Source organism: Enterobacter sp. BRE11, assembly GCF_031844285.1.
Taxonomy (GTDB): Bacteria; Pseudomonadota; Gammaproteobacteria; order Enterobacterales; family Enterobacteriaceae; genus Pantoea.
Genome location: NZ_JAUZUX010000018.1, coordinates 57,672 through 107,779, shown reverse-complemented (window position 1 = coordinate 107,779; position 50,108 = coordinate 57,672). Strand labels below are relative to the sequence as shown.

Sequence of the window (50,108 nt, the reverse complement as noted above, 5' to 3'; positions counted from 1 at the left end):
GTTGACGCCATATGGTAGCCGACCTGGCGCAGTGAAGCTATGCACAGTCGCTGGCGACAGAGGGTAAATGAGAAAGGTTAAAATCGGGCTGGCGTTAGGGTCAGGCGCTGCCAAGGGATGGGCGCATATCGGTGTTATTAACGCCCTGACGCGAGCGGGCGTCGAAATCGACGTGGTAGCGGGGTGTTCCGTGGGCGCGCTGGTTGGCGCGGCTTATGTCAATGACCGCTTGCCGCAGATGGAGAAATGGGTCAGCGCCTTTCGCTACTGGGATGTTATTCGTCTGATGGACCTCTCCTGGCAGCGCGGCGGTCTGCTGCGCGGCGAGCGCGTCTTCAGCCACGTGCGTCAGCTGATTACGCAACATCGTCTTGAGCGCTGCGGCAAGCCGTTCGGCGTGGTGGCGACCAACCTCAGTACCGGCCGGGAATTATGGCTGACTGAGGGCGATCTACATCAGGCTGTGCGCGCATCCTGTAGTATGCCAGGCTTATTGCCGCCGGTCGGCTACAATGGTTACTGGCTGGTGGATGGCGCGGTAGTGAATCCCGTACCCGTTTCGCTTACGCGAGCGTTGGGCGCGGATATCGTTATCGCTGTCGATCTTCAGCATGACGCGCATCTGATGCAGCAGGATCTCCTGTCTGTCACGCCGCAGAACAGCGACGAAGCGGTTTCAGCCGCAGCCCTGAGTTGGGCTAAAAAAATACGTCAGCGGCTGGTGGGATTGACCCATCGCCGCACCACACAAACGCCGGGTGCGATGGAGATTATGTCAACATCCATCCAGGTGCTGGAAAATCGCCTGAAGCGTAACCGTATGGCAGGCGATCCTCCCGATGTGCTGATTCAGCCGTTTGTCCGCAGATTTCGACGCTGGACTTTCACCGCGCAGAAGAGGCTATCGAGGCAGGCAGGGCCGCCGTTGAGAAAAAAATGGATGAACTATTACCGCTGGTGCGAAACAGATAATCAGGTTGTTCATTCACAGGTGTTACTTCGGCTAATTCTGAAAGGCGCAACTGCGTTTTATGAACCACTATTGATTGATCTGGTACGCAGGGGGAAAGAATGGAGAAACCACTAATCGGCAAAAAGATACTCATTGTCGAAGATGAGGTCGTTTTCCGTTCTCTGGTAAACAACTTCTTGCTGGCGCTTGGCGCCAGCACGTTTGAAGCCGGCGACGGCATTGATGGCATTGGCTATCTGCAGCAGCATGATATGGATCTGGTGATATGCGATCTGGAGGTGCCGCGTATGAACGGCATTCAGTTTGTCGAGCATATCCGCACGCGCGGCAACAGCGTGCCGATTCTGATTATCTCAGCGACGGAAAATATGGCGGATATCGCTCACGTTTTGCGCCTTGGCGTGCAGGACGTGCTGCTTAAGCCACTGAAAAATTTTGAACGCTTCCGTGAAGCGGTCTATGAATGTCTCTATCCTTCGATGTTCACCTCTAAAGTGGAAGAGGACGAACAGCTGTTTCAGGACTGGGACGCGCTGGTGCGCGATCCGGTCGCTGCTGCGAAGCTGCTTAAACAGCTTCAGCCGCCGGTCCAGCAGACGGTGGCCAATTGCCGCGTTAATTACCGACAGCTTACCATGGCCGAACAGCCGGGACTGGTACTGGATATCGCGGCACTCTCCGACAACGATCTCGCTTTTTACTGCCTTGACGTTACCCGCGCAGGCGATAACGGCGTGCTGGCGGCACTGCTGCTGCGCGCGCTGTTCAACGGTCTGCTGCAGGAGCAGCTTTCCGGCCAAAAACAGCGGCTGCCAGAGTTAAACGGTTTGCTGCGTCAGGTGAATCTGCTGTTGCGTCAGGCTAATCTGAGCGGGCAGTTTCCGCTACTGGTTGGCTATTACCATCGCACCTTTCAGAACCTGATTCTGGTTTCTGCTGGATTAAACGCCACACTGCATGTTCACGCCCACCAAATTCAACTCAGTAACGGCGTTCCCCTTGGCACTATGGGAAGCACGCATCTCAATCAAATCAGTCAGCGGGCTGACAGCTGGCAATGCCACGTCTGGGGCGCCGGAGGCAGGATCCGTCTGATGTTATCGGCTGATGAATAGGCGAAAAAATTTAATTTCGTCGCGGTCTGAAGACAGGTCCAGAGGTTAGCTTTACACTTGGGTAATAGTCTTAAATTCGGCGGATTGACTCCTTCCAGGATAAATCCGTTCGATGGTAGCTGATATACTCATTCCCGAATTTCAACCGACATATCAAGTATTAACTTGAACGGCCTATAAGAGAGGTATCTTGATGTCTGCCTATAAGTCCAAAGTAAAAAAAGCGGTAATCCCTGTAGCAGGTTTGGGCACCCGTATGCTCCCTGCGACAAAAGCGATTCCGAAAGAGATGTTACCGCTGGTCGATAAGCCGTTAATTCAGTATGTCGTTAACGAGTGCATCGCAGCAGGAATTAACGAAATTGTGCTGGTAACGCACTCATCCAAAAATGCTATCGAAAACCACTTCGATACCAGCTTCGAACTGGAATCAATGCTGGAAAAACGCGTCAAGCGTCAGCTGCTGGATGAAATCCAGTCAATTTGCCCGCCGCACGTCACCATCATGCAGGTTCGTCAGGGCATCGCTAAAGGTTTGGGCCACGCTGTGATGTGTGCGCACCCCCTGATTGGTGATGAACCCTTTGCGGTCATCCTGCCAGACGTCATTATCGACGAATATGAATCTAACCCAACCAAAGATAACCTGGCAGAGATGCTGAGCCGTTATGAAGAGTCTGGCCGCAGCCAGATCATGGTTGAGCCAGTTGCCGATGTGACGGCCTACGGTGTAGTGGACTGCCAGGGTGCAGAACTGCAGCCGGGCGACAGCGCGCCGATGGTAGGTGTGGTTGAGAAACCGAAAGCCACTGAAGCGCCGTCTAACCTCGCGGTTGTTGGCCGTTACGTTCTCTCTGCCGATATCTGGCCTCTGCTGGCGAAAACCCCTCCGGGCGCAGGCGGCGAAGTACAGCTGACCGACTCTATCGCCATGCTGATGGAGAAAGAGACCGTTGAAGCTTACCACCTGAAAGGCGTAAGCCATGACTGCGGTAATAAACTCGGCTATATGCAGGCATTCGTTGAGTATGGTGTACGCCATCCAGTGCTGGGCAAAGATTTTTCTCAGTGGCTCGATAGCGCAGTTGGCAACAAAAAGTAATTCATAAACACAGGATAACTCAATGAAAGTCACTGTATTTGGTATCGGCTATGTCGGTCTGGTTCAGGCTGCGGTGTTGGCCGAAGTCGGACATGACGTTCTCTGCATTGATGTCGACGCGAAAAAAGTCGAAAACCTGAAAAAAGGCATCATCCCCATTTTTGAACCCGGCCTTACGCCGCTGGTTATGTCGAACTATGAGGCGGGTCGCCTTAAGTTCAGCACAGATGCGGAAGAGGGCGTTAATCACGGCGTCATGCAGTTTATCGCCGTGGGTACGCCGCCAGATGAGGACGGTTCGGCTGACCTTAAATATGTGACCGCCGTTGCTCGTACCATTGCGCAGCATATGAAGGATCACAAGGTTGTGCTTGATAAATCCACCGTTCCTGTTGGAACAGCGGATAAAGTGCGTCGCGTGATGGAAGAGACCCTGCGCGATCGCGGCATCAGCCTGACGTTTGACGTCGTATCCAACCCGGAGTTTCTCAAGGAAGGCGCAGCCGTAAACGACTGCATGCGTCCTGAGCGCATCGTAGTGGGTACGGACAATGAGGAAGTTGAAGAGCTGTTGCGCGAACTCTATGAGCCGTTCAACCGCAATCACGACCGAATGATTGTGATGGATATCCGCAGCGCGGAGCTGACCAAGTATGCAGCGAACTGCATGCTGGCGACCAAAATCAGCTTCATGAATGAGATCTCCAACCTTGCCGAACGTCTGGGTGCGGACGTCGAGAAAGTGCGTCAGGGCATTGGTTCTGATTCACGTATCGGCTACCACTTTATCTACCCAGGCTGCGGCTACGGCGGTTCCTGCTTCCCGAAAGACGTGCAGGCGCTGATCCGTACTGCTGAGTCGATCGGCTATAAGCCGCGTCTGTTACAGGCGGTGGAAGATGTTAACGACAGCCAGAAAACCAAGCTGCCCGCTTTTATCAAGCGCCACTTCGGCGACGATCTGAGCGGTAAAACTTTTGCTGTCTGGGGTCTGTCGTTTAAGCCGAACACCGACGACATGCGTGAAGCCTCCAGCCGCGTGCTGATGGAATCGCTGTGGGAAGCTGGCGCAAGCGTTCAGGCGTTCGATCCGGAAGCAATGGACGAAGCGCAGCGCATCTATGGTCACCGCAGCGATCTGAAGCTGATGGGCACCAAAGAAGCGGCGCTGCAGGGCGCGGATGGCCTGGTCATCTGCACCGAGTGGCAGAACTTCCGTGCGCCGGACTTTGACGTCATTAAAAATTCCCTTAAAGAACCCGTGATTTTTGATGGTCGCAACCTGTATGATCCAGAGCGTATCAGCAAACGCGGTTTCGTTTATTATGCAATCGGCCGCGGAGCGTCTATTCAAATTGCGTAATTAACGAGGGAAGTATGAACATTCTGGTCACCGGCGCCGCAGGCTTTATTGGATTTCACGTCACTCAACGCTTGCTGGCCGCCGGTCACCAGATTGTCGGCATCGATAATCTCAATGACTATTATGATGTCGGCCTGAAACAATCTCGTCTTGATTTAATCGCACAGCACCCCAGCTTCAGGTTTATTAAAATGGAGCTGGCGGATCGCGCTGCCATTGCCTCGTTATTCGAACAACATGCCTTTCAACGCGTCATTCATCTGGGCGCGCAGGCGGGCGTACGCTATTCTATCGATAATCCTCACGCCTATGCCGACGCCAACCTGACGGGGCATTTAAATATTCTTGAAGGGTGCCGTCATCATAAAATCGAGCATCTGCTCTATGCATCCTCCAGTTCTGTTTATGGGCTGAATCGTAAAATGCCTTTTTCGACGGACGACAGCGTTGATCATCCGGTTTCGCTTTACGCCGCGACGAAAAAAGCCAATGAGCTGATGTCGCATACCTATTCGCATCTTTATAATCTGCCAACGACCGGCCTGCGTTTTTTCACCGTATATGGCCCATGGGGCCGTCCGGATATGGCGCTGTTTAAATTTACCCGCGCCATGATTGCTGGTGAAGCGATCGACGTCTATAACCGCGGTGAAATGAAGCGCGACTTTACCTATATCGACGATATTGCCGAAGCTATTGTGCGTCTGCAGGATGTTATTCCGCAGCGTGATGAGAGCTGGACGGTAGAAACGGGTTCGCCTGCCACCAGTTCTGCACCGTACCGCGTATATAACATCGGAAACAGTCAGCCGACCAGTCTGATTAGCTATATTGAGGCGATTGAAAAAGCGTTAGGCGTTACCGCGAAGAAAAATCTGCTGCCGATGCAGCCCGGCGACGTGCTGGAAACCAGCGCAGATACCGAGGCGCTCTATCAGGCGATTGGCTTTAAGCCGCAGACCAGCGTAGAAGAGGGCGTAGCGCGCTTTGTCAGCTGGTATCGTGAATTTTACAACGTCTGATAAAAAAGGAAGCCTGCGCTTCCTTTCCCTGATTTATCCGGGGTCACCTAATCAGGGTGACCCAAATGATTGAAGCACTATCAGTTATTACAGCAGAAAGCTGTCCAGCTGTTTACCTTCTTCTTCGATCGCTTTTTTGATTACCGCAGGCGTGCGACCCTGACCGGTCCAGGTGCGGGTTTCGCCATTTTCATCCACATACTGATATTTAGCCGGACGCGCAGCGCGTTTAGTTTTACCTGGCGCTTTGGTTTCAGCCATTGTACTCAACAGCTCATTGGGATCGATTCCATCCGCCAGCAGCATTTCTCTGTATTGCTCAAGTTTGCGCGTGCGTTCTTCACTTTCTGCTTTAGCATGCGTCTCTTCTTCGCGGCGCTCATTAACCACGACGTCGAGTTTTTCCAGCATTTCTTCCAGCGTTTCCAGTGAACACTCTCGAGCCTGTGCGCGTAATGTACGGATATTATTAAGGATTTTTAGTGCTTCGCTCATTGTCCTGATCTCTGAATATATTAATGAAGAGGTGTTCTGCCAGCTAATAATAGTGGCGGCAAAAAATTACTGCAATAGTAAAATAAGTGAAGCGGTAAACAATGATAATTTAAATTTACGCTGAGGTTTAATCAAATGAAACGTTAAGGCGGTCGATATTCGCACGTCGCCACGTTATGAAAAATCGAAACGTTAAAGTAAGCAGTGCTTTCAGAGTAACCTAAGGCCAGGCCGACATGCCAGAGTACCGTTCAACAATAAAGTTCAGGTACAAATGATTAAAAAAGAGTAAAGCCCACGCGCGTTTTTTCTCTTGCTGGCTAAGTTGTAAACAGCCTGCGCCAAATAATCGCCGCCATAATTTGCGTTTATCTGTGATAGAATTCCGCCCATTCTGTTTGCAATGCTTTGAGAAATCACGCTAATGGCTCAGCTCTATTTTTATTATTCCGCAATGAATGCAGGGAAATCCACCGCGCTATTACAGTCCTCTTACAATTATCAGGAACGCGGGATGAGGACCCTGGTCTATACCGCTGAAATTGACGATCGCTTCGGCGCGGGCAAGGTTAGCTCCCGTATTGGTCTTTCATCGCCAGCCGCCCTGTTTAATGCGCAAACGCAGCTCGATGCGGAGATTGCAGCGGAACATGCGCGCCAGCCGGTGCACTGCGTACTGGTAGACGAATGCCAGTTTCTGACGCGCGATCAGGTCAAGGCGCTCTCGGACGTCGTGGACAATATGGATATCCCGGTGCTCTGCTACGGACTGCGCACCGACTTTCGCGGCGAACTCTTTGGCGGCAGCCATTATTTGCTTGCATGGGCCGACAAGCTGGTGGAATTGAAAACCGTCTGCCACTGCGGCCGTAAGGCGGGTATGGTGTTGCGGCTCGACGGCGAAGGCCGACCCTACAGCGAGGGGGAGCAGGTGGTGATCGGCGGCAACGAGCGCTATATCTCAGTATGCCGTAAGCATTACAAGCAGGCGATCGAGCAGGGGTCGCTGGCTGCTATTTACGGCCAGCAAAAACCCGCCTGAAGCCCATTTCCGGCCGCCATAAAAAAACCCGCCGAAGCGGGTTTTCTCTTACTGGCCGGTCATCAGGCTTTTTTCGCTTTCTTCTCGGCTTTCTCCGGTTTTACCGGCTGTGCAGCCTGGGCCTGCGCCACGTTGGCGAAGGGCTCGGCATATTCACGGCCATAGAAGGTATCCATCATAATCTGTTTCAGCTCCGCAATCAGCGGATAGCGCGGGTTAGCGCCGGTGCACTGATCGTCGAAAGCGTCTTCAGCCAGCTTGTCGACTTTCGCCAGAAAGTCCGCTTCCTGTACGCCCGCTTCACGGATAGAGGTGGGGATACCCAGCTGGGTTTTCATCTCATCCAGCCACGCCAGCAGCTTCTCAATTTTCTGCGCGGTGCGGTCGCCAGGCGCCGACAGCCCTAAATGGTCGGCAATTTCCGCGTAGCGACGGCGCGCCTGCGGGCGGTCGTACTGGCTGAACGCCGTCTGCTTAGTCGGGTTATCGTTAGCATTATAGCGGATAACGTTGCAAATCAGCAGCGCGTTGGCCAGACCGTGCGGGATATGAAACTCGGAACCCAGCTTGTGCGCCATGGAGTGACAGACGCCAAGGAAGGCATTGGCAAAAGCAATACCGGCGATAGTGGCGGCGTTGTGCACGCGTTCACGCGCCACCGGGTTTTTCGCCCCTTCCTGATAGCTGGCTGGCAGGTTCTCTTTCAGCAGTTTCAGCGCCTGCAGCGCCTGGCCGTCAGAGTATTCGTTAGCCAGCACCGAAACATAGGCTTCCAGCGCGTGCGTTACCGCATCCAGACCGCCGAATGCGCAGAGCGAACGCGGCATCTCCATCACCAGATTGGCGTCGACAATCGCCATGTCCGGGGTCAGGGCGTAGTCCGCCAGCGGATATTTCTGACCGGTGGCGTCGTCCGTCACGACGGCAAACGGCGTCACTTCTGAACCGGTGCCTGAGGTGGTGGTGATGGCGATCATGCGCGCTTTCACGCCCATTTTCGGGAATTTATAGATACGTTTGCGGATATCCATAAAGCGCAGCGCCAGCTCTTCGAAATGGGTTTCGGGATGTTCATACATCACCCACATGATTTTCGCGGCATCCATCGGGGAGCCGCCGCCCAGCGCAATAATCACGTCAGGCTTAAAGCTGTTCATCTGCTCGGCGCCTTTACGCACGATGCTCAGCGTCGGGTCAGCCTCAACTTCAAAGAAGACTTCGGTTTCAATGCCGTGCGATTTCAGCACGCGCGTCACCTGATCGGCGTAGCCGTTATTGAACAGGAAGCGGTCAGTGACGATAAAGGCGCGTTTCGCACCGTCGGCGGCCACCTCTTCCAGCGCAATTGGCAGCGAGCCGCGGCGGAAATAGATGGATTTCGGAAGTTTATGCCACAACATGTTTTCTGCTCGCTTAGCCACGGTTTTCTTGTTGATGAGGTGTTTCGGTCCCACGTTTTCAGAAATAGAGTTGCCGCCCCAGGATCCGCAGCCCAGCGTCAGAGAAGGCGCCAGCTTGAAGTTGTAGAGGTCGCCGATACCGCCTTGTGAAGCCGGGGTGTTGATCAGAATACGCGCGGTTTTCATGCGGTCGCCGAAGAAGTTGACGCGCGCTTTCTGATTGTCCTGGTCGGTATAGAGACAAGAGGTGTGGCCGATACCGCCCATCGCCACCAGCTTTTCCGCTTTCGCCACGGCATCTTCGAAATCGCTGGCGCGGTACATCGCCAGCGTCGGCGAGAGCTTTTCATGGGCAAAGGGCTCTGATTCATCTACCCGCTTCACTTCACCAATCAGAATCTTGGTGCTGCTCGGCACACTGATGCCAGCCAGTTCAGCGATTTTGTACGCTGGCTGACCTACGATGGCTGCGTTAAGCGCGCCGTTTTTCAGGATAACGTTCTGAACCGCTTTCAGCTCCTCGCCCTGCAGCAGATAGCCGCCGTGGCTGGCGAAGCGCTCACGCACCGCATCATAAACGGCGTCAACCGCGATAACCGACTGCTCGGAGGCGCAGATAACGCCGTTATCAAAGGTTTTGGACATCAGGATAGAGGCAACGGCGCGTTTGATATCGGCCGTTTCGTCAATCACCACCGGCGTATTGCCCGCGCCGACGCCGATAGCGGGTTTACCGGAGCTGTAAGCGGCTTTCACCATGCCGGGGCCGCCGGTCGCCAGAATAAGGTTGATGTCAGGGTGGTGCATCAGCTGATTAGAGAGCTCGACGGAGGGCGCGTCGATCCAGCCGATAATATCTTTTGGCGCGCCGGCGGCGATGGCGGCCTGCAGCACGATATCCGCCGCTTTATTTGTGGCGTCTTTGGCGCGCGGATGCGGTGAGAAGATAATGCCGTTGCGGGTTTTCAGGCTAATCAGCGCTTTAAAAATTGCCGTTGAGGTTGGGTTGGTTGTGGGAACAATACCGCAAATCAGTCCGATGGGCTCAGCGATGGTGATGGTGCCGAACGTATCGTCGGTGTCCAGCACGCCACAGGTCTTTTCGTCTTTATAAGCGTTATAGATATACTCTGAGGCAAAGTGGTTTTTAATCACTTTATCTTCGACGATACCCATGCCAGATTCGGCGACCGCCATTTTGGCGAGAGGGATGCGGGCGTCAGCGGCGGCGAGGGCGGCGGCGCGGAAGATGGCGTCAACCTGTTCTTGAGTGAAGTTGGCGTATTCACGCTGTGCTTGTTTTACGCGTTCTACCAGTGCGTTAAGTTCAGCGACATTAGTAACGGCCATGGTGCTCTCCTGAAGGAAGTTAAACTCTGTTAGTAAACCTGCCCGGAGTCCTGATTATAGCCATGCTGCGCTAATATTTTGGCCTAAGCCAAAAGGTCAGAATATTCGTTGGCTTACTGAAAGAGTTTTCGCACGGAGCAAATAACCTTGCTGATAACTTTCGTTGGAAAAAGATTACCTGGAATGGGGTAGAAGAATATTGATTCAGATCAATTTAACCCCAAGCTGACACCTTTCAGCAGCCATTTTTGTCTAAAACAGGCGGGCTAAGCGGGTCGCCCGCTTGTGCGCCTGCTCTGCCTGTCGCGCGGGCGCAACAGGCGCTCTGCGTTGCCCTGAAGCAGCAGAATTTTCTGTTTAGTTAACTGGTTTACGCGGCAGTTTTTGCGTAAATTAAGCGCGATTTCTTTATCCTCATCGGAGCGAACCGTGAACCCTGCGTTGCTTGATCTTTCGGGCTATATCAAATTCTTTGTTGGCCTGTTCGCGCTGGTGAATCCAGTGGGCATTATTCCCGTCTTTATCAGCATGACCAGCTATCAGGCGGCGGCTGAGCGTAATAAAACCAATATGACTGCGAATCTGGCAGTCGCCATTATTCTCTGGACCTCGCTGTTTCTCGGCGACGCCATCCTGCATATTTTTGGCATTTCTATCGACTCCTTCCGTATCGCAGGCGGCATTCTGGTGGTCACTATCGCTATGTCGATGATCAGCGGCAAGCTGGGGGAAGATAAGCAGAACAAGCAGGAGAAATCGGAAACCGCCATTCGTGAGAGTATCGGCGTGGTGCCGCTCGCGCTGCCGCTAATGGCCGGTCCTGGCGCTATCAGCTCCACGATTGTCTGGAGCACGCGCTACCATAGCTGGCAAAACCTGCTGGGCTTTAGCGTGGCGATTGCGCTCTTCGCCTTTTGCTGCTGGCTGCTGTTTCGCGCCGCGCCGCTGATGGTGCGCGTGTTGGGTCAGACCGGCATTAACGTGATCACGCGTATTATGGGTCTGCTGCTGATGGCCCTCGGCATTGAGTTTGTCGTCACCGGCATCAAAGCGCTATTTCCCGGCCTGGTGAATTAAGACGGCTTAATTTCCGGCACACACGCTGTTATGTCTCTTAATGGTGCAATGGCAGACTTTTTTGCACCATTAAGATGCAATTATTCCTGCGGCTTAATCTGCTGCAAAAATTATTAAGTAAATTACTTGCCCGCCTGGCGCTCCGGAAGCGTTTGCATCCTGCTGTGACTATTTTCACATCATAAAATGTCATTACTTGCTGAAACGGCATCATAAACTGGCATGAAAGCTGCAATTATCTGTTTTTTGTTTTCACAATGAAGAAAAAGACAGAAGGGTTGCGCATTCTTACCGGCACGAAAGGGAGAAAGTGCGAGTTGAAGCCGAAAAAAAGGTAAACTGCTGTATAAACAGGGTGATAATCCTTATTTCTGCGCAAAAATTAACGCTGTTCTCCTGCATAAAGACGTGATAAAAGAGAATCAGGTAACATTTTTGTTATTTTTACTTTGTCGGCAGAGGCGGCGTTCTGCTAATTTTCGGCGCAACAGTTTTTCATTTGGTCTCAAAGTGAGAACGCTTCTTGCTTATGAGCTAAAGGGCTTATGAAGAAGGGTTAACTTTTTTGATGAAATGGAAGATTACGCCGCTGTCACTCAGCTTGATGATACTCTCCGGCGCGGCGCATGCCGCGACTGTTCCCCCAGGCACCGAACTCGCCGCCACGCAAAATATCGTGATCAATAACGGCACAGAGGTCTCTTCGCTCGATCCGCAAAAGACGGAGGGCGTGCCGGAATCGCGCATTATCTCCAACCTGCTGGAAGGGCTGGTAACTATCAACAACAGCGGCGTTATCGTGCCGGGCGTGGCGCAGTCGTGGCAAAACGAGGGCGGAAAGGTCTGGACCTTCACTCTGCGCGACAACGCGAAATGGAGCAACGGCGCGCCCGTTACCGCGCACGATTTTGTTTACAGCTGGCGACGTCTCGCCGATCCTAAAACCGCCTCGCCCTATGCCAGCTACCTTCAGGCGGCGCACCTCAGCAATATCGACGCGATCGTGGCCGGTAAAGCCGCGCCCGAGAGCCTCGGCGTCAGGGCGCTGGACGATCGTCATTTGCAGGTCACCTTGAGCGAACCCGTGCCCTATTTTATCTCAATGCTGGCAAACACCGCGCTGTCACCGGTCAATGCCGCGACGGTAGAGAAGTGGGGCGATGCCTGGACGCGTCCCGAGCACTACGTCGGCAACGGCGCCTATCTGTTGAGCGAATGGGTGATTAATGAGAAGCTGGTGCTAAAGCGCAATCCTGGTTACTGGGATAACGCGCACACGGTGATTGAACAGGGGACTTTTCTGCCGATCGAATCGGACCATAACGACGTCAACCGCTATCGCAGCGGCAATACCGATATGACCAACAGCGTGGTGCCGCCCGAGCTGTTCCGCAAGCTGCAGGGCGAATTAGGCGATCAGGTGAAAGTCAGCCCGCTGCTCTGCACCTTCTACTACGAGATCAACAATGAAAAGCCGCCGTTTAACGACGTGCGCGTGCGTACCGCCATTAAGCTGACGCTGGATCGCGATATCATTACGCAGAAAATCATGGGGCAGGGCCAGATCCCGGCTTATAGCCTGACGCCGCCTGCGACGGCGGGGGTGACGCTGACGCCGCCAGCCTGGTTCAGCTGGAGCCAGGCGGAACGCAATGCGGCCGCGAAAAAACTGCTGGCTGAGGCAGGCTATAACGCCCAGCATCCGCTGCGCTTTACGCTGCTCTACAACACCTCCGATCAAAACAAAAAGCAGGCGATCGCCGCCGCCTCGATGTGGCAAAAGAATCTCGGCGCGCAGGTCAGCCTGCAGAATCAGGAGTGGAAAACCCTGCTGGAGACGCGGCATCAGGCACAGTATGACGTGGTGCGCGCCACCTGGTGCGCCGACTACAACGAGCCCTCCACCTTTTTGAATATGCTGATTAGCAACGCCTCCATTAACACGGCGTTTTACCACAGCGAGAAGTATGACCGTCTGATGGCGCAAACCCTGTCCGCCAGCAGCGAAGCGGCGCGCGCCGCGCTCTATCAGCAGGCTGAAGCACAGCTCGACAATGACTCGGCGATTGTGCCAGTTTATTACCGCGTCAGCGTGCGGCTGGTGAAACCCTGGACAGGCGGTTTTACTGGCAAAGACCCGCTCGATATGACCGATTTGAAATATTACTTCATTAAAAAGCACTGAGGCTGACCTGGCAACATAAGCCGGGAAGCCCGCGCGGTGCTGAAGCCTTTCGGGGCAAACAACTATCCTCAGCCAAAATGAGGAACCCGCTAACGGGGGACGCCGACACGGTTTGCCGCGTCGGTGAAGATAAAAAACTGGAGTGTAATAATGAACAACATCACGAAAAAAAGCCTGGTTGCTGCTGGCGTTCTGGCAGCACTGGGCGCCCTGGCAGGGAATGCACTGGCAGCCAACGTTCCGGCTGGCGTTGAACTGGCGGCCAAACAGGAACTGGTACGCGGCAACGGCGATGAGGTGCAGTCGCTCGATCCGCACAAAATCGAAGGCGTGCCGGAAGATAACGTCGCGCGCGACCTCTATGAAGGTCTGCTGGTCAGCGACAGCGATGGCCATCCGGTGCCCGGCGTCGCAGAAAAGTGGGAAAACAAAGATTTCAAAGTCTGGACCTTCCATCTGCGCAACAACGCTAAATGGTCCAACGGCGAGCCGGTAACCGCACAGGATTTCGTCTATAGCTGGCAGCGTCTGGCCGATCCGAAAACCGCATCGCCCTACGCCAGCTATCTGCAGTATGGCCATATTGAAAACGTCGACGACATCATCGCCGGCAAAAAACCGACCTCCGATCTGGGCGTAAAAGCGCTGGACGACCATACGCTACAGGTCACGCTGAGCGAACCGGTTCCCTATTTTTATAAGCTGCTGATCAATGCCGTGATGTCGCCAGTCTATAAACCAGCGATTGAAAAATTTGGCGATCAGTGGACGCAGGCGCAGAACTGGGTCGGCAACGGCGCATTTAAGCTGGAAGCGCACGTGATCAACGAACGCATTACCCTGGTGCGTAACCCGCAGTACTGGGACAATGCGCATACCGTGCTCAACAAGGTCACCTTCCTGCCGATCAACTCTGAAGTCAGCGACGTAAACCGCTACTTCTCGGAAAACGGCAGCGACATGACCTACAACAACATGCCGATTGAGCTGTTCAAAAAGCTGCAGCGCGAGAACGGCAAAGAGCTGCATGTCGATCCCTATCTCTGCACCTACTACTACGAGATCAACAACCAAAAAGCGCCGTTTACCGATCCGCGCGTGCGCGCCGCGCTTAAGCTGGGTCTGGACCGCGACATTATCGTGAACAAAGTGCTGGCGCAGGGCCAGCTGCCAGCCTACAGCTATACGCCGCCAGCCACCGACGGCATGGATATTCTGCCGCCGGACTGGTTCAAGTGGTCGCAGGAGAAGCGTAATGAAGAGGCGAAAAAGCTGCTGGCCGAAGCGGGCTACACGGCTGACAAACCGCTGACCTTCAATCTGCTCTACAACACTTCAGATCTGCATAAAAAGCTGGCGATCGCCGCCTCGTCAATCTGGAAGAAAAATATCGGCGTCAACATCAAGCTGGAAAACCAGGAGTGGAAAACCTTCCTGGATACGCGCCATCAGGGCAACTTTGACGTTGCGCGCGCCGCGTGGTGTGCGGACTATAACGAGCCGACCTCCTTCCTGAACACCATGCTCTCCGACAGCAGCAACAACACCTCGCACTATAAGAGCGCGGAATTCGATAAAGTCATCCACGATGCGATCAAGGCGGCAGACGATAAAGCGCGCGCGGCGGATTATGCCAAAGCTGAGCAAATTATGGATAAGGACAGCACCATCGTGCCGGTTTACTACTACGTGAACGCGCGCCTGGTGAAACCTTATGTTGGCGGCTATACCGGCAAGGATCCGCTGGATAAAACGCTCGACAAGAATTTCTATATCATCAAACACTAATAGCAAACAGGCTATCGGCAAGGGCGGCGCGTGGTGCGCCGCCTTTATGTACTTTGTCCGCTTTGTGAAGCAATAAGCCTGGTAGGTACGGCAATGTTAAAATTTATCCTGCGTCGACTGCTCGAAGCGATCCCCACGCTTTTCGTGCTGATCACCATCTCCTTCTTTATGATGCGCCTCGCGCCCGGCAGCCCTTTCACCGGCGAACGCACGCTGGCGCCGGAAGTGATGGCGAATATCGAAGCGAAGTACCATCTGAACGATCCCATCGGCAAACAGTATCTGGACTATCTGATCCAGCTGGCGCACGGCGATTTCGGCCCGTCGTTTAAATATAAAGACTATACGGTTAACTATCTGGTCGGCCACGCCTTCCCGGTTTCGGCCAAACTCGGCCTGGCGGCCTTCGTGCTGGCGGTGATCCTCGGCGTGACGGCGGGCGTCATCGCGGCGCTGAAGCAGAACACCCTGTGGGATTATGCGGTGATGGGAGTCGCCATGACCGGCGTGGTGATACCCAGCTTTGTGGTGGCGCCGCTGCTGGTGCTGCTTTTCGCCATCACCCTGAAATGGCTGCCCGGCGGCGGCTGGAACGGCGGGCAGCTGCGCTATATGCTGCTGCCGATGGTGGCGCTGTCGCTGGCCTATATCGCCAGCATCGCGCGTATCACCCGCGGCTCGATGATTGAGGTGATGCACTCTAACTTCATCCGCACCGCGCGCGCCAAAGGACTGCCGCTGCGCCGTATTGTGCTGCGCCATGCGCTCAAGCCCGCGTTGCTGCCGGTACTCTCCTATCTCGGCCCGGCGTTTGTCGGCATTATTACCGGATCAATGGTGATCGAGTCGATTTACGGCCTGCCCGGTATCGGTCAGCTGTTCGTCAACGGCGCGCTGAACCGTGACTACTCGCTGGTGATGAGTCTGACCATTCTGGTCGGGGTCCTGACCATTATTTTCAACGCGATTGTCGACGTGCTCTACGCCGTGATCGATCCGAAAATCCGTTACTAACGCTGGAGCTCGCCATGATGTTAAGTAAGAAAAACAGCGAAGCTCTTGACGCCTTCAGCGAAAAGCTGGAGGTGGAAGGGCGCAGCCTGTGGCAGGATGCGCGTCGCCGTTTTATCCACAACCGAGCGGCGTTGATCAGCCTGCTGGTGCTGGTGCTGATCACGCTGTTTGTTATTTTCGCCCCGATGTTCGCGCAGTTTAGCTATGACGACACCGACTGGGGCATGATGTCCGCGGCGCCGGACACTACCTCCGGCCACTGGTTCGGCACCGACTCCTCCGGGCGCGACCTGCTGGTGCGCGTCGCCATCGGCGGACGTATCTCGCTGATGGTGGGCATCGCGTCGGCGCTGATCGCGGTGATTGTCGGCACGCTTTATGGCTCGATTGCCGGCTATCTCGGCGGCAAAATCGACTCGGTGATGATGCGTATTCTGGAGATCCTGAACTCTTTTCCGTTTATGTTCTTTGTGATCCTGCTGGTGACCTTTTTCGGCCGCAATATCTTGCTGATTTTCGCCGCTATCGGCATGGTCTCCTGGCTTGATATGGCGCGTATAGTGCGCGGCCAGACGCTGGGGCTGAAGCGTAAAGAGTTTATTGAAGCGGCACACGTTGGCGGCGTCTCTACCGCCAGCATTGTACTGCGCCATATCGTGCCGAACGTGCTGGGTGTGGTGGTGGTTTACGCCTCGCTGCTGGTGCCGAGCATGATCCTGTTCGAATCCTTCCTGAGCTTTCTCGGCCTCGGCACGCAAGAGCCGCTGAGCAGCTGGGGGGCGTTGCTCAGCGACGGCGCCAACTCGATGGAAGTGTCGCCGTGGCTGCTGCTGTTCCCGGCCGGTTTTCTGGTGGTGACGCTGTTCTGTTTCAACTTTATCGGCGATGGCTTGCGTGACGCTCTCGACCCGAAAGATCGCTAAGGAGTTTCCCGATGACCATTCATGAATTTCAGCCGGCAATGGCTGCCCGCGCGGGAAGCGACCTGTTACTGGAGGTAAAGGACTTACGCGTTACCTTTCAGACCCACGATGGCGATGTGACGGCCGTTAACGATCTGAACTTTTCGCTGCGCGCCGGGGAAACCCTGGGCATTGTTGGCGAATCCGGTTCCGGCAAATCGCAGACGGCGTTTGCGCTGATGGGGCTGCTGGCGAAAAACGGTCGTATCGGCGGTTCTGCGCTGTTCAACGGCAAAGAGATCCTCAATCTGCCGGAGAAGGCGTTAAACAAGCTGCGCGCCGAGCAGATTGCGATGATCTTCCAGGATCCGATGACCTCGCTCAATCCCTATATGCGCGTTGGCGACCAGCTGATGGAGGTGCTGAAGCTACACAAGGGGCTGAGCGGCGCGCAGGCGTTCGAAGAGTCAGTGCGCATGCTGGACGCGGTAAAAATGCCGGAAGCGCGCAAACGCATGAAGATGTTCCCGCACGAGTTTTCGGGCGGCATGCGCCAGCGCGTGATGATTGCGATGGCGCTGCTCTGTCGGCCGAAGCTGCTGATCGCCGATGAGCCGACCACGGCGCTGGACGTCACCGTCCAGGCGCAGATCATGACGCTGCTAAACGAGCTGAAGCGCGAGTTCAACACCGCGATTATCATGATCACTCATGATTTAGGCGTGGTGGCAGGCATCTGTGACAAGGTGCTGGTGATGTACGCTGGACGCACCATGGAGTATGGCCGCGCGCGCGATGTTTTCTATCAGCCAGCCCATCCTTATTCTATCGGCCTGCTGAGTGCAGTGCCGCGTCTGGACGCCGAGGGCGAAAGCCTGACCACCATTCCCGGCAACCCGCCGAACCTGCTGCGCCTGCCGCAGGGCTGCCCGTTTCAGCCGCGCTGTCCGCATGCGATGCCCGTCTGCACCCAGGCGCCGCCGCTGCTGCCGTTTGGCGAAGGGCGCCTGCGCGCCTGCTTTAAGCCGGTTGAGGAGTTAGTATGAGTACCGTCGCTGAGAAAAAAGTGCTGCTGGAAATCGCCGATCTCAAGGTGCATTTCGACATTAAAGATGGCCGCCAGTGGTTCTGGCAGCCGCCGAAATCCCTCAAGGCGGTGGACGGCGTCAGCCTGCGTCTTTACGAGGGCGAAACCTTAGGCGTGGTCGGCGAGTCCGGCTGCGGCAAATCGACGCTGGCGCGCGCGATTATCGGCCTGGTGAAGGCCACTGACGGACGCGTCGCCTGGCTGGGGCGCGATCTGCTTGGGCAGAGCGAAGAGGAGTGGCGCAAGGCGCGCAGCGATATCCAGATGATCTTCCAGGATCCGCTGGCCTCGCTTAACCCGCGCATGACCATCGGCGATATTATCGCCGAGCCGCTGCGCACCTATCATCCGAAGATGCCGCGTCAGGAAGTGAAAGACCGCGTCAAAAATATGATGATGAAGGTGGGCCTGCTGCCGAACCTGATCAACCGCTATCCCCATGAGTTCTCGGGGGGACAGTGTCAGCGTATCGGCATCGCACGCGCGCTGATCCTTGAGCCTAAGCTGATTATCTGCGACGAGCCGGTCTCGGCGCTCGACGTCTCGATTCAGGCGCAGGTGGTGAATCTGCTGCAGCAGCTGCAGCGCGAGATGGGGCTGTCGCTGATCTTTATCGCGCACGATCTGGCGGTGGTGAAGCACATCTCCGACCGCGTGCTGGTGATGTACCTCGGCCACGCCGTCGAGCTGGGCACCTATGACGCGGTCTACAACAACCCGCAGCATCCCTACACGCGCGCGCTGATGTCGGCGGTGCCGATCCCCGATCCCGATCTGGAGAAGAATAAGCAGATCCAGCTGCTGGAAGGGGAACTGCCGTCGCCGATCAACCCGCCGTCAGGCTGCGTATTCCGCACCCGCTGCCCAATCGCTGGCCCCGAGTGTGCGAAAACGCGTCCGCTGCTGGAGGGGAGTTTCCGCCATGCGGTCTCCTGCCTGAAGGTCGATCCGCTGTAATAAAAAACGCCGGGCAGTTGCCCGGCGTTTTGCCTGTTGATTACCCCTGCAAGCGGCGCAGGTCGCTTATTCGCGCCAGAGAATATGACACAGCTTGTGGTCTTTCTCGCGGCAGAGCAGCACGCGGGCGAACACATCGGTAATCGGCTCGCCGTCCGCTTCGCCCAGCCCAATTACCACTTCAGAGAAGAAGTCCGGATTAAGATCGAAATCGACGTGCTCTTTCCAGTCTTCCGAAGGGTCGAACAGCTCTGCGCCGCCGCGCTCTTCGAACTGGAGGTTGAAAAGAATAATATCCGCCGGATCGAGGTTGTCGCCTGCCAGTTCCAGAAAAATGTCGTAGGCCTGTTCCAGCGTTTCGTCTTCGGTAAGGCGATTATTTAAATCCATGATCGATCCTGTCTGCCCTGAGGCGCGTTGCAATTTCCGCTCGTTTTACAGTAAAGGACTAAAGAAGTAAAACAGTCGTTCAACGATACGCTGCCACCAGGCACGTTTTGACCATCGTTTCCCGTCCAGCAAACGCGAGCGCGCGATATAGTCGTCCTGCACGCAGGCCAGGTCGCTGCCGAAACCGGCGTCATCAACCACCAGCGTAATTTCAAAGTTTAGCCACAGGCTGCGCATGTCGAGATTAACCGTGCCGACCAGGCTGAGCTGGCCGTCCACCAGCACGCTCTTGGTGTGCAGCAAACCGTCTTCAAACTGATAGATCCTGACGCCCGCTTCCAGCAGCTCGGTGAAAAAGGCGCGGCTCGCCCAGCCCACCAGCAGCGAATCGTTATGACGCGGCACGATAATGCTTACCTCGACGCCGCGCAGCGCCGCCGTGCAGATGGCGTGCAGCAGGTCGTCACTCGGCACAAAGTAGGGCGTGGTCATAATCAGCTGCTCGCGCGCCGAATAGACGGCGGTCAGCAGCGCCTGATGGATCATATCTTCGGGGAAGCCCGGCCCAGAGGCGATGACCTGTACCGTATGGCCGCTCTCGCGTTCAAACGGCATGATATTGCCGTCGGGCGGCGGCGGCAGAATACGCTTGCCGGTCTCTATCTCCCAGTCGCAGCTGTAGACGATGCCCATGGTGGTGGCGACCGGGCCTTCCATACGCGCCATCAGGTCGACCCACTGACCAACGCCTGCGTCCTGCTTGAAATAGCGCGGATCCACCAGGTTCATGCTGCCGGTATAGGCGATGTAGTTGTCAATCAACACCACTTTGCGGTGCTGGCGCAGATCCATACGGCGCAGAAACACGCGCAGCAGGCTGACCTGCAGCGCCTCGACCACGTCAATGCCGGCGTTGCGCATCATGCCGACCCAGGGACTGCGAAAAAAGGTCACGCTGCCCGCCGAGTCAAGCATCAGACGGCAGTGCACACCACGCCGCGACGCCGCCATCAGGGATTCTGCCACCTCGTCCGCCAGCCCGCCGGGATGCCAGATATAGAACACCATCTCAATATTGTGGCGCGCCAGCTGGATATCGCGGATCAGCGCCTGCATCACGTCGTCCGAACTGGTGAGCAGCTGCAGCTGATTGCCTTTCACGCCGGCGATGCCCTGGCGATTCTCGCAGAGCTGGAACAGCGAGCGCGCGACGTCGCTGTGCTCCGTCGCAAAAATATGGCTGCGCTGACGCAGATCGCTCAGCCATTTCGCGGTAGCGGGCCACATGGTGCGCGCGCGCTCCGCGCGGCGCTTGCCCAGATGAAGCTCGCCGAAAGAGAGGTAGGCGATAATACCGACCAGTGGAAGGATGTAGATAATCAGCAGCCAGGCCATGGCGGAGGTAACCGTGCGGCGCTTCATCAAAATACGCAGCGTGACGCCGGCAATCAGCAACCAGTAGCCAAACAGCAGCAACCAGCTGATAAGAGTGTAAAAGGTGGTCATTAAGTGGACATCCCGTTCGCGCTTGGTCAGAGAAGTTTACGTGCTGGCAGGCGACAACGAAACCCCCAATCGCCACCGCGATCGATAAGAGATCCGAGTTGGCATTAGCGTGAAGATCTCTATAATGCGGCCGCGTGATGTCGAAGCAGGAGAGAAGGTGATGAGAAAAAGCAGAAATGAAGTCGCGCGCTGGAGAATGTTACGGCAGGTGCATCGCCGTCGCGCCCGCTGGCTGGAGGGCCAGTCGCGTCGCTACAGCCGGATCCACGCGATTCGCCATCAGCTGGCGCAGCAGCAGCGCCGTTCGATTCTGTTTATCACACAGAATACCTGACCAGAGCCGCCCCAGAGGTGGCTTTTTAGTGGCCTCTGGCGACCAGCACCACATTCACCAGCTGCGCCGCCGCGGCGATGACAATCAGCATCACAATAAGCTGTTTTTTCTGTTTCCAGCCGTCACGCCGCCAGATCAGTAGCGCCTTAACGATCAGCCCGAGGGCCAGCATCAGCAGCGCAATCACCAGCCATTGCATCCTGTTTACTCCACGCTAAGAAATAAAAATGGCTTCGGCGCGAACGCGGAAGCCAGGGTAACAAAATCGGTCGGAGAATCAGAAAACGCGTTTGAAGGGTTTTACCGCAACATTTTTGTAAACGCCAGCCGCGATATAGGGATCGGCCTCTGCCCATGCCTGCGCCGCTTCCTGCGAGCTGAACTCTGCAATAATCGCTGAACCGGTAAAACCGGCGACGCCAGGATCGTTGCTGTCGACAGCCGGCATCGGGCCCGCAACGATCAGACGGCCTTCATCCTGCAGCAGCTGCAGGCGCGCCAGATGGGCAGGGCGCACCGAAGTGCGTTTTTCCAGAGAATCAGCGTTATCTTCGGCGTAAATGATGTACAGCACTTTAAAGCCCCCATTGGCTCATCATATTTTCGCAACACGGTAAGGGATCGTAAATAAGAGTGCAAACGAAAGATGGTGTAATGCATATGGGGCAGCAGGTCAGGTTAAAAAACGGCGATATCTGCCCATTTTTCAGCAGTTATTGAAACTGATTGCTATTTGCATTTAAAATCGTGGCTTCATTTTCTGACTGCGACTGCTATGACCACGTTGACGATGCCCATTTTAAAACGTACGCCTGTTTCTGTGCTGCTCTCCGTTGTCCTGCACGGTTCCGTTATCGCCGGCATTCTCTATGCCTCGTTTCATCAGGTCGTCAACGTTCCTGAGGTATCACAGCCGATTAGCGTCAGCCTGGTCGCGCCAGAAGTGCAGCCTGAACCCGCACCTGTAGTGGAACAGCCGGCGCCTCAGCCAGAGCCGGAGCCTGAGCCTGTTCCGGAACCTCAGCCGGTGCCGGAGCCGCCTAAAGCTGAGCCGGTGCCAATTCCGGTGCCGCAGCCTAAACCGAAGCCGAAGCCGAAACCAAAACCAAAGGTAGAGCACAAACGCGAGGTGAAGCCGCGCCAGGAGGCGAAGCCGCAGGCGAATCCGTTTAAACAGGAGGCGCCAGCCACCCAGGCGAAACCCACAACCGCGCCGAAATCGACGCCCTCGCCATCGCCCTCGCCGTCGACCTCGCAGGGGCCGAAGGCGCTCAGCGTGTCGAAACCAGGGTATCCGGCGCGCGCGCAGGCGCTGCGAATTGAGGGACGTGTGCAGGTGCAGTTTGACGTCGGCGACGACGGGCGCGTGGAGAATATCGCTATTCTCTCCGCGCAGCCGCGCAATATGTTTGAGCGCGAGGTGAAACAGGCGATGAAGCAGTGGCGCTATCAGCCAGGCCGGCCTGGCAAAAACCTGAAGATGACGATCGTCTTCAAAATGAACGGCGGCTCCAGCATCGAATAAAAAAAGCGGTCATCTGACCGCTTTTTACTACTCCGCCGGTGCGAGATTCGCGCGTCCCGGCGGCAGCGGGCGCGATTTCCCTTCATTATCCACGGCGACATAGATAAATACCGCCTCGGTGGCGCAGTAGGTCTGACCGATAGGTTCCGATGAGACCTTCTTGATCCACACTTCGACATTAATGGTCATAGAGCTGTTGCCGGTGCGAATGCAGCGCGCGTGACAGCTCACCACATCGCCTACCGCGACCGGTTTGAGAAACGACATGCCGTCGACGCGCACCGTCACCACCCGTCCTTCTGCAATCTCTTTTGCCAGAATAGCGCCGCCCATATCCATCTGCGACATCAGCCAGCCGCCGAAGATATCGCCATTGGCGTTGGTGTCCGCCGGCATCGCCAGGGTACGCAACACCATTTCGCCTTGTGGCAACTTATGTCTCTCGTCCATTGCTTTACTTCTTATGCAGGTGAAGGCGCGCTGCGCCCGTAAGGCCCGGCCAGGCCGGACCGCATTTATTTTTCGTCTTGTTGCGGCATCTGTCGCCAGATGTAGAGTCCGCTCAGCAGGGTAAACAGCAGGGTAAGCACGGTCAGACCGAATACTTTAAAGTTAACCCAAAACGCTTCAGGTAACCAAAACGCGACGTAGATATTCGCCAGGCCGCAGGCGAGAAAAAAGATTGCCCAGGCGATATTCAGGCGGCGCCAGCTGCTTTCCGGCAGCTGAATCTCTTTGCCCAGCAGGCTTTTGATCAGCGGCTGCGTCATAAAGAACTGGCTGTAGAGCAGTGCCAGCGCGAACAGGCTGTAGATCACCGTGACTTTCCATTTAATAAACTCATCGTTATGGAAAACCAGCGTCAGGGTGCCGAAGATCGCCACCAGGGCAAAGGTGAAGAGGGTCATTTTTTCCAGCTTGCGGTAGAGCACCCAGCTCACCACCAGCGCAAGGCCGGTGGCCACGATCAGCGCGCCAGAGGCAACGAAGATGTCGTAAAGCTTATAAAAAATAAAGAAGACCACTAAGGGAAGGAAATCGAGTAACTGCTTCATAGTCATTCCAGTTCAGCAAAAACAACATAAAACGGTGCGCCCCGCAGGGCGCAACGCGCTTAACGAACCAGCATATAGAGCCGGAAAAGATAGATAACCAGCAGGGCGGAGATCAGGTTGCCGATAGCGGTGATGGCGATGGCCAGCACGTTATCTGGCAGCGCCGTCAGCGAGGAGGAGGCGAACAGCAGTGCCATTTTCGCCAGCAGCCAGAGAATAATCGCTGGCGCGATCAGCCTGACGTTTTTCCATGCCAGACGGCAGCTGGCGCGCATCGCGGCGAAAATGCCGCTCTTTTCGCTTGCCAGGATCACCGGCGACAGCGACAGCAGAATCGCCAGCATAATGCCCGGCACCATCAGCACCATAAAGCCCAGTTGCACCACCAGGGTAATCAGGAAGGTCTGCAGCAGCAGCTTTGGCAGCAGCGGCGCCGAGGCGCCGATCGCGCGCAGCGCGCTGATGCGCTGGCCGGCGGAAACCATCGGGATCAGACAGAGCATGCCGCCCAGCAGCAGCGTATTGCCAATCAGCGCGGAGAAGGTCCCGGCCGCAGAGGCGCGCAGCAGAATGCGCTGCTGCTCAGGCGACATATTTTGCACCAGCTCAAACAGCGAAGAGGCGCTGCTGTCGCTCTGCTGAAGCTGCGCCAGCTGATCGCCGCCGGGGGTAAAGGCGTGCACCAGAATGACCGTGATAAAGGCCGTCAGTAACGACATCAGCACGATGGTCAGCAGCTGGTGGCGGAAAAAATTTCCTGTGTCACGGTATAACGAGCTTGCCGTGATAGACATGTACTCTCCTTGGTGAAACCGGGTTGATTAACCCGGCGATTGTACATGGTCTGGCCCGGCGCTGGCACCCGCAGCGCGATAACTTTCTGTCATGGAAGGTAAAGAAGGGTGAAAAAGCGGCGGCAGGCCATAGCGAGCGCGGGCGCGATCGCAGGCTTCGTTATATACGCCGTTTTCGCCCGACATGGCGAACTCGCGGCAGGGCGAGGGGCGCTGCGTATAGATGCCGCAGGAGGTGCAGCCGCCCGGCTCGCCCTGCAGCGCCACGCAGCGCGGTTCGCGCGTGTTGGTGCCGCGCATATTGCGCATCAGCAGGCTTAACGGCTCGGTGAGCTCGACCGGGACCGCGCCGCCGGCGTCATCGGCTTCAGCCCAGTAAAACGAGACGCGGAAATGGGCGCAGCAGGCGCCGCAGGTCATGCAAGGGTTTAGATTATCGCTCATTTGATCGCCCGCCACTCCTGAGGCATCGAACCAAAATCAACACGGGAAAAAAGCAAAATAATCACGCCGCTAAATTTCTTCAAGCGAAATTTCAGGCAAGCCTGCGGGGTCAAAATTGATCTAAATCAAGCCCTTTCTTTTTATGTGGTTTTTCTTGATTGATTCGGATGCATTTTTTGCAAAATCCCGTTAGAACGTTGCCCACAACGTCACACCCTAATTTCCCCCGTTTATCTTGTGCAAAGGAGTGATCATGAAACTGACAAAATGCGCTTTCTTACTGGCAATGGCTCTACCGCAACTGGCACTGGCTCATGAAGCAGGCGATTTCTTTATGCGCGCCGGCAGCGCGACGGTGCGTCCTACCGAAGGTTCCGATAACGTGCTGGGTATGGGCGGTTTTGACGTCAGCAACAATACCCAGCTTGGCCTGACCTTTACTTATATGGCCACCGACAATATCGGCGTCGAACTTCTCGCCGCCACGCCGTTCCGTCACAAAGTGGGGCTGGGCGCGACCGGCACGCTGGCAACAGTGCGTCAGCTGCCGCCGACCCTGATGGCGCAGTATTACTTCTTCGACAGCCAGAGCAAGGTGCGCCCTTACGTTGGCGTTGGCGTCAACTACACCACGTTTTACGATGCCGACTTCAATCAGACCGGCCGTGATGCCGGGCTGAGCGACCTGAGCGTGAAAGATTCCTGGGGCGTGGCGGGACAGGTCGGTCTCGACTACCAGATTAACCGCGACTGGATGCTGAACGCCTCGCTCTGGTATATGGATATTGATACGGAAGTGAAGTTTAAGGCGGGCGGCAAGCAGCAGAATATCGATACGCGCATCGATCCTTTCGTCTTCTTTTTCGGCGCGGGCTACCGCTTCTGATAAAAAAGGCCGCGAATCGCTCGTGGCCTTTTGCTTTTCTGCGTTATTTAATCTGCATGTTGTTCACAACAGACTTCACGCCTTTCACGGTACGGGTCACTTCTACCGCACGGCTGGCCATCTGCGGCGAGCTGACAAAACCGCTTAGCTGCACGCGGCCTTTAAAGGTCTCAACGTTAATCTCGCGTGATTTGAGCTCATCGTCATTCAGCAGCTGTGCTTTGACTTTGGTGGTGATCACCGTGTCGTCGATATAACCGCCGGTACCTTCCTGCTTCGCCGTCGGCGCACAGGCGCTCAGCGTTAGCGCAACAACCACGGCGACCAGCGCGCCTGCAAGGACTTTAAACAGTTTCATTGCTTCTCTCCCTGTCTCGAACAAGATGCGCCGTTACCATAACGGCGCGCAAATCAAGTGTGGGCGGGAAAAGCGAAAGCGGCAACGTCGGGATGTAAAAAAGAGTGAAAAATCATGCTCCCTCAGCGGAGAGAGCATGAAAAGATCAGCGGGTGGCGGCTTTCAGGCTGCTGACAAAGGCGGTGAGTTTCGCCAGCATCTCTTCCGGCTGCGCATGGTGCTGCTCAATGATTTTCACGATCGCCGAGCCGGAGATGGCGCCCGCCGCGCCCGCGCTGAGCGCCTCTTTGACCTGCGCCGGTTCAGAGATGCCGAATCCCTGCAGCGGCGGCGCGGCGTTGTATTCGCGCAGTTTGTCGATCAGGCGCTGCAGCGGCAGGCTGCTGGCGCGATTTTCCGCACCGGTTACGCCCGCGCGCGACAGGAGATAGGTGTAGCCGCGGCCGTGAGAGGCGATTTCACGCAGCAGATCGTCGCTGGCGTTAGGGGGGCAGATAAAGATCGGCGCGATACCGTGGCGCAGCGCCGCCTGGCGGAACGGCGCCGACTCTTCGACCGGCACATCCGCCACCAGCACCGAATCCACGCCCGCTTCGGCGCAGCGCGCATAGAAGGCGTCGAGGCCGTTGGCGAACACCAGGTTGGCGTACATCAGCAGGCCGATGGGCAGATCGGGATATTTTTGCCGCACGCTGCTGAGCAGTTCGAAACAGTGCGCGGTGGTGGTGCCCGCCGCGAAGGCGCGTAGGGTGGCGTTCTGAATGGTGGGACCATCCGCCAGCGGATCGGAGAAGGGAATGCCCAGCTCCAGCGCGTCGGCGCCGCCCGCGACCAGCGCGTCGATCACCTTGAGCGACAGCGCCGGCGAGGGATCGCCCAGCGTCACGAACGGCACGAAAGCGCCCTCTTTGCTGGCCTGTAAACGCGTAAACAGCTGTTGGTAACGCTCCATCAGATTTCTCCCTGCGCAGTCAGAATATCGTGAACGGTGAAGATGTCTTTATCGCCGCGGCCCGAAAGGTTAACCACCAGCAGCTGCTCTTTCTCTGGATTCTCGCGGATCAGCTTTAGGGCGTGGGCGAGGGCGTGCGACGACTCCAGCGCCGGAATAATGCCTTCTGCGCGGCAGAGTTCCTTGAAGGCGGCCAGCGCTTCATTATCGGTAATGGATACATAGTCGGCGCGGCCGATGCTGTTGAGGTGCGCATGCTGCGGGCCGACGGAGGGGAAGTCGAGACCGGCTGAGATCGAATAGGACTCTTCAATCTGACCCTCTTCGGTCTGCATCATCGGCGACTTCATGCCGAAATAGATGCCGACGCGGCCATGCTTGAGCGGCGCGCCATGCTCGCCGGTCTCAATGCCGTGACCGGCAGGCTCGACGCCGATCAGGCCGACGTTCTCATCGTTGATAAAGTCGGCGAACATGCCAATGGCGTTTGAGCCGCCGCCGACGCAGGCGATAACCGCATCGGGCAGACGTCCCTCTTTTTCCAGAATCTGCGCTTTTGTCTCTTCGCCGATCATGCGCTGGAACTCGCGTACGATCGTCGGGAAGGGATGGGGGCCTGCCGCGGTGCCAAGCATATAGTGCGCGGTTTCATAGCTGCCGGACCAGTCGCGCAGCGCCTCGTTGCAGGCGTCTTTCAGCGTGGCGGAGCCGCTGTGCACCGGGATAACCTCGGCGCCCATCAGTCGCATGCGGAAGACGTTAGGCGACTGGCGTTCGACATCCTTCGCGCCCATATAGATGCGGCACTTCATGCCGAGTAGCGCGCATGCCAGCGCCGAGGCGACGCCGTGCTGGCCCGCGCCAGTTTCCGCGATGATCTCATTTTTGCCCATGCGTTTCGCCAGCAGCGCCTGGCCCAGCACCTGGTTGGTTTTGTGCGCGCCGCCGTGCAGCAGATCTTCGCGCTTCAGATAGAGGCGCGTTTTGGTGCCTTTGGTGAGGTTGCTGCACAGCGTCAGCGCCGTCGGGCGTCCCGCATAGTTTTTCAGCAGGTCGGTGAATTCCGCCTGAAACGCCGGATCCTTCTGCGCCTCGACAAAGGCCGCTTCCAGCTGTTGCAGCGCCGGCATCAGGATCTGCGGCACATACATGCCGCCAAAGTCGCCAAAATAGGGGTTCAGTAGAGTCATGGTTTTATCTTCCTTTTAGGCCCGCCGCAGCGGGCCTGACAAATCAGTAGGCGCGCAGCGTGCGGAAGACCGCCGCAATTTTGCTGGCATCTTTAATGCCGGGCGCGCTTTCCACGCCGGAGTTGAAGTCGAGGCCCGCGCAGCCGAGGCGCGCCGCTTCCACGCAGTTGTCCGCGCCCAGGCCCCCGGCAAGCAGCACATCGCTTAAGTCTTGATCCTGCAGCAGCGACCAGTCGAAGCGTTCGCCGCTGCCGCCGTTGCCGTTGTCAAAGACGTAGCGGTCAACGTGCGGCCAGTCGCGCGCGGGCGGCGCATTTTTAATGCTCAGCGCTTTCCAGATGGCGACGGCGGCGGGCAGCGCGGCGCGCAGCGCTGCGACATAGGCGCGATCTTCATCGCCGTGCAGCTGAACGGCGCTCAGGCGCAGCGTATCGGCCAGCGTGACAACGTCACTAATCGTGCTATTGCGGAATACGCCGACGTAGCGCAGCGGCGCCCCGACAATGACCTGCTGCGCCTGTGACGCGTCGAGCTGGCGCGGCGAACCCTCGGCGAAGATGAGTCCGCCGTAAAGTGCGCCAGCCTCGAAGGCGGCGCGCGCGTCTTCCGCTCGCGTCAGCCCGCACACTTTGTTGTCGCCCAGCAGCACGCGACGCACCGCGGCCGCCAGGTCCGGCTCTTCCATCAGCGCCGAGCCGATCAGGAAGCCGTTGGCGAAGTGGCTCAGCTCGCGCACCTGCGCATAGTTATGGATGCCCGATTCGCTGATTACCGTCACGCCGTGCGACAGGCGCGGCGCCAGCTGACGCGTGCGGTCCAGATCGATCGACATATCGCGCAGATCGCGGTTATTGATGCCGACCACTTTCGCCTCCAGCGCAATAGCGCGCTCCAGCTCCGCTTCGTTGCTCACCTCGGTCAGCACGCCCATCTTCAGGCTGTGCGCCACGGCGGCCAGTTGACGATACGCTTCGTCGTCAAGCACCGAGAGCATCAGCAGGATGGCGTCAGCCTGATAGTGACGCGCCAGATAGATCTGATAAGGGTCGATAATAAAGTCTTTGCACAGCACCGGCTGCGTCAGCGCCGCGCTAACGATCGGCAGAAAGTCGAAGCTGCCCTGGAAATATTTCTCGTCGGTCAGCACTGAGACGGCGGAGGCGTAGTGGCGATAAACGCCCGCGATGGCCGCCGGATCGAAATCGTCGCGGATCAGCCCTTTGGAAGGGGACGCTTTTTTGCACTCCAGAATAAACACGGTGCGTGCGCCCTGCAGCGCGTGATAAAAGCTGCGGGAAGCGGGCTGCACGTCATTCTGAAAGGCGGCGAGCGGCTGTTGCGCCTTGCGCGCCTCGACCCACTGCGCTTTATCCTGAACAATCTTCTCTAAAATCGTACCTTGCATGGTTATCCTCTTGCTGCCAGAGCGACAACGCGTTCATAGGCTTGTCCGCTGCGGATAGCCTGAAGCGCACGCTGCGCGTTTTCACGCAAATCTTCATGACCGAATACTTTTAACAACATCGCCACGTTGACGGCGACCGCTTCCTCATGGGCCTGCTGGCCATTACCCTGAAGTAAACGGGTCAGAATGTCACGGTTTTCTTCCGGCGTGCCGCCCGCCAGCGCCTCTTTGGGATGGAAGCCGAAACCGAAGTCCTCTGGCGTAAGCTGATAGCGGGTGATCTCGCCGTCGCGCAGCTCGGCGACGTGGGTGTCGCTGTGCAGCGCCACCTCGTCCATGCCGCCGCCGTGCACCACCGCGGCGCGCTGGTAGCCCAGCACCTTCAGCGTCTGAGCCATCGGCAGTACCAGTTCCGGGCTGTAAACGCCAATGACCGCCAGCGGCGGCCGCGCCGGGTTGATCAGCGGGCCAAGCACGTTGAACAGCGTGCGGGTTTTCAGCTGCTGGCGTACCGGCATCGCATGGCGAAAGCCGGTGTGATACTGCGGCGCAAACAGAAAGCAGACGTTGAGCTCGTCCAGCGCCGCGCGCGCCTGCTCAGCAGGCATATCCAGGCTGATACCGAACGCCGCCAGCAGATCGGAAGAGCCGGACTTGCTGGAGACGCTGCGGTTGCCGTGCTTCGCGACTTTCAACCCGCAGGTGGCGGCGACGAAGGCGCTGGCGGTCGAGATATTGATGCTGTTGCTGCCGTCGCCGCCGGTACCGACGATATCGGCAAAGGCGTAGGTCGGGCGCGGAAAAGGACGGGCGTCTTCCAGCAGCGCGCTGGCTGCACCTGCGATCTCCTGCGGCGATTCGCCGCGCACCTTCATGGCGATCAGCGCGGCGGCGAGCTGCGTTGGCTCCAGCTGGCCGGTAATAATGGCGCTAAACAGCTGATGGCTTTCGCCCTGCGTCAGCGACTGCGCCTGATAAAGTTTTTCCAGGATGGCATGCATGATCATTCTCCCTGTGATGTCGCCAGCGCCCAGGCCAGCGTCTGCTCCAGCAGACGGGCGCCCTGAGTGGTCAGGATGGATTCAGGATGGAACTGGAAGCCGCAGACGCGATCGGCGTCGTGACGCACCGCCATCACCATGCCGTTGTAGCTGGCGTTGACCGTCAGCTCCTCCGGCGTATTACTGCCCACCAGCGAATGGTAGCGTGCGACCGGCAGCGGATTACTCAGTCCGGCGAACATCGCTTCACCGTCGTGGTTCACGGCGGAGGCTTTGCCGTGCAGGATCTCGCCCGCCTGGCCGACGTGACCGCCGTAGGCTTCGACAATCGCCTGATGGCCAAGACAGATGCCGATAATCGGCAGACGTCCGCGCAGGTTGCGCAGCAGCTCCGGCATGCAGCCGGCGTCTTTTGGCGCGCCCGGGCCCGGCGACAGCATCAGCACCGGATTCTCCATGCGCTGCAGGCGTTCGGTCAGTACCGCCGCCGGCACGCTGTTGCGGTAGATCACCACGTTGTGGCCGAAAGCGCGCAGCTGATCAACCAGGTTATAGGTAAAGGAGTCGATGTTATCGAGCAGCAGGATATCGGCCATCAGAAAATCTCCTTGCAGTGATGGGCGGTCGCGATGGCGCGCAGCACGGCGCGCGCTTTGTTGCGGCTTTCGTCCGCTTCGGCCTGCGGGTTGGAGTCGAGCACCACACCGGCACCCGCCTGTACGGTGGCGACGCCGTCCTCTACCCAGGCGGAACGAATAACGATGCAGGTGTCGAGGTCGCCGTTGGCGGTGAAGTAGCCGACCGCACCGCCGTAGCTGCCGCGGCGCGTGCCTTCCGCCGCGGCGATCAGCTGCATGGCGCGCACTTTCGGCGCGCCGCTCAGGGTGCCCATGTTCATACAGGCGCGGTAGGCGTGCAGCACGTCAAGGTCTTCGCGCAGCGTGCCAACCACGCGCGACACCAGATGCATCACGAATGAGTAGCGGTCGACCTTAGTCAGGTCGGCGACGTAGCGGCTGCCCGGCACGCAGATGCGCGCCAGGTCGTTGCGCGCCAGATCTACCAGCATCAGATGTTCGGCCAGCTCTTTATGGTCGGTGCGCATCTCCAGCTCAATGCGGCTGTCGAGATCGCGATCCAGCGAGCCGTCGGCGTGTCGGCCGCGCGGGCGCGTGCCGGCGATCGGGTAGATCTCAATCTGGCGCGTGGCGGCGTCATATTTCAGCGAACTCTCCGGCGAGGCGCCAAACAGCGCAAAATCGCGATCCTGCATAAAGAACATATAGGGGCTGGGGTTGCTGTTCTTCAGCGTGTCGTAGGCGGCGAGCGGCGACGGGCACGGCAGCGAAAAGCGGCGCGACGGCACCACCTGGAAAATCTCGCCGATGCGAATCGCTTCCTGCATCTGACGCACGGTGTCGCAATAGGCTTCGTCGCTCTGGCTGACGCTGAGCGTCATCTGCTCGACTTTCTGCACCGGCAGCGCTGGCGCGGGCTGCAGCATCTGGCCGTGCAGCTGCTCGATACGGCTTTGCAGACGCTGAAATTCGCTGGTAGAGGGGCAGAACAGGCTCGCCTGCAGCGTGGCGCTGCGCGTCTGATGGTCGAGCACCAGCAGCGTCTCCGCCAGGTAGAAGCAGTAGTCGGGGCAGCGCTGCTGATTTTCCAGCGCAGGCAGCGCCTCAAAGCCCGCCACCAGATCATAGGCGAACAGGCCGCCCAGCAGTACCGCTTCGCGCTCGTCCGCAGGCGCGTTCACCAGACGGGGAATCAGGCGCAGCGCGTCGAAAACCGACAGCGCCTGCAGGCGCGAGTCTTCATCCTGCACCGCGTCGGCGGACGGAAAGTGCAGCTCGCGACCGTCCGGACGCGGTTCGATTTTCACGGCGGCGGGCAGCGCCGCGTCGAGCAGCGGCAGCAGCGCGCGACCGTTTTCCGACAGGGCCTGCACCGTTACGCAGGATCCCAGCGCGCTGACGCGCAGGGCGCTGTCAACGATCAGCAGGCTCTTCAGGTTCTGTTTGCTGTCGATATCCGCCGACTCGAGCAGCAGCGTTGCCGGACGTGCGCCGCATAACTGATGAAACACTGCGGCCGGATCTTCGCGGTAGGGCGCGGTGCCGGTAATCAACTTCACTGTAGGTTTCGCATTTGGCATGATGTTCTCTCTGAAATTCGCCTAAAAAAAAGCCCGCTTTAAGCGGGCTCGGGTCTCTGCACTGCGTTACGCAAGGGGTGCTGGACGTTGCCCGTCAGGGGAAACATCGCGCCACCAGCCTGCAGAAAGCATCAAAATCATCGCCATGAGAGAGAACCCGTTTAGTTGTGAACTTGTGTACTAGTTAACGGGTTCAGAACATAAAAGTCAATACGCTTTTTCACCCGCGCATAAAATCGTTATCATGCTGGCCGCTTCATCGTGCAGCAGGAGTGCCATTTGAACGAGATTGCCCGTTTTCCTCTTTATGATTTACACAGCCATACCCGCGCCTCTGACGGGCTGCTGACGCCCGAGGCGCTGGTCGAGCGCGCCGTCGCCATGCGCGTTGGCGTGCTGGCGATCACCGATCACGACAGTGTGGCGGGCGTCGCCGCGGCGCAGCGTGCCGTCAGCGAGCAGGCGCTGCCGCTAAAGGTGCTGGCGGGGGTAGAGGCGTCGACGCTGTGGGAAAACCATGAGATTCATATCGTCGGGCTGAACATCGATATCCGCCATCCGGCGATGATCGCTTTTCTCGCGGAGCAGGCGCGCTGCCGTCAGGCGCGCGCTGAGCTGATCGCCGAGCGGCTGGATAAGGCTCGCATCCCTGGCGCGCTGGCGGGCGCCGTGCGGCTGGCGGAGGGCGGTGTGATTACGCGCGGCCACTTCGCCCGCTTTTTAATTGAGCAGGGCAAAGCTGACACGGTAGCGCAGGTGTTCAAAAGCTATCTGGCGCGCGGCAAAACCGGCTACGTTCCGCCGCAATGGTGTACAATTAAACAAGCCATTGATGCCATTCACCATTCTGGCGGCTGTGCGGTGCTGGCGCACCCAGGCCGCCACGGTTTGTCGGCGAAGTGGCTGAAGCGGCTTATCGCGCATTTCCGCGACGCGGGCGGCGACGCTATGGAAGTGGCACAGTGTCAGCAGGCGCCCAATGAACGCGCACAGCTGGCGCAGTACGCCCGCGATGCCGATCTGGCTGGATCGCAAGGTTCCGATTTTCACCAACCCTGTCCGTGGATTGAGCTGGGCCGCAAACTCTGGCTGCCGGCCGGCGTCGAGCCGGTATGGGAACGTTTCCCGGCGCTGGCGCCCGCAGGCTCTGACGCGGACAGGTGATACGAGGTTTGTTATGAGTCAACTGTTTCACATTCACCCGGACAATCCGCAGCCGCGCCTGGTTTCCCAGGCGGTCGACTATCTCAATAAGGGCGGGGTGATCGTCTATCCGACCGACTCCGGCTATGCGCTGGGCTGTCGCCTGGAAGAGAAAAACGCGCTGGAGCGCATCTGCCGCATTCGTCAGCTGGACGGCAATCACAACTTCACGCTGATGTGCCGCGATCTGTCGGAAATCTCTAACTATTCTCAGGTGGATAACAGCGCGTTTCGCCTGCTGAAAAACAACACGCCGGGCAGCTACACCTTCATTCTGAAGGCGACCAAGATTGTGCCGCGTCGTCTGATGAACGAGAAGCGTAAAACCATCGGGCTGCGCGTGCCGTCCAACCCGATTGCGCTGGCGCTACTGGAGGCGCTCAACGAGCCGATGATGTCGACCTCGTTGATCCTGCCGGGCAACGATTTCACCGAATCGGACCCGGACGAGATTCAGCACAGCATCGGCAAGCTGGTCGATTTAATTATCGACGGCGGCACGCTGGGACAGCAGCCGACAACGGTTGTCGATCTCACCAGCGATGCGCCCGTCATTGTGCGCGAAGGCTCAGGCGATACCCGGCCTTTCCTGTAACAGCCTGGTCAGGCGCCGCTCTGCGCCGCCTGACCAATATTCTGTTTCAGCCAGTTTTGAAAGTCGGAATAGGGAATATAGAGCGACACATCTTTTAAAACGATTTTGCCGCTGCTGCTACTTTTTATTTCATCGCTAAAGCCGACAATCACGCCGCCCAGCGTATTATCCGCATTATAGACCGCCCCGCCCGACATCCCTTTAACGACGCCTGCATTTGACGCCATCGCCATACAGGGTTTTTTATTCCAGCTGTTGCGGATAGCGGTGCGCGCTAAATTACTGCCCGACGATTCAACCGGCATGGCGGAAATAAAACTGTAGCCGTACATTTTAACCGGATCGCCGATGGCGCCGCTGCGGAATTTCGCCAGCGTGGTTGCGTCATTTTTGTGGTAGATGATCGCCAGATCGCAATAGGGGTGATAGGCCTTAACGCGCTGCACGGCAAACTTCGCCACGTGCGCCGCCGTCAGGCTGTATTCGGGGGTGATGGGAATGCTGCTGCCCAGCGTGCCGAGCCCGAGAATCGTAGGAATGCCGGTGAAACTCATGTCCACGTGCTGCATTGCCGTACGGCTATATTCGGTATGGCCCACAGAGCAACCGCTCAACGCCAGCGCAGCAAAGGCTGGCCATAAGAACAGTTTTCTCATGGTGATTATCTTCATACTGGCATGTCGGAAAATCCCTGGTGAAGACTTTTGACATGCAATTTCAGACTCATCATTGAGCCGTATTAACGCTGCATTTCCGGTAGCGCCGGTTTATTTTTAAAGAAACTGCAATGAGTGGGTTAAAATCTCGTTAATAACTTTCGCTGGAGTAACGCTATAAGATTAATAATGCGAAAGTGATTATTTGCGTTTCTGGTTCTGATTTTACCTGTAATTAATCCGCAGACAATCGATTAAGATTAATCTTAAAATGAAATGTGGATAAATAGGGTAGTAAACCAATCTGTGGATTAAAAACCGGGTTTAAAGTGCGATGGCCACTCAGGAAGCGCGTTGCGCGTCAAATTGTCAGAATAAACCACTACCAATGTTCTTCTTGTAAGATGAAAAAATGCATCCCACAGGCGGCTAAAGATTAACGCTCTTTTAATTTTCTTGTATGGCTAATGAATCCTCTGCTGCCGCCATACATTAGCGGCAGCAATAAGAGTCTGAGGCGCATAAAAATATCTCTGCTTCAGCAGCTTGGTGAAAGCCGCCCAAAAAGCGCCGATGTGTGTGTCAGATTAATCAATGCCCTCCGTGAAGAGGACTCTTAGCAGCAAACAGGGCGAGTTAGCGCCGCTGCCAGCTGTGATATTCCGCTTCGCGCCTTCCCGGTGCGGTTTCTGGCAACCGCGCCAGACCCACCAGAGAGAGCACGCCCAGCACCCCGACATAAATGGCCAGCCCATACCAGTGGCCGTCCGTGACCTGCAGGATTTTCACCGCGGCCAGGCCGAGAATGCCGCTGCCGATCAACGAACCGATTTGCCAGATCACCGCGATGCCGCTGCAGCGAATATGAGTGGGAAAAAGCTCGGGGAACCACGACGCCTGCGGTGCGTAACACATGCTGTGGCCCAGCGTCAGCGCGACAATCATGGCAATCTGCGTCAGCCAGTAGCTGTTCTGCTGCAGGGCGAGGAAAAAGGGCACGATAGAGAACACGATCAGCAGCGCGCCCATCAGGTAAACCGGCTTGCGCCCGATGCGATCGGAGAGTGCGCCCATCAGCGGAATGGCGAAAATTTCCAGTATCACCGCCACAATCATGCTCTCCATCAGAATGTTGTTGTCGAGCTGGTTCGCTTTACCCCAAGCCAGAATGATCACCGTGAAGAGCGCAAAGGCGCAGGCTTCGATCAGCTTTGCCGCCACGCCGTTCAGCACCAGCCCCGGACTGGTCTGGATGACCTCTTTCAGCGGCCGCGATTCTGCCGCTTTCGTGGCGCGGATCTCGGCGAACACCGGCGACTCATCAATGCGCAGGCGGATAAACAGCCCGACGATCACCATCAGGGCGCTCAGCAGAAAGGGCACGCGCCAGCCCCAGCTCATCATCTGATCCGCCGTCAGCAGGACATTCAGAAGCGCAAACAGCGCCAGCGGCAGCAGAAAGCCGGTCGGCGCGCCGATCTGCACCCAACTGGCGAAATAGCCGCGCCGCGTGGGCTGCGCATACTCTGCGGTCATTAGCACCGCGCCAGCCTGCTCGCCGCCCACGCCAAAACCCTGCAGCAGACGGATAACAATCAGGGATACTGGCGCCCAGATACCGATGGTGGCATAGGTTGGCAGCAGGCCGATACAAAAGGTGCCCAGGCCGACGATAAGAATAGTGACCACCAGCGCTTTTTTACGGCCTACCTTATCGCCGATATGGCCAAAAATAATTCCGCCGACTGGACGCGCCAGAAAGCCGACGGCGTAGGTGGCGAAGGCGGCAAGGGTGCTGACCAGCGGATTCTCGCTGGGAAAGAAAAGGTGGCCGAAGAAAAGCACCGCAGCAGTGCCGTAGGCGAAAAAGTCATAATACTCCGCGGCGGTGCCGATGGCGGAAGCGCTGGCAACCCGGCGTATTACGCTTTTATTGTCGATATCAGTGACACTGTCACGTGAAGCTGAAGGCGAAAGAGAAGTCATAGCGGTATCCCTTTATAGAGCAGTTGCGCTACCATACAAGTCTGCATGGAAGAGTGATGCGAAGAGGGTCACAGTTGTTCAACGGCTCGTCCGGCAGCTAGCCTGATTAAGCAGGTTACAAAACCGTAAATTAAAGGTATAATAGGCGGAAAGTAATAACTTAAGTTATTGATTTTAAAGAATTTTAACCAAAATGACGCCTGGGAAGGCGACAGTGAGGCCGCTATGAGCGAAAAGTTACAGAAAGTCCTGGCACGCGCAGGCCACGGTTCCCGTCGTGAAATTGAAGCAAAAATCGCCGCCGGTCGCGTCAGTATCGACGGCAAACTCGCCACGCTGGGCGACCGCATTGAAAATGATAAATCCCTGAAAATCCGCATCGACGGTCATCTGGTCTCTATCGCCGAGTCGGCGACGGAGGTTTGTCGCGTACTGGCTTACTATAAGCCTGAAGGCGAACTCTGCACCCGCAGCGATTCGGAAGGCCGTCCAACGGTGTTTGATCGCCTGCCGCGCCTGCGCGGCTCCCGCTGGATTGCGGTCGGACGTCTTGACGTTAATACTTGCGGACTGATGCTGTTCACCACCGACGGCGAGCTGGCCAACCGTCTGATGCATCCGAGCCGCGAAGTTGAGCGCGAATACGCCGTGCGCGTGTTTGGTCAGGTTGACGACGATAAAATTCGTCAGCTGAGCAAAGGGGTGCAGCTGGAAGATGGCCCGGCAGCCTTTAAAACGCTGCGCTTTGCCGGCGGCGAAGGGGTCAACCAGTGGTACAACGTAACCCTGACCGAAGGACGCAACCGTGAAGTACGTCGTCTGTGGGAAGCGGTCGGCGTGCAGGTCAGCCGCCTGATGCGCGTGCGCTACGGCGATATCACGCTGCCGAAAGGTTTGCCGCGCGGCGGCTGGATGGAGATGGATCTCACTGCGGTGAACTACCTGCGCTCGCTGGTGGGCATGGATGACGAGACAGTCACCAAGCTGGCGGTAGAAAAAGATCGCCGCCGCACCAAGGCGAATCAAATTCGTCGCGCGGTTAAGCGCCACACGCAGGTGAGCGGCAGCGGTCGACGCAGCAGCAGCAACGGCGGTGGCAACAAACGCGGCTAATAAAAAACGCAGCTTACGGGCTGCGTTTTTTTTGTCTACCAGTCGATGCCTTGCTGTGCCTGGATCCCGGCGTCGAAGGCGTGCTTCACGGGCCGCATTTCGGTCACGGTATCCGCGCGCTCAATGAGCGCGCGATGGCAGCCGCGCCCGGTCAGGATGACGCTCTGATGCGGCGGGCGTGCCGCCAGCGCGCGTTCCAGATCGTCCAGCGGCAGATAATCCATACTCACCATATAGGTGATCTCGTCGAGCAGCACCAAATCTAAGGTATCGTCCGCCAGCATGCGCATGGCGTGCTGCCACACCGACTGACAGGCGGCGGTGTCGGTGGCGCGGTTTTGCGTCTCCCAGGTAAAGCCGGTGGACATCACCTGAAACTCCACGCCGTGCTGCGCCAGCAGATTGCGCTCGCCGTTGGGCCATTCGCCCTTAATAAACTGGATAACGCCCACCTTTTTGCCGTGCCCGACGGCGCGCAGTGCGGTGCCGAAGGCGGCGGTGGTTTTGCCTTTACCGTTGCCGGTAAAAACCATCATGATGCCGCGCGTTTCCGTCGCGGCGGCGATGCGCGCGTCAACCTGCTCTTTCAGCCGCTGCTGTCGCTGCTGGTGGCGATCGTCGCCCATTATTCCGCCGCTCCCGGCTTGCGTCCGGGCTGCGCATCGAAACTGATGCCGGTTTTGCGGCGGCTGTCGTCGCCCATGACGTAGAGATAGAGCGGCATCAGATCGGCCGGGGTTTTCAGCTTGTCAGCATCCTCCTGCGGAAAGGCGGCGGCGCGCATTTTAGTGCGCGTGCCGCCAGGATTGATGCAGTTGACCCGCAGCGGCTGGTTCTTATACTCATCCGCCAGCACCTGCATCATGCCCTCGGTGGCGAACTTCGACACCGCATAGGCGCCCCAGCCAGCGCGGCCGGTGCGGCCCACGCTGGAGGTGGTGAAAACCAGCGAGCCGGCGCTTGATTTCAGCAGCAGCGGCAGCAGCACCTGGGTCAGGAAAAAGGTAGCGTCGAGGTTAATCCGCATTACCTGCTGCCAGACCTGCGGATCCAGCTCGGCGAGCGGCACAATCTCACCCAGAATGCCGGCGTTGTGCAGCACGCCGTCCAGACGCGGAAACTGCTGCGCCAGCCGATCGGCCAGCTGCTGACAGGATGCCGGCGTCGCCTGCGCCAGATCGCACACCAGGCAGTGCGCCGGACGCAGACCCAGCTGAGCGATCGCCTGCTGCGTTTGTTCCAGCCGCGCCAGGTTACGGCCCAGCAGGATCACCTCCGCGCCGTAGCGCGCATAGGTGATGGCGGCTTCGCGGCCAATGCCGTCGGAGGCGCCGGTGACAAGAATGATGCGGTTTTGCAGCAGATCGCTTTTCGGTTGATAGTGCACGGCGTGTTTCCTTGAGCGCGTAAACGGGTTGTTGGCTTTATGCCTCAATTCGCCGGAGGGTGCAATCATCCGCAGGCGCTTTCTGTGCCGGGCGCTGGCATTTCAGGCGACGCGCGACGCTAAACCCGGTAAACTCTCCGATCGGTGCTAATTCTCTGTTTAATAAGGCGGCAGAATGGATTTACTCTCCAGCTATGGATTATTTCTCGCGAAAGCGGTGACGGTGGTGATTGCCGTCGCCGCCGTTGTGGCGATTATCGTTAACGCGGCGCTGCGCAAGCGCGGCCAGGCGGCCGGGCAGCTGCGGCTGACGCATCTGGGCGACGACTATCAGCAAATGAAGGACGATCTGCAGCTGGCTAAAATGAAGCCGCAGGTGCAGAAAGTGTGGCTGAAGCAGCATAAAAAGGCGGAAAAGCAGAAGGCGAAGGCGGAGAAGCGCGCCGCGAAGCAGGGCGTCGTCGAGAGCCAGAAGCCGACGCTCTATGTGATCGATTTCAAGGGCAGCATGGATGCCGGCGAAGTCACGGCGCTGCGCGAAGAAGTTTCCGCCGTGCTGGCGGTGGCGGAGAAGGGCGACGAAGTGCTGCTGCGGCTGGAGAGCCCGGGCGGCGTGGTGCACGGCTACGGCCTGGCGGCGTCGCAGCTGCAGCGCCTGCGCGATCGCGGTCTGCGTCTGACGGCGGCGGTGGATAAAGTGGCCGCCAGCGGCGGCTACATGATGGCCTGCGTGGCGGATCGCATCGTGGCGGCCCCTTTCGCCATCCTCGGCTCCATCGGCGTGGTGGCGCAGATCCCGAACTTCAACCGCTTGCTCAAGCGCAACGATATCGATGTCGAACTGCATACCGCCGGGCAGTACAAACGCACCCTGACGCTGTTTGGCGAGAATACCGACGAGGGCCGCGAGAAGTTTCAGGAAGATCTCAACGAAACGCACCTGCTGTTTAAAGAGTTTGTGCATCAGATGCGACCGTCGCTGGATATCGACAAAGTCGCGACGGGCGAACACTGGTATGGCCGCCAGGCGCTGGCGTTAAATCTTATCGACGATATCAGCACCAGCGACGAGCTAATCATCAGTCAGATGGATCTCTTCAACGTGCTGGGCGTGCACTATGCGCGTCGTCGCAAGATGATCGACCGCGTCACCCATAGCGCCGGCTCGGTCGCGGAACGCCTGCTGATGAAGTGGTGGCAGCGCGGCGAGAAGCCGCTGCTTTAACCGCCTGACATCCGCGTCGGCATCCTGCTGCAAACAAACCCGGCTGACGCCGGGTTTTTTACGCCAGGTGATAGCGCGACGAGAGCGTCAGCACCAGATATTTAAAGACGTTAAATACCGCTGTGGTTTTCGCCGTCGGCAGCCCTTCGTCATCAAGAAAAAATGGGCCGCGAAATACCAGCACGTCGCCCTGCTGAATCACCTCGTCCGCTTCCAGACCGGCAAAATAGTCGTCGTGTTCCTGAATAAGGCTATTGGCTTTTTCCAGTAGCGCCTGGCGTGAAATGGGTTGCGTACTTTTCTGCATTGAATATCGCCTTTTTGACATCCCTAAAATCCTTTCTATATTACGTGCCAAAATCGCTGCGCGGCAAATCAGCAAAACGGATGAAAATCTGGCGCAAAATTCAACTGAGTGCTAATTAAGTTGCGTAACGAATTTTATCAGGTAGAGTGTGGGCGATTCAGATTTCAGGGAGATCACACCGGGAAGTGTGATTGTGTCAGATGAAAAAGTCGCTCTTATTCATACCCTTGCATAAACTTATGCCAGCTGGCCCGAGATTGACCCCGCAGCCTTGAAAAGCAAAAAGGCGCAACAATATTGAACCCACTGGGTTTCTGGGCATCAAATCCTCTCCCGTTTATCAGGACGTTTTCATTAGGTAAAGGTACATATGGGTAAAGCACTCGTCATCGTTGAGTCCCCGGCAAAGGCCAAAACAATCAATAAATACCTCGGTAGTGACTACGTGGTGAAATCCAGCGTCGGTCATATCCGTGATTTGCCGACCAGTGGTTCAACCGCGAAAAAGAGTGCTGACGGGGCCGGCGACAAAAAAGCGAAAAAAGTTAAGAAAGATGAAAAGGCCGCGCTGGTCAGTCGAATGGGCGTCGACCCGTATCACGGCTGGAAAGCGGATTATCAGATTCTGCCAGGCAAGGAGAAAGTTGTCTCCGAACTGAAAGCGCTGGCGCAGAACGCCGACCACATCTACCTCGCAACCGACCTTGACCGCGAAGGGGAAGCCATCGCCTGGCACCTGCGGGAAGTGATCGGCGGCGACGACAAGCGCTTCAGCCGCGTGGTGTTTAACGAAATCACTAAAAATGCGATTCGTCAGGCGTTTGAAACGCCGGGCGAACTGAATATCGACCGCGTCAACGCTCAGCAGGCGCGTCGCTTTATGGACCGCGTCGTCGGCTATATGGTTTCGCCGCTGCTGTGGAAAAAAATCGCGCGCGGCCTTTCTGCCGGACGCGTCCAGTCCGTGGCGGTGCGTCTGGTGGTTGAGCGCGAGCGGGAAATCAAAGCGTTCGTGCCGGAAGAGTACTGGGAGCTGAATGCCGATCTGCATACCGCGAAAGGCGACCTGCTGGCGATGGCGGTCACTCACCAGAACGACAGCCCGTTCCGTCCGGTCAATGGCGAACAGACCCAGGCCGCCGTCGCGCTGCTGGAAAATGCCCGCTACGAAGTCGTGGATCGCGAAGATAAACCGACCAGCAGCAAGCCTGGCGCGCCCTTTATCACCTCGACGCTGCAGCAGGCAGCAAGTACGCGGCTCGGCTTCGGCGTCAAAAAAACCATGATGATGGCGCAGCGTCTCTATGAAGCGGGCCACATTACCTACATGCGTACCGACTCCACCAACCTGAGTCAGGATGCACTGGCGATGGCGCGCGGCTACATTGACAAAAACTTCGGCAAAAAGTATCTGCCTGAGACGCCGAACGCCTACGCCAGCAAAGAGAATTCTCAGGAAGCGCACGAAGCGATTCGTCCTTCCGACGTCAACGTCGTGGCGGAGAAGCTCAAGGATATGGAAGCGGACGCGCAGAAGCTCTACCAGCTGATCTGGCGTCAGTTCGTCGCCTGTCAGATGATGCCGGCGCAGTACGACTCCACCACGCTCACCGTCGCGGCCGCCGGCTTCAGGCTGAAGGCGAAAGGGCGCACGCTGCGCTTTGACGGCTGGACGCGCGTGATGCCTGCGCTGCGTAAAAACGATGAAGACCGCACGCTGCCGCACGTTGCCAAAGGTGAGACGCTCGATCTGCAGCAGCTGACGCCAGGCCAGCACTTCACCAAGCCGCCAGCGCGCTTCAGCGAAGCCTCGCTGGTGCGCGAGCTGGAGAAGCGCGGTATCGGCCGTCCGTCTACCTACGCCGCCATTATCTCGACCATCCAGGATCGCGGCTACGTACGCGTTGAGAATCGCCGTTTCTACGCTGAGAAGATGGGCGAGATTGTCACCGATCGCCTGGAAGAGAACTTCCGCGATCTGATGAACTACGATTTTACCGCCACCATGGAAGACAGCCTGGACCGCGTCGCTAATAATGAGGTGGAGTGGAAAGGCGTGCTGGATAACTTTTTCAGCGACTTTACTCAGCAGCTGGATAAAGCGGAGAAAGACCCAGAAGAGGGCGGCATGCAGCCGAACCCGATGGTGCTCACCTCTATCGACTGTCCGACCTGCGGACGCAAGATGGGCATTCGCACCGCCAGCACCGGCGTCTTCCTCGGCTGTTCAGGCTATGCGCTGCCGCCGAAAGAGCGCTGCAAGCAGACCATCAACCTGATCCCGGAAAACGAAGTGCTGAACGTGCTGGAAGGCGACGACGCTGAAACCAACGCGTTGCGCGCGCGTCGCCGCTGCCAGAAGTGCGGCACGGCAATGGACAGCTACCTGATCGATCCGCAGCGTAAGCTGCACGTCTGCGGTAATAATCCGGAGTGCGACGGCTACGAGATTGAACAGGGCGAATTCCGCATCAAAGGCTACGATGGTCCGGTAGTGGAGTGTGAGAAGTGCGGGTCGGAAATGCACCTGAAAATGGGGCGCTTCGGCAAATATATGGCCTGCACCAACGACGAGTGTAAAAACACGCGTAAAATTCTGCGTAACGGCGAGGTTGCGCCGCCGAAAGAGGATCCGGTACCGCTGCCCGAGCTGCCGTGCGAGAAATCGGACGCCTACTTTGTGCTGCGCGACGGCGCGGCAGGCGTGTTCCTCGCCGCTAACACCTTCCCGAAATCGCGTGAAACCCGCGCGCCGTTAGTGGAAGAGCTGCAGCGCTTCAAGGATCGTCTGCCGGAAAAACTGCGCTACCTGGCTGAGGCGCCTGCGACCGATGCCGACGGCAACAAGACAATGGTGCGCTTTAGCCGTAAAACCAAACAGCAGTATGTCGCCTCTGAGAAAGAGGGCAAAGCGACAGGCTGGTCGGCGTTTTATATCGACGGCAAATGGCAGGAAGCGAAAAAGTAATCTCCTCTCTTTATCCAGGGCCAGCACTGCTGGCCTTTTTCTTAGCCTTATATCAAAACGTTCTACATTCCTCCCCGCGATGATATAGTGGTTATAGCATTTCCGACATGTTCCTGTGCTTTGCCTCTTTTCTCACCGATCCGGCGAAAATACGTCAATCGGGGATGCTGCTCTGTAGCTTACTGGGATGGAACAGATATGAAATTGCAGCAGTTGCGCTATATCGTCGAAGTGGTTAATCACAACCTGAACGTCTCTTCGACAGCAGAAGGGCTTTATACGTCACAGCCGGGCATCAGCAAACAGGTGCGCATGCTGGAGGATGAGCTGGGCGTGCAGATCTTTGCACGCAGCGGCAAACATTTAACCCAGGTCACGCCAGCGGGCGAGGAGATCATTCGCATCGCCCGTGAGGTATTGTCCAAAGTAGATGCCATAAAGTCGGTGGCGGGAGAGCACACCTGGCCAGATAAGGGCTCGCTCTATGTGGCGACAACCCATACTCAGGCGCGCTATGCACTGCCTGGCGTCATTAAGGGCTTTATCGAGCGCTATCCGCGCGTCTCCCTGCATATGCATCAGGGTTCACCAACACAGATCGCCGAAGCAGTCTCTAAAGGCAACGCCGATTTCGCTATCGCTACTGAAGCGCTGCATCTCTATGACGACTTAATTATGCTGCCCTGCTACCACTGGAATCGCGCCATTGTGGTGACGCCCGATCATCCACTGGCGGGCAAGGGCCAGGTCTCAATTGAAGAGCTGGCGGAATATCCGCTGGTAACCTACACCTTCGGCTTTACCGGGCGGTCGGAGCTGGATACCGCCTTCAACCGCGCCGGGCTGACGCCGCGCATTGTGTTCACCGCAACCGACGCAGACGTAATTAAAACTTATGTTCGCCTGGGGCTTGGCGTCGGCGTAATCGCCAGCATGGCGGTCGATCCTGTTGCCGATCCTGACCTGGTTCGCATTGAAGCAGCGGAAATTTTCACCAACAGCACCACTAAAATCGGCTTCCGACGCAGCACCTTCCTGCGTAGCTATATGTATGATTTTATTCAACGCTTTGCACCGCACCTGACCCGCGACGTAGTGGACGCGGCGGTTGCACTGCGCTCTAACGAAGATATCGAAGCGATGTTCAAAGATATCAAGCTGCCGTTTAAGTAACGCCGCGGTTCGTTTAGCATTGTTAAAGGCTGCCTCTGGCAGCCTTTTTTATCCGTAGCCGTTAGCGCCATCTCAATGTCGAAAAAAGTTATTATTTTTTTGTAAATGAAACATCGATCACATGTTTTTCTGTTTGGGTTACTTAAATGAGAAACAGTACACAATTTTAACTTTGCCGCTTTGCGCCCTGCCAGGATTATTCCCATACTCCAGTTAAGACCTGATGTGAAAGCGCTTTTTATCAGGGGTTACATAGTTAACTCAAATTTGAAATGGTCCTAATTGCAAATTAACTCAAATTTGCAATCTAATAATTCAATTAAGGAAATGTGTCGCGGTTCATTATTCCTTAAGTTTTTCAGGCCGCGTTGATTAATAGCGTTAATCGTTGTACTCAATAAAAATAACTGGATTTTCGGCCTTAATGCGTTTAGGATTCGTCCTAAATCTTAATCGATGTTATCAATCGTTTTATTGAGAGTGATTATCAAAAACTATGGCTACGAGACTGACTGTACAACCGGACTTCCGGGCAAAAAGCACCAAGGTTGAGCGCTCTGGCAACATCCGTCGCAAGGCCTGGTTAACCGTAATAGCTGCTTCTGCGCTGTTCTGGGTAGTTGTAGCATTGATGATTTGGCGTATATGGGGCTAAGCCATGTGGGCAAACACACTCAGCCGTAAACAGTCGTTATCCGCGCCTCAGATTCAGGCGCCAGCCTGCAAAGGCAAAGAGAACAGCGTGACGGAACGCAAAGTGACTATCCCGGATAGCTGGGAACTGAGTGAAAATCAGCGTCACTTCATCGAGTCTTTCATGGACACGAAAGCTAAATAAGCTGTCAGCATTACTGGCTTCGCCAGCGCAATACTTCTTTCCGGTTATCCGGCGGGCAAATGAAAAGCCCACTCTTTTACACTCAGCATAAAAAAGGTGTCATCAGCATGATGACGGCAGGATTTTTTACGCCCGAATTCGGGAGGAGTGATGTATGAATATGACTATCAATAGCATTAAAATCTCCTGGCTGAGCGCATATGCCTTCTCGTTTGCAGTGTGGGCCGCGGCCGTCTGGATCGCTGTATAACCTGAAAGCGGTATTTCTCCTTATTCTTTTCGTCAACGCCCCGCCTGATTGTGGGGCGTTTTCGTTTGTCTGCGCAATGGTGTAGCATTTCGTGTTGTAATCAAAACGTTAAAGAAAATGTAGTCTATCTTTAACATAAACCTTGTTCTCTTTGAGGTTACCGCGATCACGATAAGAAAAGGAGGAGCTATGTCGGACACCCTACGCCAGCAGAGTCAGGACACCCTGCAGGTCGACAAGCAGCAGTATCATATTTTCAGTCTACCCCGCGCCGCCCAACACCTCGGCAACATCGACCGCCTTCCCAAATCATTAAAAGTGCTGCTGGAGAATCTCCTGCGCTGGCAGGATGGCGACTCCGTGACGGAAGAAGATATCCAGGCGCTGGTCGGCTGGCAGCAAAATGCGCATGCCGACAGAGAGATTGCCTACCGTCCTGCGCGCGTATTGATGCAGGATTTTACCGGCGTGCCGGCGGTGGTGGATCTGGCGGCAATGCGCGAAGCGGTGAAGCGCCTCGGCGGCGACGTCGCGAAGGTTAATCCGCTCTCGCCGGTCGATCTGGTTATCGACCACTCTGTTACCGTGGATCGCTTCGGCGACGACAGCGCATTTGAAGAGAACGTCGAGCTGGAGATGGCGCGCAACCATGAGCGCTATCTCTTTCTACGCTGGGGTCAGAAGGCCTTCAATAAATTCCGCGTCGTGCCGCCGGGCACCGGCATCTGCCATCAGGTAAACCTGGAGTACCTGGGCAAATCGGTCTGGCATGAGCAGATCGACGGCAAGCAGTTCGCCTGGCCTGATACGCTGGTCGGCACCGACTCGCATACCACCATGATTAATGCGCTCGGCGTGCTGGGCTGGGGCGTCGGCGGCATCGAAGCCGAGGCGGCGATGCTCGGACAGCCGGTATCGATGCTGATCCCGGATGTGGTCGGCTTTAAGCTGACCGGCAAGCTGCGTCCCGGTATTACCGCCACTGATTTAGTGCTGACCGTGACCCAGATGCTGCGCAAGCACGGCGTCGTCGGCAAGTTTGTGGAGTTCTACGGCGACGGTCTGGCGGATCTGCCGCTGGCTGACCGCGCAACTATCGCCAATATGGCGCCGGAATATGGCGCCACCTGCGGATTCTTCCCGATCGACGACGTCACGCTGGGCTATCTCACGCTTACCGGGCGCGATGCCGAGCAGGTCGCGCTGGTGGAAGCCTATGCCAAAACCCAGGGGCTTTGGCGTAACCCAGGCGACGAGCCGATCTTCACCAGTTCGCTGGCGCTGGATATGGATAGCGTTGAATCGAGTATCGCTGGCCCGAAACGCCCGCAGGATCGTGTTTCCCTCGGCGACGTGCCTGCGGCGTTCAACGCCAGCAACGAGCTGGAGGTGAATCACAGCCAGCCCGCCCATAAATCCGTGACCTATACCGATAGCCGCACCGGCCTGAGCCATGAAATTGAGGATGGCGCCGTGGTGATCAGCGCCATTACCTCCTGCACCAACACCTCTAACCCGAGCGTGCTGATGGCGGCGGGGCTGCTGGCGAAAAAAGCGGTTGAACGCGGCCTGAAGCGTCAGCCCTGGGTGAAAGCCTCGCTGGCACCGGGATCGAAAGTGGTTTCCGACTATCTGGCGGTTGCGCAGCTGACGCCCTATCTCGATAAGCTCGGCTTTAACCTGGTGGGCTACGGCTGCACCACCTGTATCGGCAACTCCGGCCCTCTGCCCGACGAAATTGAAGCCGCGATTAAAGAGGGCGATTTAACCGTCGGCGCCGTGCTCTCCGGCAACCGCAACTTCGAAGGCCGCATTCATCCGCTGGTGAAAACTAACTGGCTGGCGTCGCCGCCGCTGGTGGTCGCCTATGCGCTGGCGGGCAATATGAAGATTAATCTGCAGACCGAGCCGCTGGGGCAGGATGCGCAGGGCAGGGACGTTTTCCTGAAGGATATCTGGCCGTCGCCTGAAGAGATCGCCACGGCGGTGCAGCAGGTGACCAGCGACATGTTCCATAAAGAGTACGCCGAGGTGTTCTACGGCACCAAAGAGTGGCAGGCGATCAACGTGAGCGAAGCGGCCACCTATGCGTGGGACGAGGGCTCTACCTATATTCGCCTGTCGCCGTTCTTTGACGATATGGCGCGCGAGCCGAAACCGGTTGAAGACATCAAAGGCGCGCGCGTGCTGGCGATGCTGGGTGATTCTGTCACCACCGACCATATTTCGCCTGCTGGCAGTATCAAGGCGGACAGTCCGGCCGGGCGCTATCTTCAGTCTCACGGCGTCGACCAGGCTGACTTTAACTCCTATGGCTCAAGACGCGGCAACCATGAAGTTATGATGCGCGGCACCTTCGCCAACATCCGTATTCGCAACGAGATGGTGCCCGGGGTTGAAGGCGGCTACACGCGCCATATCCCCAGCGGCGAGCAGCTGGCGATTTACGACGCGGCGATGAAGTATCAGCAGGAGGGCACGCCGCTGGCGGTGATTGCCGGCAAAGAGTATGGCTCTGGTTCGAGCCGCGACTGGGCGGCGAAAGGCCCGCGTTTGCAGGGCGTGCGTGTGGTGATCGCCGAGTCGTTCGAGCGTATCCACCGCTCTAACCTGATCGGCATGGGCATTCTGCCGCTGGAGTTCGCGCCGGGCGTGACGCGTAAAACGCTGCAGCTGACCGGTGAAGAACTGTTTGATATCGGCAACCTGTCGCAGCTGCAGCCGGGCTGCACGGTGCAGGTTACGATGACGCGCCCGGACGGCACGCAGGAGGTGCTGGATACGCGCTGCCGCATCGATACCGGCAACGAACTGACCTATTACCGCAACGACGGTATCCTGCACTACGTTATTCGCAATATGCTTAACTAAACGCAACGCCGGGGAAACCCGGCATATAGCGACTGGATAGCCACGCGGGCGGAGGAGGAGGAGGCTTTGCTCCTCGATCCTTTCCGCCCGCGTCTCAGCGTTGAGGCTGGCTGAGCTGCTATTCCGATTTCGGCAGCAGATGGCCCATTTTCGCGGCTTTGGTATCCAGATAGTGGGCGTTCTTCGGGTTGCGGCCGACGACCAGCGGCACGCGCTCAATGATATTGATGCCCGCTTCGCTGAGGATCTCCACCTTACGCGGATTATTGGTCAGCAGCCGCACCTCGTTTACCCCCAGCAGCTTAAACATATCGGCGCAGAGCGTGAAGTCGCGCTCGTCCGCCGCAAAGCCGAGCTGGTGGTTGGCCTCGACGGTGTCGTAGCCCTTATCCTGCAGCGCGTAGGCGCGGATCTTGTTCAGCAAGCCGATATTGCGGCCTTCCTGACGATGGTAAATCAGCGCGCCGCGACCCTCTTCAGCAATGGCGTTGAGCGCCGCTTCCAGTTGAAAACCACAATCGCAGCGTAAACTGAACAGCGCGTCGCCGGTCAGGCATTCCGAATGAACGCGCGCCAGCACGGGCGTGTTATCGCTGATGTCGCCGAAAATGAGCGCGACGTGATCGTGACCGGTTGCCAGTTCTTCAAAACCGACCATGAGGAAAT

General features: G+C 57.1%; 44 protein-coding genes and 2 pseudogenes (1 of these 46 only partly in view). 24 read left to right on the top strand and 22 right to left on the bottom strand.

Going from position 1 to position 50,108, the window contains the following annotated elements; translation table 11 throughout:
- The first annotated feature begins 67 nt into the window (after nt 1–67).
- From rssA to Q9R34_RS18210, 5 genes and pseudogenes are all read left to right on the top strand, one after another.
- Nucleotides 68–972: pseudogene (gene rssA / locus Q9R34_RS18230) on the top strand (patatin-like phospholipase RssA).
- Nucleotides 973–1,071: 99 nt separating this feature from the next.
- Nucleotides 1,072–2,088 carry a two-component system response regulator RssB gene (gene rssB, locus Q9R34_RS18225; protein WP_485895540.1) on the top strand — a complete coding sequence of 339 codons (1,017 nt, stop codon included), beginning with the start codon at nt 1,072–1,074 and terminating at the stop codon, nt 2,086–2,088.
- Nucleotides 2,089–2,281: 193 nt separating this feature from the next.
- Nucleotides 2,282–3,190: a UTP--glucose-1-phosphate uridylyltransferase GalU gene (gene galU, locus Q9R34_RS18220; RefSeq protein ID WP_434123231.1), complete on the top strand. Its 909-nt coding sequence runs from the start codon at nt 2,282–2,284 to the stop codon at nt 3,188–3,190.
- 22 nt (nt 3,191–3,212) lie between these two features.
- Nucleotides 3,213–4,553 (top strand): UDP-glucose dehydrogenase family protein, encoded by a 1,341-nt coding sequence (locus tag Q9R34_RS18215; RefSeq protein ID WP_434123232.1) that lies wholly within the window; start codon nt 3,213–3,215, stop codon nt 4,551–4,553.
- A gap of 14 nt (nt 4,554–4,567) precedes the next feature.
- Entirely contained in the window at nt 4,568–5,575 is a 1,008-nt protein-coding gene (locus tag Q9R34_RS18210; RefSeq protein ID WP_485895537.1) for an NAD-dependent epimerase, read from the top strand.
- Between the two features lie 87 nt (nt 5,576–5,662).
- Here the strand turns inward: Q9R34_RS18210 and hns are convergent, their stop codons facing one another.
- The gene (hns, locus tag Q9R34_RS18205; RefSeq protein ID WP_434123235.1) at nt 5,663–6,070 is read right to left on the bottom strand and encodes a histone-like nucleoid-structuring protein H-NS; all 408 of its coding nucleotides are present in this window, start codon (nt 6,068–6,070) and stop codon (nt 5,663–5,665) included.
- 424 nt (nt 6,071–6,494) lie between these two features.
- Between hns and tdk the strand changes: the two genes are divergently transcribed.
- A complete protein-coding gene (gene tdk, locus Q9R34_RS18200) occupies nt 6,495–7,112 on the top strand; it encodes a thymidine kinase (RefSeq protein ID WP_485895535.1) in 618 nt (205 codons plus the stop codon).
- Nucleotides 7,113–7,174: 62 nt separating this feature from the next.
- On the opposite strand, the gene adhE is transcribed toward tdk, so the two are convergent.
- A complete protein-coding gene (gene adhE, locus Q9R34_RS18195; protein WP_485895533.1) occupies nt 7,175–9,862 on the bottom strand; it encodes a bifunctional acetaldehyde-CoA/alcohol dehydrogenase in 2,688 nt (895 codons plus the stop codon).
- 429 nt (nt 9,863–10,291) lie between these two features.
- Between adhE and Q9R34_RS18190 the strand changes: the two genes are divergently transcribed.
- The 7 genes from Q9R34_RS18190 to oppF all read left to right on the top strand — a co-directional run bounded on the left by Q9R34_RS18190 (nt 10,292) and on the right by oppF (nt 18,872).
- Nucleotides 10,292–10,939, top strand: a complete 648-nt coding sequence (locus Q9R34_RS18190; RefSeq protein ID WP_033747940.1) for a YchE family NAAT transporter — start codon at nt 10,292–10,294, stop codon at nt 10,937–10,939.
- A gap of 568 nt (nt 10,940–11,507) precedes the next feature.
- Complete coding sequence (locus tag Q9R34_RS18185) at nt 11,508–13,124, top strand: ABC transporter substrate-binding protein (RefSeq protein ID WP_485895531.1); 1,617 nt, start codon at nt 11,508–11,510, stop codon at nt 13,122–13,124.
- 150 nt (nt 13,125–13,274) lie between these two features.
- Complete coding sequence (oppA, locus tag Q9R34_RS18180) at nt 13,275–14,912, top strand: oligopeptide ABC transporter substrate-binding protein OppA (protein ID WP_485895529.1); 1,638 nt, start codon at nt 13,275–13,277, stop codon at nt 14,910–14,912.
- A gap of 93 nt (nt 14,913–15,005) precedes the next feature.
- Entirely contained in the window at nt 15,006–15,926 is a 921-nt protein-coding gene (oppB, locus tag Q9R34_RS18175; RefSeq protein WP_485895527.1) for an oligopeptide ABC transporter permease OppB, read from the top strand.
- Between the two features lie 14 nt (nt 15,927–15,940).
- Entirely contained in the window at nt 15,941–16,849 is a 909-nt protein-coding gene (gene oppC, locus Q9R34_RS18170; RefSeq protein WP_434123242.1) for an oligopeptide ABC transporter permease OppC, read from the top strand.
- Between the two features lie 11 nt (nt 16,850–16,860).
- The gene (oppD, locus tag Q9R34_RS18165; RefSeq protein ID WP_485895525.1) at nt 16,861–17,874 is read left to right on the top strand and encodes an oligopeptide ABC transporter ATP-binding protein OppD; all 1,014 of its coding nucleotides are present in this window, start codon (nt 16,861–16,863) and stop codon (nt 17,872–17,874) included.
- Complete coding sequence (gene oppF / locus Q9R34_RS18160) at nt 17,871–18,872, top strand: murein tripeptide/oligopeptide ABC transporter ATP binding protein OppF (protein ID WP_033746742.1); 1,002 nt, start codon at nt 17,871–17,873, stop codon at nt 18,870–18,872. The genes oppD and oppF overlap by 4 nt, the downstream gene beginning before the upstream one ends.
- Before the next feature lie 66 nt (nt 18,873–18,938).
- Here the strand turns inward: oppF and Q9R34_RS18155 are convergent, their stop codons facing one another.
- Nucleotides 18,939–19,262, bottom strand: a complete 324-nt coding sequence (locus Q9R34_RS18155; RefSeq protein ID WP_033746744.1) for an HI1450 family dsDNA-mimic protein — start codon at nt 19,260–19,262, stop codon at nt 18,939–18,941.
- 45 nt (nt 19,263–19,307) lie between these two features.
- Nucleotides 19,308–20,768, bottom strand: a complete 1,461-nt coding sequence (cls, locus tag Q9R34_RS18150; RefSeq protein WP_485895522.1) for a cardiolipin synthase — start codon at nt 20,766–20,768, stop codon at nt 19,308–19,310.
- Between the two features lie 160 nt (nt 20,769–20,928).
- Between cls and Q9R34_RS18145 the strand changes: the two genes are divergently transcribed.
- Entirely contained in the window at nt 20,929–21,102 is a 174-nt protein-coding gene (locus Q9R34_RS18145; protein WP_123800210.1) for a YciY family protein, read from the top strand.
- Nucleotides 21,103–21,127: 25 nt separating this feature from the next.
- Here the strand turns inward: Q9R34_RS18145 and Q9R34_RS18140 are convergent, their stop codons facing one another.
- Nucleotides 21,128–21,301 carry a hypothetical protein gene (locus Q9R34_RS18140; RefSeq protein ID WP_434123245.1) on the bottom strand — a complete coding sequence of 58 codons (174 nt, stop codon included), beginning with the start codon at nt 21,299–21,301 and terminating at the stop codon, nt 21,128–21,130.
- A 78-nt stretch (nt 21,302–21,379) separates the two neighbouring features.
- Nucleotides 21,380–21,676, bottom strand: a complete 297-nt coding sequence (locus Q9R34_RS18135; protein ID WP_033746748.1) for a YciI family protein — start codon at nt 21,674–21,676, stop codon at nt 21,380–21,382.
- A gap of 201 nt (nt 21,677–21,877) precedes the next feature.
- Here Q9R34_RS18135 and tonB point away from each other — a divergent pair, with 201 nt between their 5' ends.
- A complete protein-coding gene (gene tonB, locus Q9R34_RS18130; RefSeq protein WP_485895519.1) occupies nt 21,878–22,627 on the top strand; it encodes a TonB system transport protein TonB in 750 nt (249 codons plus the stop codon).
- Between the two features lie 27 nt (nt 22,628–22,654).
- Here the strand turns inward: tonB and yciA are convergent, their stop codons facing one another.
- The 4 genes from yciA to Q9R34_RS18110 all read right to left on the bottom strand — a co-directional run bounded on the left by yciA (nt 22,655) and on the right by Q9R34_RS18110 (nt 24,920).
- Nucleotides 22,655–23,077: an acyl-CoA thioester hydrolase YciA gene (gene yciA, locus Q9R34_RS18125; protein WP_033790360.1), complete on the bottom strand. Its 423-nt coding sequence runs from the start codon at nt 23,075–23,077 to the stop codon at nt 22,655–22,657.
- 65 nt (nt 23,078–23,142) lie between these two features.
- Nucleotides 23,143–23,682, bottom strand: a complete 540-nt coding sequence (locus Q9R34_RS18120) for a septation protein A (protein WP_485895517.1) — start codon at nt 23,680–23,682, stop codon at nt 23,143–23,145.
- Between the two features lie 59 nt (nt 23,683–23,741).
- Nucleotides 23,742–24,476 (bottom strand): YciC family protein, encoded by a 735-nt coding sequence (locus Q9R34_RS18115; RefSeq protein ID WP_434123249.1) that lies wholly within the window; start codon nt 24,474–24,476, stop codon nt 23,742–23,744.
- A 27-nt stretch (nt 24,477–24,503) separates the two neighbouring features.
- Entirely contained in the window at nt 24,504–24,920 is a 417-nt protein-coding gene (locus tag Q9R34_RS18110; protein WP_485895515.1) for a YkgJ family cysteine cluster protein, read from the bottom strand.
- Nucleotides 24,921–25,173: 253 nt separating this feature from the next.
- On the opposite strand from Q9R34_RS18110, the gene ompW reads away from it, so the two are divergent.
- Nucleotides 25,174–25,806 carry an outer membrane protein OmpW gene (gene ompW / locus Q9R34_RS18105; RefSeq protein ID WP_434123251.1) on the top strand — a complete coding sequence of 211 codons (633 nt, stop codon included), beginning with the start codon at nt 25,174–25,176 and terminating at the stop codon, nt 25,804–25,806.
- A gap of 43 nt (nt 25,807–25,849) precedes the next feature.
- Here ompW and Q9R34_RS18100 read toward each other — a convergent pair whose 3' ends face one another.
- The 6 genes and pseudogenes from Q9R34_RS18100 to Q9R34_RS18075 form a co-directional block, all read right to left on the bottom strand.
- The gene (locus Q9R34_RS18100) at nt 25,850–26,164 is read right to left on the bottom strand and encodes a BON domain-containing protein (RefSeq protein ID WP_033746762.1); all 315 of its coding nucleotides are present in this window, start codon (nt 26,162–26,164) and stop codon (nt 25,850–25,852) included.
- A 145-nt stretch (nt 26,165–26,309) separates the two neighbouring features.
- Entirely contained in the window at nt 26,310–27,116 is an 807-nt protein-coding gene (gene trpA, locus Q9R34_RS18095) for a tryptophan synthase subunit alpha (protein WP_434123252.1), read from the bottom strand.
- Entirely contained in the window at nt 27,116–28,306 is a 1,191-nt protein-coding gene (gene trpB, locus Q9R34_RS18090; RefSeq protein ID WP_434123253.1) for a tryptophan synthase subunit beta, read from the bottom strand. The genes trpA and trpB overlap by 1 nt, the downstream gene beginning before the upstream one ends.
- A gap of 43 nt (nt 28,307–28,349) precedes the next feature.
- Nucleotides 28,350–29,711: a bifunctional indole-3-glycerol-phosphate synthase TrpC/phosphoribosylanthranilate isomerase TrpF gene (gene trpCF / locus Q9R34_RS18085; protein ID WP_485895511.1), complete on the bottom strand. Its 1,362-nt coding sequence runs from the start codon at nt 29,709–29,711 to the stop codon at nt 28,350–28,352.
- Nucleotides 29,712–29,713: 2 nt separating this feature from the next.
- A pseudogene (trpD, locus tag Q9R34_RS18080) lies at nt 29,714–31,308 on the bottom strand (bifunctional anthranilate synthase glutamate amidotransferase component TrpG/anthranilate phosphoribosyltransferase TrpD).
- Nucleotides 31,308–32,870: an anthranilate synthase component 1 gene (locus tag Q9R34_RS18075; RefSeq protein WP_434123255.1), complete on the bottom strand. Its 1,563-nt coding sequence runs from the start codon at nt 32,868–32,870 to the stop codon at nt 31,308–31,310. The pseudogene trpD and the gene Q9R34_RS18075 overlap by 1 nt, the downstream one beginning before the upstream one ends.
- 279 nt (nt 32,871–33,149) lie before the next feature.
- On the opposite strand from Q9R34_RS18075, the gene rnm reads away from it, so the two are divergent.
- Both rnm and Q9R34_RS18065 read left to right on the top strand, forming a co-directional pair.
- Nucleotides 33,150–34,034 (top strand): RNase RNM, encoded by an 885-nt coding sequence (gene rnm, locus Q9R34_RS18070; protein WP_485895509.1) that lies wholly within the window; start codon nt 33,150–33,152, stop codon nt 34,032–34,034.
- 13 nt (nt 34,035–34,047) lie between these two features.
- Nucleotides 34,048–34,668 (top strand): L-threonylcarbamoyladenylate synthase, encoded by a 621-nt coding sequence (locus Q9R34_RS18065; protein WP_434123257.1) that lies wholly within the window; start codon nt 34,048–34,050, stop codon nt 34,666–34,668.
- Nucleotides 34,669–34,676: 8 nt separating this feature from the next.
- On the opposite strand, the gene Q9R34_RS18060 is transcribed toward Q9R34_RS18065, so the two are convergent.
- Entirely contained in the window at nt 34,677–35,324 is a 648-nt protein-coding gene (locus Q9R34_RS18060; RefSeq protein WP_434123258.1) for a serine protease, read from the bottom strand.
- A 636-nt stretch (nt 35,325–35,960) separates the two neighbouring features.
- Nucleotides 35,961–37,310 carry an MFS transporter gene (locus tag Q9R34_RS18055; RefSeq protein WP_485895506.1) on the bottom strand — a complete coding sequence of 450 codons (1,350 nt, stop codon included), beginning with the start codon at nt 37,308–37,310 and terminating at the stop codon, nt 35,961–35,963.
- A 225-nt stretch (nt 37,311–37,535) separates the two neighbouring features.
- Here Q9R34_RS18055 and rluB point away from each other — a divergent pair, with 225 nt between their 5' ends.
- Nucleotides 37,536–38,423, top strand: a complete 888-nt coding sequence (gene rluB, locus Q9R34_RS18050; RefSeq protein ID WP_485895504.1) for a 23S rRNA pseudouridine(2605) synthase RluB — start codon at nt 37,536–37,538, stop codon at nt 38,421–38,423.
- Between the two features lie 35 nt (nt 38,424–38,458).
- Here the strand turns inward: rluB and cobO are convergent, their stop codons facing one another.
- Both cobO and Q9R34_RS18040 read right to left on the bottom strand, forming a co-directional pair.
- Nucleotides 38,459–39,049: a cob(I)yrinic acid a,c-diamide adenosyltransferase gene (cobO, locus tag Q9R34_RS18045; protein ID WP_434123261.1), complete on the bottom strand. Its 591-nt coding sequence runs from the start codon at nt 39,047–39,049 to the stop codon at nt 38,459–38,461.
- Nucleotides 39,049–39,810, bottom strand: a complete 762-nt coding sequence (locus tag Q9R34_RS18040) for a YciK family oxidoreductase (RefSeq protein WP_485895502.1) — start codon at nt 39,808–39,810, stop codon at nt 39,049–39,051. The genes cobO and Q9R34_RS18040 overlap by 1 nt, the downstream gene beginning before the upstream one ends.
- A 175-nt stretch (nt 39,811–39,985) precedes the next feature.
- Between Q9R34_RS18040 and sohB the strand changes: the two genes are divergently transcribed.
- Nucleotides 39,986–41,035 carry a protease SohB gene (sohB, locus tag Q9R34_RS18035; protein ID WP_485895500.1) on the top strand — a complete coding sequence of 350 codons (1,050 nt, stop codon included), beginning with the start codon at nt 39,986–39,988 and terminating at the stop codon, nt 41,033–41,035.
- 58 nt (nt 41,036–41,093) lie between these two features.
- Here sohB and Q9R34_RS18030 read toward each other — a convergent pair whose 3' ends face one another.
- On the bottom strand, nt 41,094–41,342 hold the full coding sequence (locus tag Q9R34_RS18030; protein WP_485895498.1) for a YciN family protein: 249 nt from the start codon (nt 41,340–41,342) through the stop codon (nt 41,094–41,096).
- Nucleotides 41,343–41,712: 370 nt separating this feature from the next.
- On the opposite strand from Q9R34_RS18030, the gene topA reads away from it, so the two are divergent.
- From topA to acnA, 4 genes are all read left to right on the top strand, one after another.
- The gene (topA, locus tag Q9R34_RS18025) at nt 41,713–44,310 is read left to right on the top strand and encodes a type I DNA topoisomerase (protein ID WP_434123265.1); all 2,598 of its coding nucleotides are present in this window, start codon (nt 41,713–41,715) and stop codon (nt 44,308–44,310) included.
- 198 nt (nt 44,311–44,508) lie between these two features.
- Nucleotides 44,509–45,483 carry an HTH-type transcriptional regulator CysB gene (gene cysB, locus Q9R34_RS18020; protein WP_434123266.1) on the top strand — a complete coding sequence of 325 codons (975 nt, stop codon included), beginning with the start codon at nt 44,509–44,511 and terminating at the stop codon, nt 45,481–45,483.
- 496 nt (nt 45,484–45,979) lie between these two features.
- The gene (locus Q9R34_RS18015; RefSeq protein WP_120454073.1) at nt 45,980–46,138 is read left to right on the top strand and encodes a YmiA family putative membrane protein; all 159 of its coding nucleotides are present in this window, start codon (nt 45,980–45,982) and stop codon (nt 46,136–46,138) included.
- Between the two features lie 622 nt (nt 46,139–46,760).
- Complete coding sequence (acnA, locus tag Q9R34_RS18010; protein ID WP_434123267.1) at nt 46,761–49,442, top strand: aconitate hydratase AcnA; 2,682 nt, start codon at nt 46,761–46,763, stop codon at nt 49,440–49,442.
- A gap of 118 nt (nt 49,443–49,560) precedes the next feature.
- Here acnA and ribA read toward each other — a convergent pair whose 3' ends face one another.
- Nucleotides 49,561–50,108 carry the 3' portion of a GTP cyclohydrolase II gene (gene ribA / locus Q9R34_RS18005; RefSeq protein WP_485895495.1) on the bottom strand. 49 nt of this gene lie beyond the right edge of the window, so the window shows 548 of its 597 coding nt (coding positions 50–597); its start codon lies off the right edge, out of view; it ends in the stop codon at nt 49,561–49,563.

Bases quoted from the DNA above. Each gene is read 5' to 3' on its own strand.
- trpA (WP_434123252.1), bottom strand. From the start codon at position 27,116: ATGGAGCGTTACCAACAGCTGTTTACGCGTTTACAGGCCAGCAAAGAG.
- Q9R34_RS18145 (WP_123800210.1), top strand. From the start codon at position 20,929: ATGAGAAAAAGCAGAAATGAAGTCGCGCGCTGGAGAATGTTACGGCAG.
- Q9R34_RS18155 (WP_033746744.1), bottom strand. From the start codon at position 19,262: ATGGATTTAAATAATCGCCTTACCGAAGACGAAACGCTGGAACAGGCC.
- acnA (WP_434123267.1), top strand. From the start codon at position 46,761: ATGTCGGACACCCTACGCCAGCAGAGTCAGGACACCCTGCAGGTCGAC.
- trpB (WP_434123253.1), bottom strand. From the start codon at position 28,306: ATGACTCTACTGAACCCCTATTTTGGCGACTTTGGCGGCATGTATGTG.
- Q9R34_RS18210 (WP_485895537.1), top strand. From the start codon at position 4,568: ATGAACATTCTGGTCACCGGCGCCGCAGGCTTTATTGGATTTCACGTC.
- Q9R34_RS18140 (WP_434123245.1), bottom strand. From the start codon at position 21,301: ATGCAATGGCTGGTGATTGCGCTGCTGATGCTGGCCCTCGGGCTGATC.
- oppB (WP_485895527.1), top strand. From the start codon at position 15,006: ATGTTAAAATTTATCCTGCGTCGACTGCTCGAAGCGATCCCCACGCTT.
- galU (WP_434123231.1), top strand. From the start codon at position 2,282: ATGTCTGCCTATAAGTCCAAAGTAAAAAAAGCGGTAATCCCTGTAGCA.
- yciA (WP_033790360.1), bottom strand. From the start codon at position 23,077: ATGGACGAGAGACATAAGTTGCCACAAGGCGAAATGGTGTTGCGTACC.
- ompW (WP_434123251.1), top strand. From the start codon at position 25,174: ATGAAACTGACAAAATGCGCTTTCTTACTGGCAATGGCTCTACCGCAA.
- cls (WP_485895522.1), bottom strand. From the start codon at position 20,768: ATGACCACCTTTTACACTCTTATCAGCTGGTTGCTGCTGTTTGGCTAC.
- Q9R34_RS18115 (WP_434123249.1), bottom strand. From the start codon at position 24,476: ATGTCTATCACGGCAAGCTCGTTATACCGTGACACAGGAAATTTTTTC.
- tonB (WP_485895519.1), top strand. From the start codon at position 21,878: ATGACCACGTTGACGATGCCCATTTTAAAACGTACGCCTGTTTCTGTG.
- hns (WP_434123235.1), bottom strand. From the start codon at position 6,070: ATGAGCGAAGCACTAAAAATCCTTAATAATATCCGTACATTACGCGCA.
- Q9R34_RS18120 (WP_485895517.1), bottom strand. From the start codon at position 23,682: ATGAAGCAGTTACTCGATTTCCTTCCCTTAGTGGTCTTCTTTATTTTT.
- sohB (WP_485895500.1), top strand. From the start codon at position 39,986: ATGGATTTACTCTCCAGCTATGGATTATTTCTCGCGAAAGCGGTGACG.
- rssB (WP_485895540.1), top strand. From the start codon at position 1,072: ATGGAGAAACCACTAATCGGCAAAAAGATACTCATTGTCGAAGATGAG.
- adhE (WP_485895533.1), bottom strand. From the start codon at position 9,862: ATGGCCGTTACTAATGTCGCTGAACTTAACGCACTGGTAGAACGCGTA.
- Q9R34_RS18060 (WP_434123258.1), bottom strand. From the start codon at position 35,324: ATGAGAAAACTGTTCTTATGGCCAGCCTTTGCTGCGCTGGCGTTGAGC.
- Q9R34_RS18075 (WP_434123255.1), bottom strand. From the start codon at position 32,870: ATGCCAAATGCGAAACCTACAGTGAAGTTGATTACCGGCACCGCGCCC.
- cobO (WP_434123261.1), bottom strand. From the start codon at position 39,049: ATGGGCGACGATCGCCACCAGCAGCGACAGCAGCGGCTGAAAGAGCAG.
- Q9R34_RS18065 (WP_434123257.1), top strand. From the start codon at position 34,048: ATGAGTCAACTGTTTCACATTCACCCGGACAATCCGCAGCCGCGCCTG.
- Q9R34_RS18110 (WP_485895515.1), bottom strand. From the start codon at position 24,920: ATGAGCGATAATCTAAACCCTTGCATGACCTGCGGCGCCTGCTGCGCC.
- Q9R34_RS18215 (WP_434123232.1), top strand. From the start codon at position 3,213: ATGAAAGTCACTGTATTTGGTATCGGCTATGTCGGTCTGGTTCAGGCT.
- tdk (WP_485895535.1), top strand. From the start codon at position 6,495: ATGGCTCAGCTCTATTTTTATTATTCCGCAATGAATGCAGGGAAATCC.
- oppC (WP_434123242.1), top strand. From the start codon at position 15,941: ATGATGTTAAGTAAGAAAAACAGCGAAGCTCTTGACGCCTTCAGCGAA.
- Q9R34_RS18030 (WP_485895498.1), bottom strand. From the start codon at position 41,342: ATGCAGAAAAGTACGCAACCCATTTCACGCCAGGCGCTACTGGAAAAA.
- Q9R34_RS18015 (WP_120454073.1), top strand. From the start codon at position 45,980: ATGGCTACGAGACTGACTGTACAACCGGACTTCCGGGCAAAAAGCACC.
- Q9R34_RS18055 (WP_485895506.1), bottom strand. From the start codon at position 37,310: ATGACTTCTCTTTCGCCTTCAGCTTCACGTGACAGTGTCACTGATATC.
- Q9R34_RS18185 (WP_485895531.1), top strand. From the start codon at position 11,508: ATGAAATGGAAGATTACGCCGCTGTCACTCAGCTTGATGATACTCTCC.
- topA (WP_434123265.1), top strand. From the start codon at position 41,713: ATGGGTAAAGCACTCGTCATCGTTGAGTCCCCGGCAAAGGCCAAAACA.
- rluB (WP_485895504.1), top strand. From the start codon at position 37,536: ATGAGCGAAAAGTTACAGAAAGTCCTGGCACGCGCAGGCCACGGTTCC.
- oppF (WP_033746742.1), top strand. From the start codon at position 17,871: ATGAGTACCGTCGCTGAGAAAAAAGTGCTGCTGGAAATCGCCGATCTC.
- Q9R34_RS18100 (WP_033746762.1), bottom strand. From the start codon at position 26,164: ATGAAACTGTTTAAAGTCCTTGCAGGCGCGCTGGTCGCCGTGGTTGTT.
- oppA (WP_485895529.1), top strand. From the start codon at position 13,275: ATGAACAACATCACGAAAAAAAGCCTGGTTGCTGCTGGCGTTCTGGCA.
- oppD (WP_485895525.1), top strand. From the start codon at position 16,861: ATGACCATTCATGAATTTCAGCCGGCAATGGCTGCCCGCGCGGGAAGC.
- trpCF (WP_485895511.1), bottom strand. From the start codon at position 29,711: ATGCAAGGTACGATTTTAGAGAAGATTGTTCAGGATAAAGCGCAGTGG.
- cysB (WP_434123266.1), top strand. From the start codon at position 44,509: ATGAAATTGCAGCAGTTGCGCTATATCGTCGAAGTGGTTAATCACAAC.